The organism is Gordonia terrae, assembly GCF_051789125.1.
GTDB classification, from domain to species: domain Bacteria; phylum Actinomycetota; class Actinomycetes; order Mycobacteriales; family Mycobacteriaceae; genus Gordonia; species Gordonia terrae_A.
On record NZ_CP196526.1, the window covers coordinates 1 to 55,510 of the forward strand.

The window sequence follows — 55,510 nt, forward strand, 5'->3', positions numbered from 1 at the left end:
GTGACTTCAGACCGCGACACATTCGGCGAGGTGTGGCAGCAAGTCGTCGCCGAACTCAACGACGACGAAGCCGCACGCGACCACGAACCCCTGACACGCCAGCAGAAGGCGTGGCTGTCATTGGTTCGACCCCTCACTCTCACCGAGGGCTTCGCCCTGCTGACCGTGCCGACGGCACTGGTGCAGGAGCAGATCGAACGCAACCTTCGAGAAACCATCCGTTCGGTCCTGAGCCGTCACCTCGACGAACCCGTCGACCTGGGGGTCCGGATCGCGACGCCGCGGAACGACGAGCCGGTGCCCGAGGCTCCTGCGGTTCCGGATACCCGGCCGGTCGCGAGTGCCGCCGTCGACTACTCCTCTGCCCCGGTGGGCGCTGGTCTGGCGGCCGCACCGGCCGCCGACTCCCAGCGTCCCTCGGGTGACTGGGCGTCGTACTTCGCCGAGCGCCCGACGTCGACACCTCCGGCCCCGGGCGCAAACCTCAACCCCAAGTACACCTTCGACACTTTCGTCATCGGCGCGTCGAATCGCTTCGCACATGCCTCGGCGGTCGCGGTGTCCGAGGCGCCGGCCCGTGCCTACAACCCGCTCTTCATCTGGGGCGAATCCGGCCTGGGCAAGACGCATCTGCTGCACGCGGCCGGTCACTACGCCCAGCGCCTGTTCCCGGGCATGCGGGTCAAGTACGTCTCCACCGAAGAATTCACCAACGACTTCATCAACTCGCTGCGTGACGACCGACGGGTCGCGTTCAAGCGGCGCTACCGCGATGTCGACGTCCTGCTCGTCGACGACATCCAGTTCCTCGTCGGCAAAGAAGGCATCCAGGAAGAGTTCTTCCATACCTTCAACACGCTGCACAACGCGAGCAAACAGATCGTCATCTCGTCCGATCGTCCTCCGAAACAGCTTGCGACACTTGAAGACCGGCTTCGTACCCGGTTCGAGTGGGGTCTCATCACCGACGTCCAGCCGCCCGATCTGGAGACGCGTATCGCGATCCTGCGCAAGAAGGCGCAGATGGACAACATCGCGGTGCCCGACGACGTACTGGAACTCATCGCGTCGAAGATCGAGCGCAACATCCGCGAGCTCGAAGGCGCGCTGATCCGGGTGACCGCCTTCGCCTCGCTGAACGACGCCGCCCTCGACAAGTCGCTCGCCGACGTCGTTCTGCAGGCCCTGCTGCCCAACTCGGGCACGCTCGAGGTCAGCGCGGCCAGCATCCTCGCCATCACCGCCGAGTACTTCGACATCTCCATCGAGGAGCTGCGGGGCCCGGGCAAGACCCGATCGATCGCGCAGGCCCGCCAGATCTCCATGTATCTGTGTCGTGAGCTCACCGATCTGTCGTTGCCGAAGATCGGGGAGACCTTCGATCGCGACCACACGACGGTGATGTACGCCGAACGCAAGATCCGCAAGGAGATGGCCGAGCGGCGTCGTGTGTACGACCACGTCCAGGAGCTCACCGCGCGCATCAAACAGCGAGCCGTGGGTTAGATCCCACTCCTCGCTCCCGCGCCTCTCCCGCCCCCTCTCGCACCCCCGACGCCCACGTGGCCCGGGGGTGCGATCGTCTGCGGCCACGATCCCCGCAGCCTCGTGGCCGAGACGGTGAATCGGATGACAAGTCTGTGTCTCGGGTCGAGAGTCTGAAGCCCAGAATCGCTGTCCGCCCGTCGAATCGAAGACCCCGGATCCGGTGATTTCTCGGGATCACACCCTGTGGACGACCCTTGGGATAACCGGGGTCGGGGTGTGCAGCAACAGTGGACGGATCGCGAACAACAAGAGAACTCCACACCGGGGGTCGGATCCGCTCGACGTTGCTCCACCGGTCATCCACACGCCCGCACCCGTCCGGACAGGCCCGATACCGCGCTTGTCCACAGATTCCACAGGACCTATTACTGAGATGGATCCTTCTCTAAAGAGAATCTTTTGTAAAAAGGACTGTGCACAGAGGCCTGTCAGTGGTGGCCGGCCGGCCCCGCGTCGACGACGGGTCGACTTGGCCCCAACCATCCCGGCATGGGTGGCGGCGTTCTACAGTGGGATTCCCGGATGTGGGATCCACCGATGACCGGCCGGCCGACGAAGGCGTCGACTCAGTGGTCCAGGCATCGGTGGTCCAGGCGGGAATCAGACGAGAGAAGGGCAACCTCCCAGCATGAAGTTTCGTGTCGCGCGTGACGAGTTCGCTGATTCCGTCGCCTGGGTCGCTCGCAGCCTGCCGTCTCGTCCGCCCGTCCCGGTCCTCGGCTGTGTGGTGCTCAACGTCGGGGAGACCGGGCTGACCGTCTCGGGCTTCGACTACGAGGTCTCCGCGCAGGAGAATCTCGGTGCCGAGGTCGCCGAGCCCGGACAGGTGCTCGTCTCCGGCCGGCTCCTGGCCGACATCACCAAGGCTCTGCCGAACAAGCCCGTCGATGTCACCCTCGACGGTTCGCGGGTGGCGATCACCTGCGGCAGCGCGAAGTTCTCCCTGCCGACCATGCCGGTCGAGGACTACCCGCAGTTGCCCGACGTACCGCAGATCACCGGCACGATCCCCTCGCAGCTGTTCGCCGAGGCGATCTCCCAGGTCGCGGTGGCCGCGGGCAAAGACGACACCCTCCCGATGCTGACCGGCGTCCGCGTCGAGATCGAGGGCAACTCGGTCGTTCTCGCCGCGACCGACCGGTTCCGCCTCGCTGTTCGTGAATTACAGTGGGAGCCTTCCGATCCCGATACCAAGGGTGCCGTTCTGGTGCCGGCGAAGACCCTCTCGGAGAGCGCGAAGACCGCGGGTTCGGAGGGCACCGGCGTGGTGTCGCTGGCTTTCGGTGGCGGTGCGGCGATCGGTTCCGACGGCATCCTGGGCATCCTCGGCGAGACGAAGAAGACCACCACGCGACTGCTCGACGCGGAGTTCCCGAAGTTCCGTCAGCTGCTCCCGGCCAGTCACACCGCGGTCGCGACCATCGACAGCGCACCGTTGATCGAGGCGATCCGCCGTGTCGCCCTGGTCGCCGAGCGCGGCGCACAGGTCCGCATGGAGTTCACCGAGGGATCCGTGCTCCTCACCGCCGGCGGTGACGAGGCAGGCAAGGCCGAGGAGGAGCTGCCCGTGCAGTTCCAGGGGGAGCCGTTGACCATCGCCTTCAACCCCGGCTATCTGCAGGACGGACTGTCGGCGATCAACGCCGATGCGGTGGACTTCGGGTTCACCACGCCCAGCCGTCCCGCGGTGCTGCGTCCCGCGAGTGGCGAAGACGCGGTCGCCGACGAGTCCGGGGCCTTCGTCGCACCCGAGAGCGCGTTCAGCTATCTGCTGATGCCCGTCCGCCTCCCGGGCTGACGGACCGCGCCGGCATCCGTGCCCTCGTCGTCCCGATTCTCAACGACAGCGACTCAATGTTCGTTCGTGAACTCCATCTGAGGGACTTCCGGTCCTGGCGGGCCGCCGACCTCGAGCTCGAGACCGGAGCGACGGTCTTCACCGGCCGCAACGGTTTCGGCAAGACCAACCTGCTCGAGGCCCTGTTCTACCTCGCGACTCTGCGTTCGCACCGCGTGAGTTCCGACGCCCCCCTCGTGCATGCGGGTTCGACCTCGGCGCTGCTCACCGCGACAGTCGAGAACGACGGTCGCGAGTTGACCGCCGAACTCCGCATCAATGCCGACGGCGCCAACAAGGCGGCCATCAACCGCAGCCCGGCACGACGACCCCGCGACCTGCTGGGGATCCTGCGGACGGTCCTGTTCGCACCGGAGGATCTCTCACTCGTCCGTGGCGACCCCAGCGACCGCAGACGTTTCATCGACGAGCTCGTCGCCCAGCGCGGCCCGCGGTGGGTCGCCGCCCGTGCCGACTATGATCGGGTCCTCCGGCAGCGTTCGGCGCTGCTCAAGACCGCCGCGTCGGCCATGAGACGCGGTGGGGAACAGGCTGATTCGATCATCAGCACCCTCGATGTCTGGGACGGTCAGCTCGCCGAACTGGGCGGTCAGGTGACCGCCGCGCGCCTCGCCGTGCTGGGTGAGCTCGAACCGCACTTCACCGGGTCATATGCCTCGATCGCACCGCATTCCCGTCCGGCGACGCTGCGGTACCGCGCGTCCGGCGGCATCGACTTCGAGGAGACCACACCGGAAGCGATCGGCGACGTGCTGGCCACGAGACTGGTGGAGTTGCGCGACAAGGAGATCGAGCGGGGGATGTGCCTGGTGGGGCCGCATCGCGACGACATCGACATCGTCCTCGGCAGCGACGTCGCGAAAGGTTTTGCCTCACATGGAGAATCGTGGTCCCTCGCGCTGGCGCTACGACTGGGCTCGGTGGAGCTGATCCGCGCGGAGGGCGTCGAACCGGTCATCATGCTCGACGACGTGTTCGCCGAGCTCGACGCCAAACGCCGCGCGAAGCTCGTCGAGTTCACCGCAGGTGCCGAGCAACTCCTCATCACCGCCGCCGTCGCCGAGGACATCCCGGGTGAGATCGGCGGCCGTCGCGTCGGTGTCGACGTCATCGACGACGAGGCCGGACGTCGTTCCCGGGTCGTGGTCGACACCGCAGAACCGACGGGGGCATCGGATGAGTGACGACGAGGTTCAGGGTCGCGACGGCGGCGCGCCCGGCGGTGGCCCGGGATCGGAACCGGTCGAGCCCGCGCCGCGCCCCACGCCGCCGGGCGAACTCGGCGGCTACGAGCGCGCCCGCAAGGCACTCGAGGAGGCCAGGGCGCAGGCCCGGGCGGCAGGGAAATCAGTGGGCCGGGGCCGCGCGTCGCCGGTACGCCGCGTCCCGCGCGGCTCCCAGGGGCGTCGGCGCTGGTCCGGATCCGGCCCCGATGCCCGGGATCCGCAACCCTTCGGTCGTCTCGTCGGCGGCCTCGCGAAAGACCGCGGATGGCAGGAGAAGATCGGCGAGGGCACCCTCTTCGGTATGTGGGAGCAGATCGTGGGCCCCGACATCGCCGCTCACGCCCAGCCGGTTGTCCTGCGCGACAACGTTCTTCACGTGCAGGCCGAATCCACGGCGTGGGCGACGCAACTCCGGTACGTGCAGTCGCAGATCCTGGCCAAGATCGCCGCGGCCATCGGACACGGTCAGGTGACGTCCTTGCGGATCATCGGGCCGAAGGGACCGTCGTGGCGGAAGGGTGAACGCCACGTCCGCGGTCGCGGGCCGCGCGACACCTACGGCTGAACGCAGGCGCCGGCGGGCCAGTCGGCACCCTACTGGTTGGTGGGCCCGTGGGCTCAGAATCTTCCCCAGGCCACAACCGACCCGGGACAAACCCGAAAAAGTCGTTCTGAGGGCCTGTTGGCGGGCCCGGATGCACGTTCCTGGGCGAGTCAGGCAGTACACTGGGAAGAGTTGTCCCGAGAGGGGTGTGAACGGCAGATCGACCGTTGCCTCCAGGCTACCCGGATAGATCCCGGGTATTCCTGTGTGCGCACGGCTGCGCGCCCCTGCTCGAGAAGGATCGACGACGGATCCGGAGACCACCTGATCCGTCGATGAGCAGAACAGGAGCGGACGCACCTCGTGGCCGACACCAACGACACCGGACCGAAGAAGAGCAAGAAGAAGCCGTCGGAGTACGGCGCCGACTCGATCAACATCCTCGAAGGTCTGGAAGCCGTCCGTAAGCGGCCCGGCATGTACATCGGGTCCACCGGCGAACGAGGACTGCACCACCTGATCTGGGAGGTCGTCGACAACTCGGTCGACGAGGCGATGGCCGGTTTCGCGTCGCGAGTGGACGTCACCCTGCTCGCCGACGGCGGTGTCCAGGTCGTCGACGACGGTCGCGGTATCCCCACCGGTATGCACCGCACCGGGGTCCCCACCGTCGAGGTCGTGATGACCCAGCTGCACGCGGGCGGAAAGTTCGACTCCGACGCCTACGCGGTGTCCGGCGGTCTGCACGGCGTCGGCATCTCGGTGGTCAACGCGCTGTCCACCACCGTCGAGCTCGAGATCGAGAACGACGGCTTCCACTGGGAGCAGACCTACTCCTACGCCAAGCCCGGCCCGCTGGAGAAGGGATCGGCCACCCGCAAGACCGGTACCACCGTGCGGTTCTGGCCGGACCCGGAGATCTTCACCGAGACCACACGGTTCAACGCCGAGACAGTGGCTCGTCGCCTGCAGGAGATGGCCTTCCTGAACAAGGGCCTGACCATCACGCTGACCGATCAGCGCCCGCAGGCCATCGAACCGCCGGGTGATGCCGATGGCGACGAGGAGAGCAACCTCACCGAGGCCGCCGAGGAGATCAAGTCCGAGGAGGAGAAGGCTGCGGCCGCGGCGAAGCCGAAGACGCGCACCTATCACTACCCCGACGGACTCGTCGACTACATCAAGCACCTCAATCGCACCAAGCAGTCGATCCACACGACGGTGATCGGCTTCCAGGGCAAGGGCGAAGGCCATGAGGTCGAGGTCGCGATGCAGTGGAACGCCGGCTACTCCGAGTCGGTCCACACCTTCGCCAACACGATCAACACCCATGAGGGCGGAACCCACGAGGAGGGCTTCCGTGCCGCGCTGACGCTCACCGTGAACAAGTACGCGGTGGACAAGAAGCTCATCAAGGACAAGAAGGAAGACCGCCTCTCGGGTGACGACATCCGTGAGGGGCTGGCCGCGGTGATCTCGGTGAAGGTGAGCGATCCGCAGTTCGAGGGTCAGACGAAGACCAAACTGGGCAACACCGAGGTCAAGGGTTTCGTCCAGCGGGTCTGCAGCGAGCACCTCGGTCACTGGCTGGAGGCCAATCCGGCCGAGGCGAAGACCATCATCAAGAAGATCGTCGAATCCCAGCGGGCCCGGATGGCCGCGCGCAACGCTCGTGACCTGGTCCGTCGCAAGACCGCCACCGACATCGGTGGTCTCCCGGGCAAGCTGGCCGACTGCCGTAGCAACGACCCGGGCAAGTGCGAGGTCTACATCGTGGAGGGCGACTCCGCAGGCGGCAGCGCGAAGTCGGGCCGCGACTCGATGTATCAGGCGATTCTTCCGCTGCGCGGCAAGATCATCAACGTCGAGAAGGCACGTATCGACCGGGTGCTCAAGAACACCGAGGTCCAGTCGATCATCACCGCCTTCGGTACGGGCATCCACGACGAGTTCGACATCAGCAAACTGCGCTATCACAAGATCGTGCTCATGGCCGACGCCGACGTCGACGGCCAGCACATCTCGACCCTGCTGCTCACGCTGCTCTTCCGCTTCATGCGGCCGCTCATCGAGCACGGTCACGTGTACCTGGCCATGCCGCCGCTGTACAAGCTCAAGTGGCAGAAGTCGGCGCCGGAGTTCGCCTACTCCGACCGCGAACGTGACGGGCTGCTCGAGGCCGGCCGTGCCGCGGGCAAGAAGATCAACACCGAGGACGGCATCCAGCGCTACAAGGGTCTCGGCGAGATGAACGCCAAGGAACTGTGGGAGACCACGATGGATCCGGCCGTGCGTGTGCTCCGCCAGGTGACGCTCGACGACGCCGCGGCCGCCGACGAACTGTTCTCCATCCTCATGGGTGAGGACGTCGCCGCACGCCGGAGCTTCATCGCCCGCAACGCGAAAGACGTTCGCTTCCTCGATGTCTGATCACGGATCGTCTCGATTCGTAGTGATCGCAGAAAGAACACACAATGACTGACACCACACTGCCGCCCGCCGGAGGCGAAGGCGATCGCATCGAACCTGTCGACCTCGGGCAGGAGATGCAGAAGAGCTACATCGATTACGCCATGAGCGTCATCGTGGGGCGAGCGCTCCCCGAGGTGCGCGACGGCCTGAAGCCGGTGCACCGTCGCCTTCTGTACGCATCCTTCGACGCGGGTTTCCGGCCGGACCGCAGCTATGTGAAATCGGCGAAACCCGTTGCGGAGACGATGGGTAACTACCACCCGCACGGTGACACCGCGATCTACGACGCCCTCGTCCGACTCGCTCAGCCGTGGTCGATGCGCTACCCGCTCATCGACGGTCAGGGCAACTTCGGTTCGCGCGGCAACGACGGTGCGGCCGCGATGCGGTACACCGAGGCGCGTCTCACGCCGCTCGCCATGGAGATGTTGCGTGACATCACCGAGGAGACAGTCGATTTCGTCCCCAACTACGACGGCAAGACCAACGAGCCGACGGTGTTGCCGTCGCGCATCCCGAACCTGCTGATCAACGGTTCCGGCGGTATCGCGGTCGGTATGGCCACCAACATGCCCCCGCACAACCTCAACGAGGTCGCCGAGGCGGTGTTCTGGGCACTGGAGAACCACGACGCCGACGACGAGACCACGCTCGCGGCGTGCATGGAGTGCATCAAGGGACCCGATTTCCCCACTGCCGGACTGATCGTCGGCAGCCAGGGCATCAAGGACGCCTACACGACCGGTCGCGGAAGCATCCGGATGCGCAGCGTCGTCGACATCGAGGAGAACAAGGGAGCCACCACGCTGGTGGTCACCGAGTTGCCGTACCAGGTCAACCCGGACAACCTGATCCAATCGATCGCCGAGCAGGTCAACGAAGGAAAACTCAAGGGCATCAGCCGGATCGAGGACCAGTCCTCGGACCGCGTCGGTATGCGCATCGTGGTGACGCTGCGTCGTGACGCGGTCGCCAAGGTGGTGCTGAACAACCTCTACAAGCACAGCCAGCTGCAGACCAGCTTCGGCGCCAACATGTTGTCCATCGTCGACGGCGTGCCGCGCACACTGCGTCTCGACCAGATGATCCGCTACTACGTGGCACACCAGATCGACGTCATCGTGCGTCGTACGCGGTACCGGTTGCGTAAGGCCGAGGAGCGCGCCCACATCCTGCGCGGTCTCGTGAAAGCCCTTGACGCGCTTGACGAAGTGATCGCCTTGATCCGTCGCTCGGCGAACACCGAGACCGCTCGCACCGGCCTCATCGACCTCCTCGACATCGACGAGATCCAGGCCGACGCGATCCTCGCGATGCAGCTTCGCCGACTGTCGGCACTGGAGCGGCAGAAGATCGTCGACGAACTCGCCGAGATCGAACTCGAGATCGCCGACTACAAGGACATCCTCGACAGGCCCGAGCGGCAGCGCGCCATCGTGCGCGACGAACTGAAAGAGGTCGTCGACAAGTACGGCGACGATCGTCGGACCAAGATCATCGCGGCCGACGGCGACGTCAGCGACGAAGACCTGATCGCGCGTGAGGACGTCGTCGTCACGATCACCGAGACCGGCTACGCCAAGCGCACCAAGACCGACCTCTACCGCAGCCAGCGTCGCGGCGGTAAGGGCGTCCAGGGTGCAGGCCTGAAGCAGGACGACATCGTCAAGCACTTCTTCGTGTGCTCGACCCACGACTGGATCCTGTTCTTCACCACCAAGGGTCGCGTCTACCGGGCCAAGGCGTACGAACTGCCCGAGGCCAACCGCACGGCGCGCGGCCAGCACGTCGCGAACCTCCTGGCCTTCCAGCCGGAGGAGCGCATCGCACAGGTCATCCAGCTCAAGACCTACGAAGACGCTCCCTATCTGGTGTTGGCCACCCGCAACGGCCTGGTCAAGAAGTCGCGTCTGGTGGACTTCGACTCCAACCGGTCCGGCGGTATCGCCGCGATCAACCTCCGCGGCGAGGACGAGCTCGTCGGTGCCCAACTGTGCAGTGCCGACGACGATCTGCTCCTCGTGTCCCAGAAGGGACAGTCGATCCGCTTCCACGCCGACGACGAGGCACTGCGTCCGATGGGCCGGCAGACCTCCGGTGTGCAGGGCATGCGTTTCAACACCGACGACACCCTGTTGTCGCTCAACGTCGTCCGCGACGGCACCTACCTCCTGGTGGCGACATCCGGCGGATATGCCAAGCGGACGGGCATGGACGACTACCCGGTCCAGGGCCGCGGCGGCAAGGGTGTGCTGACCATCGCCCACGACCGCCGGCGCGGCGAACTGATCGGTGCGCTCATCGTCGACGACGACTCGGAGCTGTACGCCATCACCTCCGGTGGGGGAGTCATCCGCACCACCGCGAAGTCGGTGCGCAAGGCAGGCAGGCAGACCAAGGGCGTGCGTCTGATGAACATCGACGAGGGCACCACGGTCATCGCCATCGCCCGCAACGCCGACGAACCGGACGAGACCGAGGTCTCGTCGTAGGCGATAGGGTGAGCATCACTGTTTCTCGACCAGTCGGTGACGGTGAACGTCCAGCCGGACCACCCGTCGAGCCGACGCCGATCGAGGCAAGAGTCAGTGACGCCTGAGTGAGGGAATGCCTGTGAGCACACCGAACGAACCGCAACAGGACCAGAACGGGCGCCCGGCCGGAGGACCGGCGGGCCCCGGCACTGGGACCCCGAGCGGGGGACTGGTGCCGCCGTGGCAGCGTGGGCCGGCCGACAACGGGTCGACCGCGCCGACCGAGTCGTTCTCACGCGACGACCAAGGCCGCCCCGGTCCGCAGGACAACCGTGGCGGCCCGCCTCAGGACAACCGTGGCGGCCCGCCGCCGCGCGGGGTCGTGACCAACAGCGGAACCGCTGCCGCCAGCATGAGCGGCCAGCAGGCACCGGTGACCAAACTGGACAACCCGCGCCGGCCCGGGGGTGCGACGGCCACCGAGGAACCCGGCTTCGTCGAATCGCCGACGAGCACGATCGACCGCGGGCACCTACCCGAGAACGATCTGCCGGACCTCGACCAGATCCACCACACCGCCGACTTGAAGCGGCCACCCGAGGGATCACCGGCGCCCACCGCGGCTTCGGCCAAGGCGTCACCGCGCTCGGCCCCGCGGCAGGTGCTCGCGGCGGGAACAGCGCTGCGGGCTTCGGTCCAGGTTCGTCGTATCGATCCGTGGGCGACGTTCAAGATCGCGGCCGTGCTGTCGGTGGTCGGGTTCTTCATCTGGATGATCTCCGTCGCCGTGCTGTACCTGATCCTCGACGGCATGGGCGTGTGGGATCAGGTCAACAACAGCTTCGGAACGCTCGTCGCCGACGAGTCGAGCACGAGTGGTGACGTCATCGGGGCCGGCACCGTCTTCGGCGCAGCAGCGCTTCTGGGGGCCATCAACGCGATCCTGTTGACCGCTCTCGCCACCATCGGCAGCTACATCTACAACATCTGTGCCGACCTCGTCGGCGGTGCCGAGGTGACGCTCGCAGACCTCGACTGATACGGGGCCCTGACCACCCGTTTTGTTGGTTGGGGCATCGGTCGGGTAATCTCACTCCTCGGTTCAAGGGCCTATAGCTCAGGCGGTTAGAGCGCTTCGCTGATAACGAAGAGGTCGGAGGTTCAAGTCCTCCTAGGCCCACTGCGACGGATGTTTCCGGACATCCATTTCGCACCCGTCGACCGTGTCTCGGTCGGCACGGGGCCTTAGCTCAGTTGGTAGAGCGCTGCCTTTGCAAGGCAGATGTCAGGAGTTCGAATCTCCTAGGCTCCACAATTCTTTCCCCAGGCCGCGTCACTTCCACGGCGCGCGTCACTTCTACGACGCGCGTCACTTCTACGACGCGCGTCACTTCTACGACGCGCGTCACTTCTACGACGCGACGTATTCCACGAAGGACACTCCGGAGTCGAACTCCCGGCTGCTGACCCGATCGAACCGTCGGGGAGCGTAGGTCCCGGGGGCGATGAGCGGAATGCCGTCTCCGAACAGGACGGGTTGTCGCTTCAGCACGAAACGGTCGATCTCGCCGATCAGCTGGCCGGCGAGACGTCCCCCGCCGCACAACCAGATGTCCTTGCCCTCCGCACCTTTCAACTCCGTGACGACGTCGATGGGGTCGCGCTCGGTGAACGTCACCCCGTCGACCGGATCGTGGGGGCGGTGGGTGAACACGTACTGGTTCAGATGCTGGTACGGACTCATGATGTCGGGCAGACCGGCCGCGTAGGTGTCGGCACCCATCAGGACCGTGTCGAATCGGTCGCCGCGTGGGGCGACTCCCAGTGCTGCGGCGAAATGCGTCGGGAGCGTGTCGGAGTAGTCCTCGTTGATCGCGTCCATGTGGTCGCCCTCGAAGAGGAAGGCGTCGAACTGGCCGGCAGGTCCCGCGATGTAGCCGTCGAGGCTCACCGCCACGTAGTACACGAGTTCACGCATGTAGATCTCCAATCACTTCATCTGTAGTGAACAGCAAACTACACCACATGTAGTGGTTGGGCTATCGTTAATCCATGGCCCGGAACGAGGAGCGACGACGCGCGATCGCCGATGCAGGACTCGCGGTCCTGGCCGCATCGGGTGCCCGCGGCCTCACCCACCGCGCCGTCGATCGCGCGGCCGGACTGCCGGGCGGGACGACGACGAACTACTTCCGCAACCGGTCCGCACTCTGGAAGGGCCTGGTGGAGCGCATCTACGAGCGCCTGGCCCCCAGCGAGGCGTTCATCGCCGATCGCGCCGGTCGCGAACCCACCCGAGAACTCTTCGCCGAGTACCTCCGCAACATCGTCGAGCGGCTCATGGAGAACCGGGAGGTCACCATCGCGCTGGTGGAGCTGAGGCTCGAGGGCAGTCGTCGGCCCGAGGTCGGCGAGATCATCGTCGAATGGCGCCGAGCCGGGTTCGCCGGGGACGTGGCCTTCAACGAGCAGGCCGGGCTGCCGGGAACCGCTCGGGAGATCGCGCTCTTCCACTACGCGGTCGACGGCCTGCTACTCGATCAGCTGACCGGGCCGCTCCTCCCGGAGGAGTCGCTCGACGACATCGTGCGGACTCTCGTCGATCGGCTGCTGCCGGACTGACCGGCCACACCTCCCGCTACCGTGGATCGGTGGACCGCGACCTACTGGACGGGCGTTACGAGCTCCGAGGGATTCTCGGTAGCGGCGGGATGGCCGTCGTCCACGACGGCTGGGACCGCACGCTGGACCGGCCCGTCGCGATCAAGCTGCTGCGCCTGGGCAGCGAGTCCGCGGTGACCGACCAGGATCGCTTCGCCGGTGAGGCCCGAGCGGCGGCTGCACTCAACCACCCCAACATCGTGGCCGTCTATGACTACGGCGAGCACGAGGGCACGCCGTACATCGTCATGGAACGGCTGAGCGGCACCACCGCGCAGGATCTGATGGCCGCGGGGCCTCTGACGGCTCAGCAGGTGAGGACCATCGTCGACGATGTTCTCGCGGCCCTCGCCGCGGCGCACGCCGCGGGGGTCCTCCACCGTGACATCAAGCCGGCGAACCTGCTGGTCGCCGACGACCGGGTGAAGGTCGCGGATCTGGGCATCGCCAAGACCGCGGGAATGGCACACACCGCGACGGGCGACGTCGTCGGCACGATCGGCTACCTCAGCCCCCACCGCGTCCTCGGCCGGGCTGCCACACCCGCCGATGATCTGTATGCCGTCGCGGTGGTCGCCTACGAGGCGTTGACCGGCAGCCGCGCCTACGACCAGGACAACCCCGCTGCCGTCGCGTACGCGATCCTGCACTCGCCACCCCCGCCCCTGGGACACATCCGACCCGACCTCCCGCCGAGCCTCCGCGAGACGATCGACCAGGCGATGCGGCCGGGACCGGACGATCCGCCGTTCCCGACCGCGGCCGCGATGATGGCGGCGCTGCGGACTGCTGACCCCGCAGCCGACACTCCCGCTGTGGTCCCGCCGACTCCGATAGGTCCGCGCCCGACCGCGACAATGACCGCCCCGTTGTCGACACAAGGGGACCTCCCATCGCCTCCCGGACCCCCATCGCCTCCCGGACCCCCGCAGACGGAGGGTTCATCACGGCCGTCGCGGCGTACCTCGCTGGCGCTGCTCGGGGGTGTGGTCGCGCTCCTGGCCGTCGTGCTCGTCGCCATCGCGTTGGTGACCAACTCCGCGGACGACGCCGGACCGGCCCCGTCGACCGATGCACCTGCGTCGACCCCGGCCGCCGAGTCCACACCGGACACCACCGTGCAACCGCCGGTGACCGGTGTCGAGACCCCGGCTCAGATCCCTCAGCCCACGGTCGAACAATCCGCTCCCGCAGGAGCCGATGACCGCGGCAACCCTGGCCGGGGCGGGGGGAACGGCAACGGGGGGAACGGCAATGGCGGGAACGGGAACGGGGGAAACGGGAACGGCAAACCGAAGCCGGACAAGAACTGACCTGGTCGCCGGAACCGCGTGCGTAGATCGTTCCCCGCTCAGCAAAACTACTGAGCGAGAACGGGATTCATGAGAAGGTCACGGTCAGGACTTGTTGCGCTCCAGATGCGCGTAGCGTCGGCGGAACTTCTCCACGCGACCGGCGACGTCGGGGATCGTGTTGACCCCGGTGTAGAACGGGTGCGAATCGCTCGTCACGTCGACGGTGATGAGCGGGTAGACGTTGCCGTCGGACCATGTCACGGTGGTCGACGACGTGGCGGTCGAGCGTGTCAGGAACTCCTTACCGGTGGAGCCGTCGCGGATGACGACGGGGTGGTAGTCGGGATGAATGCCCTTTTTCATGGGTCGGCCTTCCGGGGTGGTGGTGAGCGGTGTCGGGGGGCGTCAGTTGTCGCGGGGGTCGGGGGAGTCGATGCCGCGCACCGCGTCCACCGTCGGTTCGGTGAGCTCGAGGTCGTCGCACGGGTCGGCATGGGACTCGCCGAACGGGTCGTCGAAGGTCGACCAGAACTGTTGTCCGGCAGCGAACTCGACCTCGTTCAGACAGGCCGCGCGCAGCGCTTCCTCGATGTCCGCGGGATCGCCGGAATGTACGAGCGCGACGATCGAGGTGTGCCGATCGCCGAATGTCTCATCCCACCGCAGCGCTCCCATCGCACGACGCTCGGCCGGCACGTGCGCCAGTTCTTCCTCGGTCATGGCCGCCAGCCAGGGGCCGCCGTGCGCCACACGGAGACCGCCTCCCGCGGACTCCAGCCACAGCGCCTCGTCCGGTTGCGTGGCGAGCCAGAGACGTCCGCGCGAACAGACGACACCGTCGAGCAATGCGTCGATCGCGTCGTGGAAGCGGCCGGGGTGAAACGGACGGTCGCTGGAGAACTCGACCCACGAGACCCCGCAGTCGGAGTCGAGCGGCGGCTCGCCCGGCAGCAGCGGATCGTGTGGATCGTCGACGCGTCCGCGCCGCCCGTTCGGGCGCACCGCGGCCAGGAGCTGTTCGGCGAGAACAGGAGTCATCGGGCGCTGAGGGAGCTCGAACATCATCGGGACATGCGGCGACAGACGCTTGAGGACGGCCACGAGGCGTGCCGACTCCCACGCATCACGGAACGACGGATCACACGCCGCCACGACCAGGGCGTCGGCGAAAGCCACCTGTCCGACGGCGACCTGCGCGAGGGTGCGGTCGTCGTCCAAGGCGATGTGGCCCCCCTCCGCGAGAGACAGGTCCCCGGTCGCAGACGTCAGCCAATCATCCTCTGCCACACAGGCGATGGTGGCGTCGACCCGTACCTCGATCGATGCCGGGCCGTCGTCGAACCCGGGCATGTCCGAGACGATGACGTTGTCGATCGACCACGCGACCTGCTCGGGTTCCAGGATCGGGTCGAGGGTCAGGACGATCCGGTGCACCGAGGGCCGGCGGTGGAGGCGTCGCAGCAGGGGTAAGAGATCCTCGCGCAGCGTGCACGAGATGCACCCGTGAGCGAGTTCGACGATGCAGACGTCGTGGTGGCTGCGCCCATCGGCGCCGCGCCAGCTCAGCGTGCGGACGACGCGGCCGTCCTCCACCTGTGTGAGGTCGTGATGTACCTGTACGGTGCCGCCGCGGATGCCTCCGGCTTCGAGTGCGTCTCCCACCCGATGAACTGCTGACGCGTCGAGTCCGGTGACCAGGATGACGGGCGTCCGACCATCGCTGGTGTTGCCCGGACGGTACGCGGGTCCGTCGTCGATCACGGCCACCCTCCGTTCTATTGGGAATGATTTCCATTTAAGCTCTGCCGACGGTACCGTGGCCGTTCAGTTAATGCCAATCGTTGTCGATAAGGAGGCAGCATGTCCAGGAGGTGCCAGGTCACCGGCCGGCAACCGGGCTTCGGCAAGCAGGTGTCGCATTCGCACAAGCGGACGTCGCGCCGGTGGGACCCGAACATCCAGCGTCGCCGGTATTACGTCCCGAGTGAGGGTCGCTACGTGACGCTGCGGGTCAGCGCCAAGGGGATATCCACCATCGACAAGCACGGGATCGAATCGGTCCTCCGCACGATCCGAGCGCGCGGAGAGAAGGTCTGATGGCGCGCAACGAGATCCGGCCGATCATCAAGCTCCGTTCGACCGCGGGTACGGGGTACACCTACGTCACCCGCAAGAACCGCAGGAACGATCCCGACCGCATGGTGCTCCGCAAGTACGACCCCATCGCCCGAGCGCACGTCGATTTCAAGGAGGACCGCTGATGGCGAAGAAGTCGAAGATCGCCCGCAACGAGCAACGACGAGAGATCGTCGCGCGCTACGCCGACATCCGCGCCGAACTCAAGCGTGCCATCGCGTCGCCGGACTCCAGCCCGGAGCAGCGAGCAGAGGCACAGCTGCGGTTACAACGGTTGCCGCGCAACGCGAGTCCGACCCGGCTGCGCAACCGCGACGCCGTGGACGGACGTCCTCGCGGGTACATCGGGAAAGCCGGGTTGTCGCGTGTACGGTTCCGCGAGATGGCGCACCGCGGTGAGCTCCCGGGTATCCAGAAGTCCAGCTGGTGAGCACGATCGATCAGAGCAGGGAGTAGACATGGCCAACCGCAAGATCCGCCGACGCGACGAGGAACCGTCGAAGCGCAAGCGCAACCTGCTCGCCGCACAGGGGATTCGCGTCGACGGACGTAATCCCGTCGACTACAAGGACGTGGCACTGCTCCGGCAGTTCCTGTCGGACAAGGGCCGCATCCGGAGCCGACGGCTCACCGGTTTGTCGCCGCAGGAGCAGCGACAGGTCGCGACGGCCATCCGTAATGCGCGGGAGATGGCGCTGCTGCCCTACGACTCTCGGCACTGACCTCACAGGTCCCGGACAGTACAACGCCCGCTCCCCGAGGAGCGGGCGTTGCTGTCTGGTGACCGGCTACTTCGAGCCCTGGGGCACGTTCTCCAACCGGTCGAGGAGGGTGCGCGCGAGCGACTCCGACGACGCGGGATTCTGCCCGGTCAGCAGGTTGCCGTCGGTCTCGACGTGCACGGACCACGGTTCGCCCAGCGTCACCTTGAAACCCGCTTGTGTCAGTCGGTCCTGAAGAAGCCACGGCGCCTTGTCGGCCAGCCCGGCCTGCTCCTCCTCGGCATTGCTGAAGCCGGTGACGGTCCGGCCCGCGAACGCGTTGACACCGTCATTGTTGGTCGCGGCCAGCAGGATCGCAGGCCCGTGACACACCACGCCGAGCGGCAGCTTGGCGTCGTCGGCGGCGATCAGCAGTGCACCGGCATCGGCGTCGTCGGCCAGGTCCTCCATCGGACCGTGGCCGCCCGGGACGAACACCGCGTCGTAGTCGGAGATGCGGACGTCTGCCAACGCGATGGGCTTCTGCAGCTCCGGTGCGGTCTCGACGACGTGACGGATCTCGGCGGCCCGTTCGGGCGTGCCGATGCTGTCCACGCTCAGGCTGCCCTCGTCGACGGGCGGACGGACGCCACCCGGCGTCGCGACCGTCACCTGGTATCCGGCCGCACGGAACACCTCGAGGGGTGCGACGGCCTCCTCGGCCCAGAACCCGGTCTTGTGGCCCGATCCGTCGTTGAGCGTCCAGGTGTCGGCGCCGGTCATGATGAAGAGAATGTTGCGAGTCATGCGGTTCTCCTTACTTCGGCAGCGGTGATCCGGTCGGACCGACCGCCTCGAGATGCTCTGTTCAGCTCTGTGGCCCGGTCAGGCGAGTCCGGTGAGTTCCGCCGAGCGCTTCCACAGGCCGTCGATCAGTCCCTGATTCTTCGCCTGGGGGTTCTCGAGGCCATTGGCCTTGTGTCGGCTGAAGTACACGCCGTTGAGCGACGGATCCGCCCCGCGTTCGGCAAGCGCGATGAGGGGGGCGGCGCCCTGGTCGGGAGTGATGGTGACCAATTTGGTCAGCGGCGAGCGATAGGCCAGTCCGACGAATCGCGAGTCGCGACCGAAACTGGTCGCAGCAGGCCCCGGATGCACTGCGGCGGAATAGATCTTGTCGCCGATCCATCGCTTCGCGATACCGCGCGTGAACATGATGTTCATCAGCTTGCCCGATCCGTACGGCCTCATGAACAGCGCTCTGCGCTTCTCGTAGTCGAGGTCGTCGAGGTCGACGTCGCCGGCGAGGTTGCCCACGCTGGACGTGTTCAGCACCAGCGACCCGTCGGCCGCGACGAGACGGTCGCGGACCAGGTGGGTGAGCAGGAACGGGGCCAGATGGTTGATCTGGAAGTTCGGCTCGTGGCCGTCATGGGTTCGCTGCTTGTGGTCGAAGGTGCCGCCGGCGTTGTTCATCAGCACGTCGATGCGGCCGACCGCGGAGTTGATGGCGTCGGCGAGCTCGCGCACCTCGGAGAGGCGGGAGAAGTCGGCCGTGAACTGCTGTGCGCCGGTGTCGGCCGCCACGGGTGCGAGCTTCTTCGCGGACCGTCCGACGACCACCAGTTCGGTGTCGGGGCCGGCGAGTTCGCGTGCGGCGATGGCGCCGATACCGTCACTGGCACCGGTGATGACGATCGTCCGTTTCTGTCCTGCCGGTTGGTCACTGGCCATCGGTCGTGCCCTCCGATCCGCCGACCGCGTGACCCTCATCGGTGTGGTCCGCCGGTGGTTGCGCGCCGTCGTAGGACGCCCTGTCTTCCCGGATTCGTTCGGTCTCGCCGATCTCGGTGTCCCCCGCGGTGGGCAGAGCCGAGGACGGTCCGTGTTCCTCGTCGGGGTCGCTGCGCATGTCGGGGTCGGTTTTCACCTCGTCGTCCGTCGTGGTCCACGTGGCTTCGGTACTGGGATCTTCGTTGTCCGGCATGTCTCCACCATGCCCGAAACGGGCGCGTCTGACACGCGGCCTCAGACCGGGTCGGTTGATTCCGGCGATTCTCCGAGCCGTGCGCGTGCGATCTCGGCAGCAGACGTGCCCAGCGTCAGCCACAGCGCCGCGAGGTCCTCGGTGAGCTGTTCCCGGGTCACCCGCAGAGCTCCCTCCGCCCAGGACAGGATCGCCTGCGCCGTACCGCCGATGACGAAGGCAGGAGCGGTCTGTGCGAGAGAGTCGACCTCGAGGCGCACGTCGTGGATGGTGCGCGCGTGTTCGATCAGCACCTCCGTCAGGCCTTCGATGGCGTCGGTGCGTCGTGCGTCGACCGCCGGGGTGCCGGCCGCGCCACCGAGCAGGACGCGCGCCTTGCGGCGGTCGGTACCCAGCACGCCGATGATGGCGTCGACGGCCAGGCGTGCCTGTTCGGGCTGAGGCCGTTGCAGTGCAGCCACATACGCGACGACGGCCGCCTCCGTGACCTCGGCGGAGATGTCGTCGATCACCGCCATCGCCAACGCGTCCAGGTCGGCGAAACTCTCGTAGAAGTAGCGCTTGTTGAGCTGGGCCTCGCCGCACAGGCTCGCCACGGTCGCCGATCGCCACCGGCTCTCGGACATCGCCGTGATGGCGACATCGACGAGTGCGGCCCGCCGCCGCGCGGCCCGTTCGGGCGCGGACCGGCCGCCGTAGCTGCGGTCCGGGCTCGTGGTTTTCACCCGTCCATCTTGGCATCGACCCACTTCGACGCATCGTTGACAGGGCGTCGGACGATCTGGCACAGTGCCGTACCAGTACGAAGTGGTACCAAGACGTACCTGATTCGGTACGGCGAGCCGGCGGATGTCGGGACAACCGTCGCACCGGCGCGGGACCGAACCCACCCCCTCGGAGGACTACGAATGAGTGCGGAACTGAGAGACACCGGTGCTGTCGGCTACGACCCGAGGCAGACGGCCCTCGGCGTCCTGGCCGAGTTGCGGACGCTCGCCGAACACAGCCCTGGCCGCGCACGCATCGACACCTGGGATTTCGTCCGCGAGCTCGGCGGCAGGCAGGATCGCGACTCGTTGTCGATGTTGTTCGGCGCCGGAACCGAACCGGAGAACCTCGACGGCAAGCTCGAAGGCCAGATCGTGGGCAAGCTCTTCGGTATCCCGGAGGCTCGCTTGGCCAACCCGCTGATGAAGATCGACCCCACCTGGCGTGGCAAGAGCTTCGATCTCGCGGCCGGAACCGGCCTCAACCGCCTGTCGCCCATCGCAGCCGTGGTCATGCCGATCATCACCTTCGGCTACACGGGGCTTCGGCTGGTCGGCCGGGAGATGGAGGGTTTCCACTTCGACCACGGGCCGAGCCAGGGGCTGATCGAACCCCGCGTGCAGGTGCGGGCCCTCGACTACGGCGTGCCGGAATACAAGAACCCCGGGGTCCGGACCTTCCCCATCCGCAAGACCCGCGACGAGATCGTCGAACTGGTCCCCGGTGTGTACCTCGGCCGGGCGCTGCTGTTCACCGCCGACGGCGGCGCGCGGCTGATCGCCTACTTCGCGCTGCGCCATCCCGTGGGCAGCCCGCTGTGATCGCGCTTGCCGGCGCCCAGGTGTGCATCACCGGGGGAGCTCGGGGAATCGGAGCCGCCACCGCCGCCGCGGCGGCCGAGCGCGGCGCGACGGTGTGGATCGGCGACCGTGACCTGGCCGCGGCGACCGAAACCGCGAAGTCGCTGGGACGCAGGGTGAACGCGCTGCACCTCGACGTCACCGACGAGACCTCGTTCAAGGACTTCGTGGGTACGGTGTCCGATCGCGGGCCGATAGACATGTTCGTCAACAACGCCGGTATCCAGCACATGGGACGTTTCGTCGACCAGGACCTCGAAGCCCTGCAACGGGAGCTGGCCATCAACCTCGGTGCGGTCCTGACCGGAACCCACCTGGTGCTGCCGGACATGGTCCGGCGCGGACGTGGGCACGTGGTCAACGTGTCGTCGATGGCGGGCAAGATCACGACACCCGGGATCGCCACGTACAGCGCGTCGAAATTCGGCGTCGTCGCGCTGGACCGGGCGATCCGCGCGGAGTTGGCCGGCACCGGGGTGACCCTCACGACGGTGATGCCCGCGGCGACGAACACCGAGCTGACCGCCGGGGTCCGTCTACGCCTGCAGCCGACGCTGCAACCCGAACAGGTCGCGGCCGCCATCGTCGCCAGTGCGGCCCACACCCGCGGAGAGGTGACGGTGCCGCGCTACCTCGCCCCGATGGGAATCTTCGAGGAAGTGATTCCCTCCTCGATCATGTGGCGCCTCAAGCGATTTGTCGGCGGCGCCGACTACGGCGCGTTCGATTCGGCACAGCGGCGCGCGTACCTCGAACGCAGCAGGACCTCGTGAACACGAAAGGAGTGGGGTCGTGACGAATCTGAATCTGGCCGACACGCTGGCCACGATCAAAGCGCGTCAGTGGATGCTCAGCGACATCGACTGGGATGCTCCCGGAGCGGATCTCATCCGCGAAGAGCAGCGGGACGATCTCAAGGCGTTCATGTCCGATCTCATGTGGATCGAGCACGTGGGCGCCCGCGCCTTCGCGGGTCTGGCGCTGCACGCGCCGACCGAGGAACTGAAGGAGATCTACCGGTACTTCCACGCCGAGGAACAGAAGCACGCCAACGCCGAACTCGCACTGATGAAGCGGTGGAACCTCCTCGAGGAGGGTGAGATCCCGCTGCCGGGTGTGATGATCTCGCATTCGCTGGACACGATGGACAAGATGGCCGACACCGCGCCGTTCGAGTACCAGGCCACCATCATCCCGATGCTGGAGGTCGCCCTCGACGGTGCCCTGCTGAAGTTCTTGACCGACGAGGTCGAGGACCCGTTGCTGAAGGTCGTCCTCAACAAAATCAACAACGACGAATCCCGCCATCTCGCAGTGGGTTTCCACGTGATGGGGATGCTGTCCGGAGCGCGGGCCCGACGTACGGCGCTCGTGTTGTTCAAGCTCGCCTACAGCATGCGGGTCGTGTCACTGCGGAGCGTCATCGCCACACTCCCCATCATCGGGAGCATGCGCGAAGAGCTGTATGCCATGGGACTCGACGGCGACCGGCTCTCGGTCGCGATGGACCGTTATCGCAAAGCGGGCGAACGGGATCCTCGGCTGGAGTCGAACCGGTACTACAAGATCGTCCGCGGATACTCGCGGCTGGTGATGGAACGGCACCCGGTGTGGTCTCGCATCGAGTCCGCGATGATCGGTTACGCGAACCGGATTCCCCGCCACAAGTGGCCGACCCGCCCGACGTGGTCTCACGAGCTGACGTATCGGACCACCGACTGATGTCGGCGGCGAACGGGGTGGGCGACGACGAGGCGGGCGACCGCGTGTTCACGGTTGCGGTGATCGGCGCCGGCTTCTCGGGCATCGGGGCCGCGATCAGGCTCCGCGAGCGAGGGATCGACGACTTCGTCGTGCTCGAGCGCGGTGACGAGGTCGGCGGGACCTGGCGGGACAACGTGTATCCGGGTGTGGCGTGCGATGTTCCGTCCCTGCTCTACTCGTACTCGTTCGAACCGCGGACCTGGAGCAAGCTGTATGCGGACGGCGCCGAGATCCAGGACTACATCCTCGACGTGGTCGACAAGCGCGACGTGCGTCGCTTCGTGAGGTTCGGTCACGATGTGTCGTCGCTGAGATTCGGCGAAGACGACGGCATCTGGCAGATCACGACGAATCAGGGTGTGTTCCGTGCGCGGAACGTCATCGCCTCCTACGGGCCCCTGGCCAATCCGGCGTTACCTCCGATCGACGGCTTGACCGAGTTCGGGGGCGAGGTCGTCCATGCGGCGCGATGGAATCCCGATCAGGACCTGACGGGGAAGACCGTCGCCGTCATCGGAACGGGATCGACAGCTGTACAGCTCATTCCGCAGGTGGCCCGGCGGGCGGGGAAGGTCGTCGTCTATCAGCGCACGCCGGGGTGGGTGCTACCGCGCTACAACGTGGACACTCCGACGGCCGTCGCGCGCTTGTTCGCCGCCCTGCCCGTCCTCCGACGACTCACCCGATCGGTTCTGTTCGGGGTCACCGAGCTCAGTGCCCTCGGACTCGTGTGGAACACGGTGCTGACATCGATCCTGTCGCTGGCGGGCAAGATCTTCTTGCGGTCACAGGTGAAGGACCCGTGGCTCCGACGACTCCTCACCCCTGACTTCCGGCCCGGATGCAAACGCATGCTCGTCTCCGACGACTATCTGCGCGCGCTCCAGGCCGACAACTGTCAGCTGGTGACCTGGCCGATCGCGCGGATCGGGGAGTCGGGGGTCATGACGTGTGAAGGCGTCGAGCACCGGGCGGATGTCATCATCTGCGCCACCGGGTACGAGGTCACGAAGACCTCCCCGCCGATCGAGATCGTGGGCAGAGGAGAGCGGTCCTTGAACGAGGAGTGGGCCCGTGGCGCCTTCGCCTACAAGAGCGTCAACGTGTCCGGGTATCCCAACCTGTTCTTCACTTTCGGCCCCAACGCCGGACCGGGCCACACCTCGGCGCTGGTGTACATGGAAGCCCAGATCGACTACGCGGTCGAGCTGATCTCGGTGATGACGAACCGGCGTCTCACCTGGCTGGATGTCGATCCACAGGCGCAGGCGGACTACAACGCCCGGTTGCAGGAACGACTCGCCGGGACCACGTGGAACAGTGGTGGATGCCGCAGCTGGTATCTCACCGAAGACGGGTTCAACGCGACGATGTACCCCGGCTTCGCCACGACGTTCCGGAAGATGCTGGCCGACATCGACCTCCACGATTACGTGGCCACGGGGGACCTCGACCTCGCGATCGCCGGCCGGGCCGGCGCACACACCACGGACGGGGCCGACCTGCGGTGACCCTGCCCATCGCCTCCGCCCCAGCGCGGCGAGAACAGATGTTGACGCGCCTGACCATACGACCGCTCATGCGACGACTTCCGCTGTCGCCCATCGGTGTTGCCGCTCTACGCGCGATCGTCGCCGCACCCAGCACACTCGACCGGGTGGTCCCGGGCACCCTGATCGAGCCGGTACGCAGCGGTGCGGTTCGGGGCGAATGGGTTGCGGCGCCGGGCGTTCGACGCGACGGTCCGGTCATCCTGTACGTGCACGGAAGTGCCTTCGTGCTGCTCTCCGCCCGCAGCCACCGGGCGCTGGTGTCGCGGTTGTCGGATCGCACCGGACTGCCGGTGTTCTCGGTCGACTACCGTCTCGCGCCGGAATACCCGTTCCCGGCGGCCGCCGAGGATGTCCGGGCCGCATACGACTTCGTGCTCGGACGGGCCGGCGTCGACCCCGACGAGGTGATCGTCGCCGGTGACTCGGCCGGAGCGCATCTCGGCATCGACCTGACGTCAGAACTCGCCCGTTCCGGGTCGCGCACACCCGCGGCCCTCGTCCTCTTCTCCCCGCTGATCGATCTGACGCTGGCGCTGGCCAGCGAGCAGGAGAAGCTGACCCCGGATCCGCTCATCACCGCGGCGGACTGCAGACGGTTGATCGACCTGTACGTCGGTGACACCGATCCCACCGACCCGCGGCTTGCGTTCACGTTCGACGACGTCGACGGGTTCCCGCCGACGTTCATCCAGACCGGGGCCAACGAGATGCTGCAGGCCGACGCGAGGCACCTGCATCGATCGCTCTCGGCGACCGGGGCGGCCAGCACCCTGCAGGTGTGGCCCGGTCAGGCGCACGTGTTCCAGGCCTCGACGCGGATCCCCGAGGCGGCAGCCGCGTTGCGCGCGGCAGCCACCTTCATCACCGAGGTGCTCGCGAGCACCTCGACCACGCAGCGAGGATGACACGCACATGTTTGTGAATCGGGCCATCTCCAGATCGTCCCGGGCGGTCGTCACCGGTGCGGGAAGCGGCATCGGACGGGCCTTCGCGCTCGAACTGGCGCAACGCGGCGGGGCGGTGATCTGCGCCGACCTCTCGTTGGACCGCGCGCGTGAGACGGTCGCGCTGGTGGAGCGAGCCGGAGGCTTCGCGCGGGCCGTCGAGTGCGATGTCGCGCGCTACGGCGACGTCGAGGCATTGGCGAGCGCGGCGCAGCAGTACTTCGGCCAGAACCCCGACCTCGTCGTCAACAACGCCGGGGTCGGGGCGGGCGGTCGTAGGGTCGGTGACATCGGCCTCGACGACTGGAACTGGGTGGTGGGTATCAACCTGTTCGGGGTGATCCACGGGTGCGAGGTGTTCGCACCCCTCCTGCGGACACAGTCCCGGGCGGGGATCATCAATGTCGCGTCGGCGGCGGCGTTCAACTCGGCCCCGGTGATGGGGCCCTACTGCGTCAGCAAGGCCGGGGTCATGTCCCTCTCGGAGACGCTGGCGGCCGAGATGGCGGGCACCGGAATCGCGGTGACCGTGGTCTGTCCGACGTTCGTCACGACCAACGTCGCCCGCGACGGACGCATCGCCCCCGGCCCGGCGGAGTTCGCCGCCAAGCGGGTCGAGAAGGGAATGGCACCGGAGGTCGTCGCCCGAAAGGCCCTCGACGCCAACGATCGGGGTCGTCTCTACGTGATGCCCCAGCTCGACGCGAAGATCGCCTGGCGCGCCAAGCGGCTGGCCCCGGGTGCGGTCACCCGCGTGATGGCGCTCGGCACCCGGGTGATGGGCGCAACCGGCCCCTGAGTGACGAAGGTGCGGGTGCCGGAGCCGGCACCGTGCGCGACTCAGCCGACCTCGATCCGTGGTACCGCGGCGAGCAGCTCCCGGGTGTACGGGTGCTGTGGATCGTCGAAAACGGCGTCGGCGGAGCCGTATTCGACGATCTCCCCGGCTCGCATGACCGCGATGTCGTCGCTGACGTGGTGGATCACGCCGAGATCGTGGGAGATGAACACCAGCGCCACCCCGGTCTCGGCCTGCAGACGGGCGAGCAGGTCCAGGATGCGCGCCTGGATGGACACGTCGAGCGCGGAGACCGGTTCGTCGCACACGATGACGGTGGGCCTGGGTGCCAGCGCCCGGGCGATCGCGACGCGCTGACGCTGTCCACCCGACAGTCGGGACGGATGCCGGTGTCGGTACTCCTGCGGCAGACCCACCTGGTCGAGGAGTTCGGTGATGCGCTGCTCGACGTCGGTTCGTTCGTCACGACTGCCGACCCGGATGCTGTCGGAGAGAATACGTTCGACGTTCCACCGCGGGTCGAATGAACTGAGCGGGTCCTGGTAGACGACCGAGATCAGGTGCCGTGACTCGCGGCGCCGGGCGTCGCTGAGCACCGACCACGGGCGGCCGTTGAGTTCCACTGTGCCCGAATCGGGCTCGGTGAGGCCGAGGATGATCCGCGCCGTCGTCGTCTTGCCGGAACCGGATTCGCCGACGATGCCGAGGGTGCGGCCGGGCGCGAGATCGAAACCGACGCCGGAGACCGCCGCCCTGGGCGTGGCGTTCCTGCCGCGGAAGGACTTGTGCAGATCGCGAACCCGCAGCGCGGGTGCGCCATCGCCGGCAGGCGGCGCCGGTGCGTCGAGATGTTCGCCGCTCACGAGCAGTGTGCCCTTCGAACTCCGCGACGGTATCGCCGCGATGAGGCTGCGCGTGTACTCGTGCTGGGGCGAGGTGAGGATCTCCGTGGTGTTGCCGTACTCGACGATCTCACCGGCCCGCATGACGGCGACGCGATCGGCGAGGCGCGACACGACGGCCAGATCGTGGGAGATCAGGATGATGCCGTTGCCCCGTCGCTTCGCGTCGGCCAGGACGTCGAGCACCTGCGCCTGGACCGTGGCGTCGAGAGCGGTTGTCGGCTCGTCGGTGATGACCAGCTTCGGGTCCTGGGCGAGGGCAGAGGCGATCAGGGCCCGCTGCCGGAGACCACCCGAGAGTTCGTGGGGCCGCTGTCGGGCGCGCACTCGCGGTTCGGGGACGCCGACGAGATCGAGGAGCTCGATGACGCGCTCTTCCCGCAGCGCCCGCCTCAGGCGTCGGTTCGACGATCTCCCACGTGCGTGCGCGGCGAGCGACTCGCCGATCTCACTGCCCACTGTGCGGAGCTGGTCGAGCGACACCAGCGCGTCCTGGAGGACGAAACCGATCTCCCGGCCCCGGATCGCGCGCCACTGGCGGTCGGTCAGCCGGCGGAGGTCACGGCCGTCGAATCGCAGTGCCGCGGCGTCGACGTGGGCGCCCTCGCCGGTCAATCCGATGAGGGTGCGTGCGGTGACCGACTTCCCCGATCCGGATTCGCCGACGATCGCCAGGCATTGCCCGGCGTCGACCCGGAACGACACCCCGCGCACGACCTCCTTGCCGGCGAACGAGACCCGCAGGTCACGCACCTCGGCGAGAACGCTGTCGGTACCGGGACGCGCGAGTTCGGTGGTCACGCCGTCCCGTGTGTCGACGGTCATCGGCGGTCTCCTTCCAGGCGTTGGCCGAGGTGGCGGCCGACGGTCGTGAATGCCAGTGCGACGACGACGATCACGAGGCCGGGGAAGATCTCCAGCCACCAGGCGACGGTGATGTACGTACGGCCGGCGTCGAGCAGTGCGCCCCACTCGGGTGCCGGTGGCGGTACACCGAGGCCGAGGTAGGCGAGCCCCGACGCCCAGATGATCGCCTGGCCGACGCCCAGCGTGACGGTCACGATCATCGGCCGCAGGGCATTGGGGGCTATGTGCTGCAGGAGGATTCGTCCACGCGAGTGCCCGAGGGCGGTCGCGGCCTCGATGTACGGGGCGTTGCGGACGGCCAGTACCTGCCCGCGGACGATGCGCGCGTATCCGGGTGCGATGCCGATCCCGATCGCCAGGATGAGGGTGTACTGGCCGGGTCCGAACACCGAGGTCAGAAGCAGTCCGAGAAGCACGGTGGGGAAGGCGAACATCACTTCGATCCACCGGTTCGCCAGGACATGCGCGACGCGACCCGACAATCCGGCGGCAAGTCCGAGGACGACCGCGAGGACCGACGCGAGCGCGACCGCGCCCAGTCCGATCAGCAGGGACTGTCGAGTGCCGGCGATGATGCGGCTCAACAGGTCTCGCCCGGAGAGGTCGGTGCCGAACGGGTGTGACCAGCTCGGTGGTTGCAGCGTGGCGTCGAGGTCGACGGCCAGCGGGTTGTACGGCGCCAGCAGGTTCGGGGCGATCGCGGCCACCGCGAGCAGGACCAGCACCACCCCCGCGGCGAGGACACCCGGTGAGGGCCGGGGGCGGGGACCGCGGACCGCGGCGACGACCTCCGGGGTCGCGCCCGGACGTACCGGATTGGTGAGGGTCATGGGACCTCGATCCTGGGGTCGATGACGGTGTAGAGGAAGTCCACCGCGAGGTTGGCGATCGTGTAGACGAAGGCCACGAACAACACGATGCCGCTCACGAGGGGGACGTCACGGGCACTGGCAGCCGCGACGAGCGTCTGACCGATCCCGGCCCGGGCGAAGACGGTTTCGGCGATCACCGCACCGGACAGCAGCGCGCCCATGGCCCATCCGGACACCGTGACCGCCGGGAGGACGGAGTGCCGCAACACATGTCGGTACCGCACCGCGAGATCGCCCAGGCCTCGGCTGCGAGCGGTGAGTACGAACGGCTGGTCGAGGGCACGGGCGAACTCGTCGCGGGCGATCTGTCCGAGGAACCCCGACAGGGGAATCGCGAGTGTCAGGACCGGCAGGACGAGTCCCCACAGCCCGCTGCCGCTCTCGACCGGGAACCACCCCAGGTTGATGGCGAACACCACCAGGAGGATCGATCCCACCCAGTACTGGGGGAGGCCGGCGCTGATGGTCTCGATCAGTGATCCGGCGGCACCCCCCGCGCCGCGCCGGCCCGCGGTGAGCGTCGTCAGGACGATCACGAACAGCCAGGCCACGACCAGTGCGGTGAGGGTGAGGACGAGTGTCGGCCCGACCTGGTCGGCGATGACCTCGGTGACCGGTTGCTGGAGCTGGTAGGAGATCCCGAGGTCACCGCGCAGGAGACCGCCGAGGTAGTGCACGTACTGGGTCCACACCGAGTCGAGGAAGCCGTACTGGTCGTTGATCGGCGCCAGTTCGTCGGGTGTGCGCTCCCGGCTCTCACCCGACGACAGGTTGAGCAACAGGGTCGCCCGGTCGCCCGGGGCGAGGACCTGCAGCAGGAACGTGATGGACGCCGCGGCCCACAGCACGAACACCGCGGACCCGATCTTGCCCGCCCAGCGCGTCAGGCCGCGTGGGGCACGCGCCTGTCGCCGGACCGGTGCGACGGTCGCATCGTCGATCAGGGTCATCGCACGAACCTCGCATCCGCGAACACCGGTTCGCCCTGTGATTTCTCGATCCAGACGTCGTGCAGGCGGGGTGAGACCGCCAACGACGTCGTCTGCGTGTAGAGGCCGATCGACAGCGCCTGGTCACCGATGAGGCGCTGCGCATCGCGGTAGAACACCCGCGCCTGCGCGGGATCCGACGACGCGTTGCCCTGTTCGATCAGGCTCTGCAGATGCGGATCGTTGTAGTACGCGGTGTTGTGGGGGTTGGGGCTGTCCGGAAGCCGTTGCCGCCAGTTGATGTACAGCAGGCCCGGCGTGGGACTGGTCCAGTACCCGACGTACGCGTCGTACGTCGGGGCCTTGACGTACTGGCCGCCGAAGTAGGCGCTCTGGGTCGCCGGGACGAGCCGGATGTCGAAACCCACCTCCCGCGCCTGGTGGGCGACGGCCTGCAGGATCGCCGCGCCCTCGGGCCCGACGATCGCGTCGGCGGCGTACACCAGCCGGGCGGTCAGTCGTCGACCGTCCTTGGTGCGGATACCGTCCTCGTCGCGACCCGTCCACCCGGCCTCGTCGAGAAGCGCGCCGGCCGCGGCCGGATCATGCGGATAGTCACCGGCTTTCGGATCGTAGTCGGGCGTGCTCTGGCTCAGTGCGCCGTTGGCGTTGTAGGGCACGACGCCGAGGAACGCCGTCTCCACGGCCTTGCGCCGGTCGGCCGAGTAGGCGAACGCCTGACGGACCCGCACGTCGTCGAACGGCGCGTGGTCGACGTTGAGGGTGATCGCATTCGGCCGGCCGGGGGTGACGTAGCGGCTGACCTGGTACTTGCTGGTCGCGTCGGCCCAGTTGATGGTCGGGACGTTGTAGATCACGTCAGACGACTCGCTGCGGAGCGATCCGTAGCGGAGTACCGGATCCTTCAGGAACTTCCAGATCAGCTTGTCGACGTGGGCCGGCCCCTGGTTCCGCGCGTTCGCCGGGGGTGAGTTGTAGTTCGGATTCCGCACGAAGGTGATGCTGCGGTTGCGATCCCAGCGTTCGATGATGAACGGGCCCGATCCGACCGGAGAGGTGCAGTTCTCCTTCGGTCCGCGCGCCAGGGCGGTAGGGGATTGGATTCCGAAGTAGCCCTGGGTGAGAACGGTGAGAAGGGGCGAGTACGGCGACTTCAGGTTCATCCGGTAGGTGAGCGGCCCGAGCGCCTCGTCGGAGTCGAAGTACTTGCCGATATAGGACACCACGGTGCCGTTGGGCCGGTCGGGATTCAGATACGACGCGAACGTCGACCGCACGGCTTCGGCGTCGAGCGGGGTGCCGTCGCTGAACCTCACCCCCGGCTTCAGATGGAAGGTGTAGGAGCGGCCGTCAGGGGAGACTTCCCACCTGGTCGCCAGCCAGGGGACCACTCGGCCGGAGTCGTCGAGTGAGACCAGATTGTCGAGGTACTGGCGTGCGAGGTAGGCGTTCTGGACCCACCCGCCGTGGACGCACGGTGGCTCCTGCTCGTGCCCGTAGGAGATGGTCCCGCCGGAGACGAACTGTCCCTGGGTCGCCGGAACCCCGGTGGACGTGCCGTCGCCGGTCCGAGGCTGGGCGCACCCGGCGATGAGTGCCGCGCAGGCGAGCGCGATCCCGGTGGCTTGCAGCACCCGGGAACGCCGACTCCCCTGCAACACAGATGTTCTCCGCAGCACAGACTTCTCCTCAGACAGCGCAGATTACGGACGCCACCGGTGACGGGGCCTCCGTCGTGACCACACACGACGGTGCCCGGGTCGGCGTCAGGACGCGAATCACCACAACGTAGGGCGTGCCGGGCGCGTCGGGCATCACTTGAGGCCAGCGTGATCCGAAGTCGTCGGATGTGCGTGGTCATCCGTAACGTCGCGCTGTGTCCCACGTCTCGCGATCAGGAGCAATCATGTCCGCGCCACCTCTGAACTTTGCCGCGTTCGTCATGAACACGACGTCTCACATCCTGCACGGGGCGTGGCGCGCACCGGAAGCCCGGCAGCATCGGTTCAATGATCTCGATCACTGGATCGATCTCGCGAAGACGTTGGAAGAGGCCAGGTTCGACTTCATCTTCTTCGCCGATGTGGTCGGGTTGTACGACGACTACCAGGGGGACTGGAAGAAGTTCGTCGACTCCGGGCTGCAGATACCCAGCAACGACCCACTCGTGCTCGCGTCCGCAATCGCCTCGCACACAGAACATCTCGGCATAGCGATCACCAGTTCCATCCTCCAGGAACATCCGTTCGACTTCGCGCGCAAGATCTCCACACTCGATCACCTCAGCAAGGGGCGGATCGCGTGGAACATCGTGACCAGCCTGTCGGACAACGCCTGGCGCAACTTCGGATACGACGGCATCACCAAGCACGACGACCGGTATGCGTGGGCCGACGAGTACGTCGACGTGGTCTACAAACTGTGGGAGGGCTCGTGGGACGACGGGGCACTCATCCAGGACAAGGACGCGGGACTGCACGGTGACTACGACCGCGTCCACAAGATCAACCATGTCGGCGAGCGATACCGCGTCGAGGGTCCGCATCTCGTGTCACCGTCACCGCAACGCACCCCGGTGCTCTTCCAGGCGGGATCCTCACCTGCCGGACGCCGGTTCGCCGCCCGCAACGCCGAGGCACAGTTCATCCTCTCCCCGTCGCCGGACGCGGCGCGTGAACTCATCACCGACACCAGGCGTCTGGCCGCTGAGGGCGGCCGGGATCCGCACGAGCTGAACTTCTTCCAGGGTCTGTCGTTCGTCGTCGGGAGCACCGAGGAGGAGGCCGCGCGCAAGTCGGGTGAACTCGACGAACTCATCGACCCGAGCACGATCATCGCCCACTCGGCGGGCGGGATCGGTGTCGATCTCGGTCATTACGACCTCGACACCCCCATCGGCGACATCCACACCGAGGGTTCCCAGAGCTTCCTGCTGTGGTTGCGCGAGGCCGTGCCGGACCGTGAGCCCACGGTCCGCGATCTCGCCCAACTGCGCAGCCGGACAGGGCGGGTCGTCGGGACCCCCGAGCAGATCGCCGACCGTCTCGCGCAGTGGCGCGATGCCGGCGTCGGCGGGATCAACGTCATCAATGCGACGATCCCGGGCAGCTACATCGAGTTCGCCGAGCATGTGCTTCCCGTGTTGCGGGAGCGCGGGCTCGCCAAGCGCGACTACGCCGAGGGCACGTCGCGCGCCAAGCTCACCGGACAGGATCGCCTGCCGGACACCCACCCCGCTTCGCGCTACCGTGGCGCATTCGCCGAGGTGCCGGCATGACCGCGGCCGCACGTGTGGTGACCGACCGTCGTGACGTGCTCGCCGAGATCGCCGCGGGCGCCGCCGAACGCGAACGGCTGGGCCAGGATCCGCGTGAAGCTGTGGCGCTGCTCCGCCGGTCACGCCTGACCGCACTGACCCTCGACAGCAAGGCAGGTGGCGGCGGGGCGGGCAGCGTCGAACTCTTCGAGTTCATCATCGACCTGGCACGCGCGGACCCGATCGCCGCGCACATCCTGCGCTCTCATTACTGGTTCGTCGAACAGGTGGAACGCCTGCCCGTGGGACCGATCCGGACCCGGTGGAGCGAACGGGTCGCCGCCGGCGCGATCATCGGCAACGCCTCCAGTGAGAGGGGTGTGACGGCCGGCTCCCGGCAGTACGCGACACAACTGACCCCCGACGGGAACGGCTGGCGGCTTCGCGGCGAGAAGTTCTACAGCACCGGAACGGCTTTCGCCGACTACGTGGCCGTGCTGGCGGTGGCCCCCGACGCGTTGCGCCCACGATTGGTGAAAGTCGTCGTCCCCGTCGACCGCGAGGGTGTCGACGTCGTCGACGACTGGGACGGGATCGGTCAGCACCGAACAGGAACAGGCACGACGCTGCTGAACGACGTGCGCGTCACCGCCGACGACATCCTCGAATTCGTCGACCTGGCCGGCGAGGACACCCCGCCCGTGGCCAACGACGGCCCGCTCCTGCAGTTGTTCCTGCAGGCGCTGATCGCAGGCATCCTCCTGTCGGTCGCCGACGACGCGGTCGGGCTGCTCACGTCACGCTCCCGGACCTTCGAGCACGCGCCGTCCCCCACACCGCGTCTCGACCCGATCCTGCTGGAGAGCATCGGCGAGATCGACGCCACCGCGCACGTGGCCCGCGACGCGGTGCTCTCGGCCGCGCGGCAGGTGGAGACCGCGAACGCACTGGCACGCCGCGGGGTGATCGATGTCGAGCAGTTCGCGCAGGCGTCGCTCGCCGCGGCCCGGGTCAAGGTCCACGTCGATCGGATCGCTCTGCCGGCGGCGGCCGCGCTCTTCGACGTCGGAGGCGCGTCGTCGGCGAGTCGTACCCGCAACCTCGACCGGCACTGGCGCAACATCCGCACGATCACGCTGCACAACCCGACGTCGTACAAAGCGGTGGCCATCGGTGACCTCCGGGTCAACGGCACACCGCTGCCCGGCAACGGCTACTTCTGATCACCGGGGTCGGCGCTGTGGCGTCCGCCCTGGAAATACTCTCGGCCATGCCGTGGACGCACTCGACCGGGACCCGTCGGCGTCAGGCGACGAACAGTATCCAGCCGTAGACGATCAACCCGAAGACGAAGACTCCGAGATACGCCCAGCCGACCCAGATGGCTGCGGTGGCGAAGGGGAGACCCGCCTCGCGACGCTGCCGGATCTGGGTGCGGGCGCGGTAACCGAGTACGAGTCCGACGACGAAGGTGATCCCGAGGATCGACAACGCCAACGCCCACAACGCCGTCCGGTTGATACGCGGACCGGCACCGGACTGTGGAGCCACGTTGTCCTCCGGATTCGTGCTGGTGGATGGGTGTGCTGAATACGCCTGTGTCGCCGGGGTGAAGCTCGTCGGGGTGTCGTTGCCCGTCGGCCGGTCGTCGACACGAGTGGGATCGACGCCGGGCCGATCAGTGGGATCGGCCAGCACCCCGGCGCCGGCCACGGTCTGCTGGGCGCGGGCATCCGACCCGGGGCCATCCTGACCCGGCCGGACGACATCTGCGGGCGCGCCCGGTCGGTTTCCTTGCGCGCCAATGCCTTTCCCGAGCGGAGGACCTGCAGGGCCCGGCCGCTGCCCGGGCGGCGGCCGACGTCCGGGAGGTCCGGCGGGAGCCGGGGGCCGCGGGCTGGAACCACCCACCGGCCCGTCCGGGATGGGACGAGCACCCCCCGGCCTGGGGCCGGGAGGTCCCGCGGACGGTCCGGGACCGCCGGTGCGTGCGGGAACAGGAGCGCGAGGACCGGACTGTGGGGGACCGGGCCGTGATCGCGGCCCGCCCGGCCCCGGTGGCGGGGCGAAACCCGGCCGCGGTCCGGGACCCCCGGCGTTCTGGCGATCCGACGGTCGAGGCGGAACCGGGCTGCTGACCGGCGCGTTCGGGACCCGCTCCCAGGGCGCCGGGCTCCCCGACACCGTGGGGGGTTCTGGCGTCGACCGCGAGTCGCGGCCACGCTCGTCCGCACCACCGGACCGGGTCGGCTGGTTCGGAGAGCGCTCGTCGTCAGAGGTCACGGGTCCAAATTACCCGTCGGTGGTGAGACGGTCGGGTGCGGATCGACGGCCGGGGGTCACGACGCCTGCGACTCCGTGCTCTCCGCGAGCGCTTCGCGGACCTCTTCGATGCGCGGGACGGTCGGGGACACCGGTGCCACCACGCGTCGTGCGCGACGCACGACGACGGCACCGATACCGGCCGATACGGACGCCACGACCACACCCAGTGCGGCGAGCAGATAGTTCTTGGGCATGGCCCAAGAGTGCCAGCCGGTGTGCGACGGTGCCACCCCGCCCCGGGCACGTTTGCGCACCTCGGCAACATCACGGATCACCCGAACACGGGCAAGTGGTTGGATGGAGACATGACTACACAGAAAACCTCCGCAGTCATCCACACCAATCGCGGCGACATCAAGGTCGACCTGTTCCCGAACCACGCACCGAAGACGGTCGAGAACTTCGTCGGACTCGCCGACGGCAGCAAGGAGTACAGCAAGCCGAACGCGTCCGGCGGCAACTCCGGCCCGTTCTTCGACGGTTCGGTGTTCCACCGGGTCATCTCCGGGTTCATGATCCAGGGCGGCGACCCGACCGGAACCGGCACGGGCGGCCCGGGCTACCAGTTCGGCGACGAGTTCCACCCGGAGCTCCAGTTCGATCGCCCGTACCTGCTCGCCATGGCCAACGCGGGCCCGGGCACCAACGGCTCGCAGTTCTTCATCACCGTCGGACCGACCCCGCACCTCAACCGCCGCCACACGATCTTCGGTGAGGTCACCGATCCCGCGTCGCAGCAGGTCGTCGATGCGATCGCGACCACCTCCACCGATCGCGGCGATCGCCCGCTCGACGAGGTCGTCATCGAGAAGATCGAGGTCAACTGACCTTTCCGGAGCACACCGCCCCGCACGGGGCGGTGTGCTATCGGCATCCCGACCGTCCCACCGGCCTGTCCTGCAGCCGCTGCGGACGGCCGGCGTGTCCTGAGTGCTTGCGTCCGGCGTCAGTCGGGCAGCACTGTCTCGAATGCCTACGCAACGACGGGGTCCAGCGGACACCGTCGTCGGCGGGTCCACGAATCGGCGTCCGCACGATGGCGCCCACCCGCGGTGCTGCTACCCAGCCGTATGCGACCTATGCGCTCATCGCGGCGAATCTGCTGATCTTCGCGCTGTGCGTCCTGCAGGCCGGGGTCGGTGATCCCGGTGCCGCGTCGATCTTCAGCGCAGGCGACCTGCTGAAGAGCGACGTCGCCGCCGGCGAGTACTGGCGGCTGCTCACAGCAGGATTTCTCCACTTCAGCGTCATGCACGTCGCCGTCAACATGCTCTCGCTCTACATTCTCGGGCGCGACCTCGAACTCGCCCTGGGAGTCGCCCGGTACCTGGCGGTCTATGTGATCGCGCTGCTCGGGGGCAGCGCCGCGGTCATGCTGTTCGAGGACGACCGCGCACTCACCGCCGGGGCGTCCGGAGCCATCTACGGGCTCATGGGCGCGATGCTCGTGATCATCCTCAAGGCCCGCGTCTCGCCGGTCCCGGTGCTGCTCATCATCGGCTTCAACGTGGTGCTGTCGTTTTCCCTACCGGGCATCTCCGTACTCGGTCACCTCGGTGGGCTGGCCTTCGGTGCTGCCGCCACGGCCGCCATCGTCTACCTGCCCGACGCCGTCCTGCCGCCGGGGCGTCGGGATCCGCGGTCGGCCGGCCGCGTCGGCTGGATCGCCCTCGCGGCACTCCTGGTTCTGGCGTTGGGCCTCGGTATCGGCGCAGGTGTCACCTACGACGGCCTGACCTACATCCGCTGACCCGGCCCTGCTCTGCTCCCTGAGGTGTGAGCGAAGTGAAAGACCTGCCCCTGCTCCCTGAGGTGTGAGCGAAGCGAGCCTCGAAGGGCCTCGTGAGATAGCTCGCAAGAGCCGTTGGTGGCTCGTCGCCAGCGCTCCTGGCACCTCGGGGATCAGAAGAGTCCCGTCGCTCTCGCGCCGCAGGGACCCGAGGGGACTACCCCTCGTCGACGACGAAACCCGCGTCGCGCAGGTCGTCGGCGACCGTCAGGAGATCGGTACCGAGATCCCACCGGCTGAAGACGACGAGCCGCGTGTCCTCGCGGGGCATCCCGTCTCTCTGATTCGCCGGCGTCGCCGACGCACCTTCGGGGAGTACGTCGAACTCCAACTGCCCGACGCGGCGGCCCACGCGTCTGATGGACAGCAATCGGATCCGCTCGATGTTGCCTCGCGAATACGTCCGGGGACCGCGGAGGGTGCGGATCATCAACGCGGGTACCGGCCCGTCGGTGATCGCCAGGCGCGGACGCACCCGGAGGGTGTAGGCGCCGAGGACCGCCAGGAGCAGGCCGGCCACACCCATCAGGACGGCCCCGGCCGGATCGCCGGTGACGACGACCGCCGCGACGATCAGGATCACCCCGCCGACGCAGCCGGCGATACCCGCCCCGACAGGGGTGGCCCAGGCGTGTGTGTACGAATCCGGCGAGTTATCCACAGGGGTTACTCACAGTGGGGACTACTTACACACATGTCATTTCCACAGTGTGCATAACTTACATGCTTGTGTTTCCGCAGTTCAGACTCCTGAGAGCGATGTTTCACGGGAAACGTGTCAGCGCCAGCGCATGGTCATCAACAGACCCGCCACCATGAGCGAGAAGCCGATGAGGAAGTTCCACGAGTTCAGTTCGGCCATCCAGTGGAGGATCTGTCCCTCGCCGCCGTACGCGGTCGGGGTCGCGGCCAAGTAGTAGACGACGAGCCAGGCGAGCCCGAGCAGCATCAGGCCGAGCATCACACCCACGTAGATGGTGCTGGAAGGGCCGGCTTTGACCTTGACCGGCGTCCTGCTCGCCGGGTTGATCGTGTAATCGGTCTTCTTCCGGACTTTTGACTTCGGCATGACTTCCTCTGTTGTGCGGCACCGCCGGGGCGGTCGTACGCGAGTGGGAGGCGATGACACACGTCCCCACTGGAAAACACTCGAGATCTACGGTATCTCACCAGGTCGCCGACGGGAGCACCCGCTTTCGGCGGTAGCCTTTTGTGCGTGAGTCGCATTCTGGTGGTCGACAACTACGACAGCTTCGTCTACAACCTGGTCCAGTACCTGGGCCAGCTCGGCGTCGAGGCCGTCGTCTGGCGCAACGACGACCCTCAGCTCTCACCCGCCGACCCCGAGCGTCTACGGGAGGCGGTCGCCGGTTTCGACGGCGTGCTCCTCAGTCCGGGACCCGGTACGCCTCAGCGAGCAGGCGCGACCATGCCGATGGTGCAGGTCGCCGCAGCGGAGGAGCTGCCGCTCCTCGGGGTCTGCCTCGGCCATCAGGCCATCGGCGCGGCGTTCGGCGGCACCGTCGACCGCGCGCCCGAGCTGCTGCACGGCAAGACCTCCCTGGTCTTCCACGACGATGCGGGTGTGCTCGCGGGGCTTCCGGACCCGTTCACGGCCACCCGGTATCACTCGCTGACGGTGCTGCCCGAGTCCATCCCCGACGAGCTGGTCGTGACCGGCCGCACCGAATCGGGGATCGTCATGGCGATGGCGCACCGTGAGCTGCCGATCCACGGTGTGCAGTTCCACCCGGAGAGCGTGCTCACCCAGGGCGGTCACCGCATGCTCGCCAACTGGCTCAAGACCTGTGGGATCGACATCGACGAGACGCGCGTCGCCGCCCTCGAGGCAGAGATGGCCACCGCCATCGGCTGAGCGCCGAGCGACCGGTCAGTTCGGGAGCAGGCTGGCCTGGCCGACGATGATGGTGACGGATCCGCTCTTGCGCGCCTTCGACCCGGGGTTCGGTTCCTGCCCGACGACCCGTCCGTTGTCGGGGCTGCCCAGGGGCACGTTCCGCGTCTGACGCGTCAGCGTCGACCGCTCCCAGCCGGCGCGTTGGAGATCGCCCTGTGCCTCGGCGGGCGTCTTGCCGCGAAGGTCGGGGACGGTGAACAGGTTGCCCCGAGAGACGCTGATCTGGACGGTGCTGCCCTGTTCGGCGGTCGACCCGGGACCGGGCGACGTGCTGATGACCTCGCCGGCGGGACGATCGGAGTCGGAGGCGACCACGACCACCATCATCCCGAGCTCCTGGAGGACCGAACGCGCGCGATCCTCGCTCATGCCGACGACATCCCGGACGGTCACCTCACGCGGTCCGTTGCCGACGTTCACGACGATGGCGCCGTTGACCGGAACCTCGGTCCCGATTGCGGGTGCGGTGGAGACCACCTTGTCCTTCATCTCGGCCGACGAGTCCACCCGGTCGGTCTTGACGTTGGTGAATCCGAGGACTTCCAACTGGTCGATGGCTTCCGTCGGGGTCTTGCCGACCAGGTCCGACGGCAACCGCACCCGCTGAGGGCCCGACGAGACATACAGGGCGACCTCGGATCCCTCGGTCGCGAGCACACCTTCACCGGGCGTCGATCGGGTGGCGAGCCCGGCCGCGACGTCAAGGCTCGGTTCCTCGAGCACCCGGACCTCGAAACCGGCTCGTTTCAGAGACGACTCGGCATCGCCGGAGCTGAGTCCCGACACCGCGGGCACCGACACCTCCGGGGCCGAACTCGAGCCCCAGGGTGACCACAGGAACAGGATGCTGACGAGCAGGACGACAGCGGCGAGCGCACCCGCCATGAGTTTTCGGGACCGGCGCCGCGGTGGGTCCTCGGTGTCCTCGTCACGCCGGTGGTTCCCGCCGTTGCCGACCCGGGGCGTGATCGCACGCCGCGGTCCGGTTGTCTCCGACCGTGTCGGGCGCCGCGGCCCGGTGTCGATGAACTCGGTGCGCTCCTCGTCGGACAGGAGCATCGGCGCGGAGGGCTTGCCTCCGGCGAGGACACGGATCAGGTCGGCACGAAGGTCCGCGGCCGATTGATAGCGGTTGTCCTTGTTCTTGCTCATCGCCTTGAGGACGACGGAGTCGAGTTCGCGCGGGATCTCGGGACGCACGTGCGAGGGCCACGGCGGGTCCTCGTGCACGTGCTGGTGGGCCACCGCGACGGGCGAGTCCCCGGTGAACGGGGGCTCCCCGGTGAGCAGCTCGAACAGGACGCAACCCATCGAGTAGATGTCGCTGCGCGGATCGACCTTGATCCCGCGCGCCTGTTCGGGTGAGAGGTACTGGGCGGTGCCCATCACCGCCGACGTCTGGGTCATCGTCGACGTGGCGTCGCTCATCGCGCGGGCGATGCCGAAGTCCATCACCTTCACCGCGCCGGACTTGTCGATCATGACGTTCGCCGGCTTCATGTCGCGGTGGACGATGCCGTTGCGATGCGAGAAGTCCATGGCCGCGGCGACGTCGGCCATCCAGGTCATGGCCTGCCGGGGCGAGATGGGACCGTTGGCGCGCAACACATCCCGCAGGGTGTCACCGTCGACGTACTCCATGACGATGAACGGCAGCGGGCCGTCTTCCGTCTCGGCCTCGCCCGTGTCGAAGACCTGCACGATGGTCGGGTGGTTCAGTTTGGCCGCGTTCTGCGCCTCGCGCCGGAACCGGAGATAGAACGAGGGGTCACGGGCGAGATCGGCACGCAGCACCTTGACCGCGACGTCGCGATGCAGCAACAGGTCGCGCGCGTAGTGCACCTCGGACATGCCACCGAAACCCAGCGTTTCGCCGAGTTCGTAGCGGTCGGAGAGGTGGTGTGGTGTCGACATCGGCCTCGGTGCTTCGCCCCTCAGGATCTGTTATCTGAACACTCTGTCATCGCATGTGGTCCGTCCATACCGCGGTCGGCGGACCGCCGCCCATCAGCACAACGGCGAGAACGGCACTCCTGGGAAGCACGGCGTTCCGGTGGCGGCACCGGTGTCCGGCGGCCCGTCCGGTGGCCCGGTCGGCGCGAGGGTGGTCGTCTCCTCCGTGGTCTCGGTGGTGGTGGTCTCTTCGCTCGTGGTGGTGCGGGTGGTTCGACGCGTCGTGGTCGGCTCGTCGGGTTCCTCGGTCGGTTCGACGGTCGTCGTGGTCTCGACGACCGTCGACGGCGAGCTCGGCGGCGGGGTGGCGGCACCGCCGTTGCCGCTGCTCAGCAAATAGAAACCGATCAGGCCCAGTGCGCCGACGAGCAGAGCCGCCGCGACACCGGCCAGGACCTTCTGGCCCGTCGTCCAGCTGTTGTCCGGTGGCGGTGCGACCGGGGTGCGGGAGGTGGGCCGCGGGGTGATCGGCCGGGACGCCGCACCGGTCGGCGGAGTGGACGCGCGGGCGACCGCACCGCCGAGAGCCGCGGCTCCGGCCGCGCCGGCCACGGCGCCGGCGATCGCACCGGGTCGTGGTGGTCGGCGGCCTGCCCGCACCGCGGCCACGGCATCGGCGAACTCGCCGCCGTTGGCGTAGCGCTGTCGCGGGTCCTTGGCCATGGTGATCTCGATGAGCTCACGAACACCCGACGGCAGGTTCGACGGGAGCGGCGGCGGTGACTCGCGGATGTGTTTCATCGCCACCGTGATCGCGCCGTCGCCGAGGAACGGCCGGCGACCGGTGAGGGCCTCGTAGCCGACGACACCCAGCGAGTAGACGTCCGACGCGGCGGTCGCCTCGTCGCCGGTGGCCTGCTCGGGAGAGATGTACTGCGCGGTGCCCATGACCATGCCGGTCTTGGTCACCGGCGCCGAGTCGACGGCCTTGGCGATGCCGAAGTCGGTGATCTTCACCTGACCTATCGGTGTGATCAGGATGTTGCCGGGTTTGACGTCGCGGTGGACGAGTCCCTGGCTGTGGGCGGCCTGCAGCGCGCGACCGGTCTGCTCGAGCATGTCGAGGGTGTTGGTCAGCGACAACCGCCCGAGCCGGGAGATCACCGAGTTCAGCGGCTCGCCGTCGACGAGTTCCATGACCAGGTACGCGAGCGGGTCGCCGCCGTTGTAGTCGGGGGTCTCGCCGTAGTCGAAGACGTTCGCGATGCCGGGGTTGTTCAGTTTCGCGGTGGTCTGGGCCTCGGCGCGGAAGCGCGCGATGAACTCCGGGTCGTTCGTGTACTCGGCCTTGAGGACCTTTACCGCGACACGCCGGTTGAGACGCGTGTCGAGGGCTTCCCAGACCTGCCCCATGCCGCCGGTCGCGATCAGGCGGATGAGCCGGTAACGATCACCGATGGTGGTGCCGTTCTGCAGGGTCATCGACTGCCACCTCCCACCAGTGAATTGATCACTTCTCGTCCGATCGGTGCCGCGACGGTCCCGCCGACCGAATCCGCACCGAATTGTCCATTCTCCACCACGACCGCAACCGCGATCTGTGCGTTCGACGACGGGCCGAAGGCGATGTACCACGAGAACGGGGTGTCCGTGCTCGAGCCGCTCTCCGCGGTACCGGTCTTCGACGCGATCGACACCGGCCCGCCGCCACCGGCGGTGGACCGCTCGGACTCGATCATCATCGACGTCAGCTCGGCGGCCTGCTCGGGGGTGATCGGCTTGTTGGCGGTGGTCGGCGGCGTGGTCTGCAACGTGCGCAGGTCCGCGGCCTGAAGCTTATCCACCAGGTACGGCTGCATGCGCACACCTCCGTTGGCGACGGTCGCCGCGATCATCGCGTTCTGCAGCGGGGTGAGCCGCACGTCGCGCTGGCCGATCGAGGCCTGTGCGAGAACGTCGAGTGAGGGAATCGGTCCCACGGTCGAATCGACGACGGGCATCGGGATGTCCGGCCCGGGCTGGTCGAGGCCGAAGAGACTCGCGGTCTCGGTGAACTTCGGGATCGCGTCGGACATCTTCTCGGTGACGAGTTCGGCGAACGCGGTGTTGCACGAGTACTTGAACGCCGTCTCGAGCGTGACGGTGCCGCCCGACGAGCCCGGGCAGGTCTCCCCGCCGTAGTTGGGCAGCGACACGTTGGTACCCGGCAGCGGGATGCTGGGTGCCGCGGTGAGACGGATGCTCGGGGTGACGTTGTCGCGCAGCGCGGCGGCCGAGGTCACGACCTTGAACGTCGATCCCGGCGGGTACAGCTGGCTGATCGCACGGTTCAGCATCGGCTGCGCGGTGTCACCCGGACGGTTCCACGCCTCCCAGCTGCTCTCGCGAACCTCCTGGTCGTGGCTCGCCAGTCGGTTCGGGTCGTAGCTGGGGGTCGAGACCATCGCCAGGATCTTGCCGGTGTTGGGCTGCAAGGCGACCACCGCGCCGCGGCACGGTCCGTCGCACGGACCGTTGAGCATGGCGCGGTAGGCCGCCTGCTGCACCTTCGGGTTGATCGTCGTCACGACGTTGCCGCCGCGGGGGTCGCGACCGGAGAACATGTCCATGAACCGCTGACCGAACAAGCGGTCGTCGGAACCGTTGAGGATGCCGTTCTCGTAGAGCTCGATCTGGCTGGCCAGGTACTGGAACGAGTAGTAGCCCGTGACCGGCGCGAACGCCTCGGCGCCCTCGCGCGGATACTGACGCAGGAACTTCAGTCGACTGTCCGTCGGCACCGACAGGGCGATCACAGTGCCGTCGGCGGTGGTGATCAGTCCGCGCTGACGTGAGTACTCATCGAGCAGCACCCGGTTGTTGCGGGTGTCGGTCTTGAGGGCCTCGGCCTTGAACACCTGGACGTAGGTGGCGTTGGCCAGCAGCGCGATGATCATCACGATCACCGCGATCGACACGTTCCGGATCGGCTTGTTCATCGGCGCTTCACCACCTGGGTGGGCAGCGACTCGACCGGGGTGGCCGCGGGCCGCTTCTTGCCGGGATCGGGCTCGCGCGCGGCGTTCGAGATCCGGATGAGCAACGCGACCAGGATGTAGTTGGCCAGCAGCGACGACCCACCGTAGGAGAGGAACGGTGTGGTCAGACCGGTCAGCGGGATCAGCTTGGTGACACCGCCGACGACGACGAAGACCTGCATCGCGATGGTGAACGCCAGGCCGGTGGCGAGGAGTTTGCCGAAACTGTCACGGACCGCGATCCCGGTCCGGAGGCCGCGGTGGATGAAGATCATGTACAGCAGCAGGATCGCGGTCAACCCTGCGAGGCCCAGTTCCTCGCCGATGGTCGAGATGATGAAGTCGGTGTTGGCGAACGGCACGATGTTGGGTCGGCCCGACCCGAGGCCGGTGCCGAACAGACCGCCGGTGGCGAGCCCGAACAGGCTCTGGCCGATCTGGTATCCCGAACCGTCGAAGTCCTCGAACGGGTTGAGCCACACCGACACACGGGTCTGCAGATGCGAGAAGATCGACCACGCGAAGACCGCGCCGATCGCGAACAGTCCGATGCCCAGGACCAGCCACTCCACGCGCGAGGTGGCCACGTACAGCATCGTCAGGATCGTCGCGAAGATCAGCAGCGACGTACCGAGATCCTTCTGGACCACCATCACGGCGATCGCGATGGCCCATGCCGCGAGCAGCGGGCCGAGGTCGCGGGCGCGGGGGAGGTCGACGCCGAGGATGTGCGGGCCCGCGGTGATGAACAGGTCGCGCTTGGACACCAGCACCGCGGCGGCGAAGATGATGATCAGGATCTTCGAGAACTCGCTGGGCTGGATCGAGAAGAACGGCGTGATGATCCAGTTCTTGGATCCGTTGATCTCCGAGAAGGCACTCGGCAGGATCGCCGGGATGATCAGGAAGACCAGACCGCCCAGACCCAGGGTGTAGGCGTACCGCGACAGTGTGCGGTGATCGCGGATCAGGATGAGCACCGCGGAGAACGCGATGATGCCCAGCACGGCCCACAACAACTGCTGGTCGGCGTTGTTGGTCACCTCGGTCGCGTTCACCGACTCCCCGGTGTTGCCGGTGCCGAGGTCGAGGCGGTGGATGAGAACCAGGCCCAGCCCGTTGAGCACGGCGACGACGGGCAGCATGATCGGATCGGCGTGCGGTGCGTAGCGACGGACGACCAGGTGGGCGACCCCGAACAGCGCCGTGTAAGCGGCGACGTACTTCAGGATGTCCCAGGTCAGGTTCTGGCCCTGGGCGGCCTGGACGATGAGGAGCGCCACCGTCACCAGGCCGATACCGAACACCAGGAGCAGCAGCTCGGCGTTGCGGCCGGTGCTCGTGGCGGGCTGGCGTGGCGGTGCGTGCGGGGCGGGCGCGGCTTGAGTCATCGCACCTGCTGCCGACAGCTCGTGGCGGCGTCCTGGTCGGGTGCGGGCGCGGGGGCCGGGGCGGCCGATCCGGTCGTGCCCTGCTGCGGTCCGCCGGGGGCGGGTGCCGCGGTGGCACGAGGGGCCGGCGCCGAGGGGTCGGTGCCGGGCGTCGACTCGGGTGCCGGGGTGCTCGCTGACGGGGGCGCCCCGGTGGGGGGCGTCGCCGAGGGTGCATTGTCGCAGCGGAACGTAAGCTCGTCGGTCACCACGCCTTGGATCTGCTGCTCGTTCTTGTCCCTGATCAGCACGTTCTTCACCGACTGCGCAGGCCCGGACACCAGGTCGTCGACGTTCAGCGGGAACTCGCAGCTGTCTTCGTAGGAGATGAAGGTGTACGTCGGCTTTTCCTGGTCGAGGTCTTCGACGCAGACGCGCTGAACCGGATTGCTCATCGACAGGAAGAACACCTTCTCGGGTGAACCCTGGTAGATGAGGACGTCACCGGAGTCGTCGGCGGCCACGTAGTAGTTGCTGCGGACGATCGCGCGGACCACGAAGATGCCTGCGACCAGCGCGGCCACGACGGTCAGCGCGACCCCGGCGACGATCCAGCGGCGCCACTTGCTCTTCTGCTTCGACGCCGGCTGCTCCTCGGAGAGCACCGTCGGACGCTGCGGCTCGGCCGGTGGTGGCCGCAGTGCCGCGGCGCGTCCCGCAGCGGTGGCCGGATCCGGGGTGTAGATCTCTTCGTTCCCGCCGCCGGCGGCGCCGCCGACGATGGGGCGCGAATCGCCGTATTCGGTGTCGACGACGTCGGCGAGCACGACGGTGACGTTGTCGGGGCCACCGCCACGCAGCGCGAGTTCGATGAGGCGGTCGGCACATTCCTTGGGATCGGCGATGGATCCCATGGTTTCGGCGAGCGTCTCCTCGCTGACGACGTCGGACAGGCCGTCGCTGCACAGCATGTAGCGGTCGCCGGCACGGGCCTCACGCATCGTGAGTGTCGGCTCCACCTCGGTGCCGGTCAGCGCCCGCATGATCAGCGACCGCTGCGGGTGGGTGTGGGCCTGTTCGGCGGTGATGCGTCCTTCGTCGACGAGGGTCTGGACGAAGGTGTCGTCACGGGTGATCTGGGTGAGCACGCCGTCGCGGTACATGTAGCCGCGCGAATCACCGATGTGGCACAGGCCGATCCGGCTGCCGGCGAACAGGATGGCGGTGAGGGTGGTGCCCATGCCGTCGAGTTCGGGTGACTCGTGCACCTGGGCTGCGATGGCCTCGTTGCCGGCTCGCGTCGCGCGGTCGAGCTGGCTGAGCAGGTCGCCGCCGGGCTCGTCGTCGTCGAGCGAACTGAGCGCGCGGATGACCAGCTGGCTGGCGACCTCACCTGCGGCGTGCCCGCCCATGCCGTCGGCGAGCGCGAGCAGGCGGGGGCCGGCGTAGAACGAATCCTCGTTGTTGGACCGCACGAGACCGCGATCGCTGCGCGCGATGTAGCGCAACACAAGTGTCACGGGCGCAACTCGATCACGGTCTTGCCGATGCGGATCGGCGTGTTCAGCGGAACCTTGACCGCGGTCGTCACCTTGGAACGGTCGAGGTACGTGCCGTTGGTGGAGCCGAGGTCCTCGACGTACCACTCGTCGCCGCGTCGAGAGAGCCGTGCGTGTCGTTCGGAGGCGTAGTCGTCGGTCAGCACGAGTGTCGAATCATCGGCTCGTCCGAGGAGTACCGGCTGCTGTCCGAGGCTGATCCGGGTGTTCGCCAGGGCGCCGTGCGTGACGACCAGATAGCGGGCCGCGCCTCGGACACCGCCACCGCGCCGACGCTTCTCCGAGCCGCCCGAGTACCGGGGGATGCGCAGGCCGCCTGCGGAGGCGATGTCGGCGCGCAGCGTGCGGATCACGGCGAAGACGAAAAGCCAGAGCAGCAACAAGAACCCGATGCGGGTCAGCTGCAGCACCAAGCCCTGCATGTCGTGTCCACCTCCAGCGCGTGACATCTCGGTCGGTCGTACCGGTTGCGAAGACGATCGTCGGCGAAGCCGATCGCAACGGGCGGACCCGACTGCATCTTATGGGGAGATCCGCCGAACCCGGTCATTCGCATATGACAGTTCCGTATCAACCGCTCCGGCCGGTAACGATTGCCGCCCGCGTCGTGTGGGCGTTGTGTCCGGCGGTCGCGCCTGCTACTGGAACCGTACGGTGATGTCGGAGTGCCCCACGCGGATGCGGTCGCCGTCGGCGAGTTCCCAGGTGTTGACCTGCAGGTCGTTGACCGTGGTGCCGTTGGTGGAGTTGAGATCGGTGAGCATGGCGGTGGCCCCGTCCCAGCGGATCTCGACGTGACGGCGGGAGACGCCGGTGTCGGGGAGACGGAACTGGGCGTCCTGACCGCGACCGATCACATTGGAACCCTCGTGCAGCTGGAAGGTGCGGTTGCTGCCGTCTTCGAGGAGAAGTGTGATGGACGACGGTGCGTAGCCGGCGGCCGGACGTCCGGCGCCGTAGCCACCCTGGTCGTAACCGCCCTGATAGTCGTAGCCTGCCGGCTGCTGACCGTAGGCCTGCTGGTCGTAACCCTGGTTGTATGCGGGCTGCTGCGAGTAACCCTGGTCATATCCGGGCTGCTGCCCGTAACCCTGGTCGTAGCCGCCCTGCTGGTAGTCGTAACCCTGCTGCCCGTAGCCGCCGGGCTGCTGGCCGTAGCCCTGCTGCTCGTAGCCGGGCTGTCCGTACCCCGGCTGCTGGCCGTAGCCCTGCTGCTCGTAGCCGCCGGGTTGCTGGCCGTAGCCCTGCTGCTCGTAGCCGGGCTGTCCGTACCCGGCGGGCTGGCCGTAGGCCTGCTGGTCATATCCGCCGGGCTGCTGCTGACCGTAGGCCTGCTGGTCATAACCCTGCTGGTCATAACCCTGCTGGTCGTACCCGGGCTGCTGACCGTACTGGTCGTAGCCCTGCTGGTCGTACCCCTGTCCCGAGCCCTGCTGGCCCGCACCCTGACCGTAGGGGTCGTAGGCGGGATCGGCGCCCCTGCGCTGGTCGTATCCGGGGTTCTGAGTCATCTTGGGGGCTCCTTGGTCGGGGGCGTTCGGCGGGAAAGCAACAGGTGCCGGAGGTCCGGCCGGCGGGTTGGGGGCCTTCGGCGCTCGTGCATCCTGCGGCTGCTCCGTACGCGCAGCCACCGGTCGGGGCCGCGCATCCGGGTTGACCGTGCCGCGAGCGCGGAAGATCCCCGTGTGCAAGGACGGCAATTGCTCGAACTCTACGACGACCTTGCCGTAGGTCTGCCATCCGTTGTCCTTGATGAAGTTTTCCAAATGCTTCGAGAAAGTCTTGCGGTTCAGCTCGTATTCCGCAGCGATGTGCTGATGATCGGTCGGGCTGAACAGCAACGTATAGGCGTTGGCCGCAAGGACGGTACCGTCACCGAGGTTCTCGAGCGACTCCTCGGCTTCTCGCTGCAGCCCGTTCTCGATCTCTTGCGGGGCCACCTGACCACCGAAGACGCGTGCAAAACCGTCGTCGACCGCACCCTCGAGCTTGCGTTCTAGTCGTTGCAGGATCCCCACCGAGACCTCCTTCCGCGGCAATAGAGCGTGTCGCCGTGCATCTGGCCTTGTTTGATGATAGCGACAACAACGGCCAACTGTGCCACCAAGGCAACTGGAGCACCGTGTGCACCATCTGTCCCAATCGCCTGTTTCCGACGTCCGACGTAACCCGACGTACTGCACAAATGCAACGTCGGAGATCGAGTTTTGTTTCGGTGGCGGCGTGCTGCTATCGTCGTCCAGTCGCCGGACGCACCCAGTTCGACGACACGCCCACCGGAACATCGGTGGCCACGGGCGAGTGGCGGAATGGCAGACGCGCTGGCTTCAGGTGCCAGTGTCCTTCGGGACGTGGGGGTTCAAGTCCCCCTTCGCCCACCGAGAGCGATTTCGCTCGAGCGAGCATCACCAGGTCAGGTTGCGGACAGCGACCTGACCTTTCTCGTTTTGGCCGGTCGGGGACGATGCGCTCCGACGTAGCAGCATCTGCCACAGTGAACCCGAGCCGAGAGCCGGAGGTGTGGAGCATGAACAAGGACCGCGACCGCGATCCCGACGGCCGCGCTCGCCAGGCGCGGCCGCGTGATGAGCTCGGCCGTCCGCTGCCGTACGGCGCACAGGGCGTCGAACCCGTCTCGGAGGATCCGTTGCCTCCGGAGGAGACGATCGCGCTCGCCCGGCAGCTCCTCGACGAGGGGAGACCGTTCTCCGCGCACGAGGTCTACGAGACGCGGTGGAAGTCGTGCCCACCGGAGGAGCGGCCGCTCTGGCAGGGACTCGCGCAACTGTGCGTCGGCCTGACTCATCACCGACGTGGCAACACCGTCGGCGCTCGTCGCCTCTTCGAGCGCGCCGCCGCGCGGCTCGTCGACTACGAGCGGTCCGGCGGGCAGACGTATGGACTGGACCTGCCGACCATCCGCGACGATGCGCGGGCCGAGATCGAATCCTGAGGGCTCACACCGTCCGGTAGCGCAGCAGCGAGACCCCGAGCTCGAAGCTCTTCGTCTCCACGAGTCGCAGCTCGGGGATCTCGAGACCCTCGGGGAACAGCCTGCGGCCCGATCCCTGGACGGTGGGGTAGACGAACAATCGGTACTCGTCGACCAGACCGGCGTCGATCAGCGTGTGACACAGGCTGATACTGCCGGTGACGACGATGTCCTTGCCGTCGGTGCTCTTCAGCGCGGTCACCTTGTCGACGACGTCGCCGGACAGCACCGTCGAGTTCTGCCACTCCGGGTCCGTGATCGTGCTCGACACCACGTATTTGTCGACGCTGTTGAGGTACTCGGTGATCCCGGTGGCGTCATCGGTCTGATGAGGCCAGAAACCGCGGAAGTCCTCGAAGGTCTGCCTGCCCACGAGCAGGGCGTCGGCGTCGGCGTCCTGCCGATGGGACTCGGCCATCAGATCGGGCGCGTCGACCGTGGGGTCGAACCAGTTGGTCAGCATCTCGATCGAGCCGTCGAGCGTCATGTTCTGGGTGATCGCCAGCGTGCGCATTGTTGTCCTCGGGTCGTCGGGGTCTCCTACAGATACCGACCGACGATCCGGGTGGATGTCATCGCCCAGCCCGGGGCATCCCGCTAACGCGGCGTCAGCTCGACGATCGCCAGCGGGCGTGACGTCTTCTTCTGATATGCCGCGTAGCGACCGTTGTTCACCTCGTCGGCGAGAACGAACCTACGGGCGTAGTCCGGGTCGTCGGGATACGTCGGTCGGGCCGTGACCTGCACGCGGCGGCGTCCGACCTGGATCTCGCAGTGCGGGTGCGCCTTGAGGTTGGCGAGCCAACCGGGTGGCCGCGGTGAACCGCCGTTCGACGCGACCACCAGGTAGGCCTCACCGTCCCGGGCGTAGGTGAGCGCGTTGCACCGCGCCTCGCCCGTACGACGCCCGATCGTGCGCAGCAGCAGCGTGGGATTGCCCATGAGCAGTCGATGCCCGACGAGGCCGCCCGAGTGCTCGTACAGCCACTGGTGGGTCTGGAGTGTTCGGATGAACAACGACGTCATGGGTCCACTATTGCCGATCCAGGTCCCTGGGGTCCTCAGCTGTCGCCACTCGCCACGCGCTCGGCGAAACCGGCGAGGTGTCCACGCAGCGCGGCGATGCGTTGCTGCCGGACGGTCTCGGGGTCATCGGTGGAGAAGATCGCCGACGGCTTGGCGCGGACGTTGGCCGAGCACTCGAAGTGTGAGCAGATCAACGTGCCCACGGTGTTGCCCTTGCGTCCGGATGCGCCGGCGAACTTCGCGCTGAAGAAGGCGACCTCGTTGGGAAGGTGCACGTCTTCGCAGAACGAGCACAGCGGACGGGTGCGGGGCTGGCGGCCGCCGAGTCGCAGCATGATCCCGACGACGTCATCGTCGGTCGGGATGACCACGTACCCGACCATCGGGAGTTTCGGATCCCGCCAACCGGCGAAATCGAGCCTCTCCCAGTCGAAGTCGTCGAAGTCGGGCGGGAGGGTCAGGCTCTTGCGCTCGCGCAGCGAGGCGTTGACGAACGACGAGCGGATCTGGGCTTCGGTCAAAGAATGCATGGGTGGGTACACCTCAGGTGTCGGAGGAGGGAGAAGAGAGCACGATTCGACGGGCGCGGTCCACAACTGGGGGACGCGCGCCGGTCGGGGCGGGGTGCTCAACCGTCGGCGCGCACGACGCCGACGACCTCCTCACGCCCAGAGGGCGACACACTGACAGACACGAGGACCGATGGTGGACCCCTGGGCCACCGCTGTCAACCCGTTTCCGGTCCTCGTCGCGCTCACAAGTTCCGTTCTCGCTCACACAAATCGGGTGAGCGGGAACGGATTCTGTGAGCGGTAACTCAGCCGGCGAGGAGTCCCGCGATACGCACCACACGTTGCGCCATGTGGCCGAGCGCCGCCTTGGTGGCGTCGTCGAGTTCGTTCTGGTTCTCCGGACCGGTGACGTGCGAGACGCCGTACGGATTGCCGTCGGCGAACTTCAGGCCGTCGGTGTACCCCGGCGGGACGAGGACGCCGCCGAAGTGCATCAGCGACGTGTAGAGCCCGGTGAGGGTGGTCTCCTGACCGCCGTGGGCGGTCTGGCTGGAGGTGAACGCGGCATAGGCCTTGTCGGCCAGCTTGCCCTGCGCCCACAGGCCGCCCAGCGAGTCCATGAAGGTCTGGAACGGAGAAGCCGTGCTGCCGAACCTGGTTGGGCTGCCGAAGATCACGCCGTCGGCCCAGACGATGTCGTCGCCCGTCGCGGCGGGGAGATCCTTGGTGGCCTCGTAGTTGGCCGACCAGGCCGGGTTGTCGGCGAAGGTCTCGGGGTCTCGGGTCTCGGCGATGTGGCGGACGCGCACTTCGGCCCCGGCGGCTTCCCCGGCCGACGCGAGCTCCTGCGCCATCGTCGTGCCGTGTCCGGTGGACGAGTAGTAGATGATCGCGAGCTTGGTCATGTGTCACTCCCAGTCGATGATTGCAACGTTCCGCCGACGGGTACCCGCCGTCCGTGATTCGACACCCACACGCCTGGCGAGCGGCCGGCGGGATTCGTAGACCCGTCGCGAGCGGATAGGTGGAGCGATGCTGTTCATCGGTACGTCGGGGTGGCAGTACAAGGACTGGCGCGGCGCGTTCTATCCCGAGAAGCTGCCCCAACGGTTGTGGCTGAACCACTACGCGGAGCACTTCCCGACCGCGGAGGTGAACAACACCTTCTACCGCTTGCCCGAGAAGACAGCCTTCGAGCACTGGGCCGAGGCGGTGCCGCGCGACTTCCGCATGGGCGCGAAGATGAGCCGCTACCTCACCCACATCAAGCGGTTGAACGAACCGGCCGAGCCCGTGCAGCGGTTCCTCGACCGGTCCGAGGGACTCGACGGCCGGCTCGGACCGGTGCTCCTGCAACTGCCGCCCAACCTGAAGGCACAGCCGGCTGCTCTCGCCGAGACCCTCGCCCTGTTCCCGACGACCGTCCAGGTCGCCGTCGAACCCCGCCACGACTCCTGGTGGACCGACGAGATCCGGGAGATCCTCGAACAGCACAACGCCGCGTTGTGCTGGGCCGACCGGAAGAACCGGATGCTCACCCCGTCGTGGCGCACGGCCGACTTCGGTTACCTGCGACTGCACGACGGAACAGCGAAGCGCCCCATGAGTTATGGGGTCCGCGCCATCGACAGCTGGCTCCGACGCCTCGCCGACGCATACGACGATGCCTGCGACGTCTACGTGTACTTCAACAACGACCCGGGATGCGCGGCCATCGACAACGCGCGCACCATGATCCGGCGCGCGCAGCGGCTGGGGGTGCCGGTGAGGACCGTCGAGGCCTGACGACCACAATCTCAGGTCAGTGCATCGGCAGAGCGCACGTACGGCCCCGCAGTGCACAGACGGGCACAGGGCCGGCGCCCCTGAATCTCAACGACTCGACGCATAGATCTCGGCCGCCGATCGGTAGCCGGCCCGACTCGCGGCCGTTGAGGCGGAGTCCGCAACGACCGTGCACTTGCGCGTGTACTCGTCGCTGTGAGACTCCGCGTCCATCGCGAGAAGATTGCCGACCTTACTGGAGTACACAGGACCATCAGGTGTCGCGACGACCAGTAGCGAGATGATGGCCAGAGTGCCCCTGAGCACGAAGCCCACCATGGCACCTCACACGAGGTCGTCGTCGGCGCGTAGGACCACGCCCGGGACCGGGAGGAGTGGCTGCCCTGAAGGTATGCAGGCGCTTTACTTGGCATCGTATGCAATATCGTCGAATTACGAGGTAGCACACAGTATTACGGCCTCAGTCCGTCAGGGTTACGGTCAGGACTTCGTCCGGATCGCGCCACTCCACACTTCCAAAGGAAATCGCTGATGGTCAGCTCCCCGCCGTTCTGATGGCGGTGTCGGTGCACTGCTGAGCGAATGGTCCCCGATCGGGTGAACGATGAGCGTCCCCGACTCAGGAGTTGGCCTGCAACATTCGCTCGACGGCGGTGACCACCGATTGCCGGCGAGCAGCAACGCCCCCATCGTCGGCCGAGGTTTCCTCAAGATCGGTAAGCCCTTTGGGCGACAACTGCCAGGCCTGCGCGATGGCGTAGATGAAGACCAGGACGTCCACCGCCGACAGCGGCTGAGCCGCATTCGTCGCGACGGCGAGCGCCTTGTTTCGATAGATCTCGCTGGGCTCAGCCGAGGAATCCGGCCGCTCGAGCTGAGCCCACATGTTCAACCGGAGCACCTCGGGGAAACGCTGATGGTGGTCGAAGACGTCTCCGGCCCAACCGGCGAGGTCCTCAGGGCGCGGCGGGACGTTCTCGGCCATGCGACGCAGCGCGTCGGCCAGGGTCGCATCGAACAAACCATTCTTGCCGCCGTAGTACGCGTAGATCATCCGAACGTTGCTCTCGGCTTTCGCAGCGATCCGTTCTACCCGCCCACCCGCAAATCCGTGCGCGGAGAACTCGTCGGTTGCCGCAGCGAGGATACGCAGTTTGGTGGCTTCGGCATCGCGGGCCATGGGTCATCCCCCTGCTTCGGATTGACGGGCATTTCGGCTCGATCTACCTTACAAGTAAGTATCTATTTACTTATTTATCTGGGAGATGAGATGACCCGTATTGCCCTCGTGACCGGTGCCAACCGTGGACTAGGACGAGCAACCGCACTCGCCCTGGCCAGAAACAAGATCAGAGTTGTCGCGGCCTCGCGGGGCGGTGGGGGTGAAGTCGTGGACGACATCAACGAGTCGGGCGGAGAAGCCATCGCGGTCCAGGTGGATGTCGCAGACCTCTCCTCCATCGAGGCGGCACGTGTCGCTGCGCTCGCCGGCATCAGGCGGGAGTGGAACGCCGGCACCATCGACGTGCTGGTCAACAACGCCGGGGTGGGCCTGTTCGCGCCGCTCGGCGCCATTACGGCCGACGACTTCGATGCCATGTTCGCGGTCAACGTCCGCGGACCGCTTTTCGTCACCCAGGCTTTCCTGCCCCACATGTCAGAAGGAGCAAGCATCGTGAACGTATCGAGTTCGCTGAGCCGACACGTCAGCCCGGCAACCTCCGTATACGCGGCATCAAAGAAAGCCCTCGAAGCACTCACCCGTAGCCTCGCTGCTGAACTGGGCCCTCGGGGCATCCGGATCAATTCGATTGCGCCCGGTCCCACCGCAACCGACTTCAACGGCGGAGCGATGCGCGATGACGAAGCCATGCGCGCGGCATTGTCCGGGCAAACCGCGCTCGGGCGAGTGGGCAACCCAGATGAGATCGCCGACGCGATCACAGCCTTGGTGTCCCGCGAGTTCCGTTGGGTGACAGGTGAACGCATCGAGGTATCCGGCGGTGTGTTGCTCTGATCCAACCGCGGCACCCGTGATGACGGGCACCGAGTACGACTACTTTTGCACCGAATTGTCATGGCTCGGCGCGGTGCGGGGGTCTGTCATTCGACGTATTCGCCCGTCTTGCACGACGCACGCTCGATACGGTCGACGCATGTCGATCCTCTTGCTGCTCGTTGTGCTCGTGGTGCTGTTGGCGATCCTCGGTGCCGGGACCGCGGGGATCGTCGTCCTCGTGTCCCGCAGGTCGGCGGCCACGCGCACCGCGGCGGCCGGCGGGGCAGGTCTCTGCGGCGGGTGGTACCCGGACCCGCAGGATGCGACCGCGGATCGCTACCACGACGGCCAAGCCTGGACCGCTCACACCCGGCCCCGCACCTCTGGCGGGTAGCGCTGAGACTCCGGCTTACTGAGGTGAGAGAGCGGGCGACGCACCTCGTGGGGCAAGGCGCCGACGCAGGTGCAGGGGATTGTCGTACCCACGGCATAGCGTGTGACCGAGCCACGCCGACGAGGGGGACTTCGATGCCGAGCAGGATCGCCGCACTGAGAAACCACGACGCCGCCACACTCACCGGTTATCTCCAGGTGTGCGACGACCAGTGGGAACACTGGCAGAGCAGGGCCAACGGTGCCCGGCTGGCGGCCGCCGATCCTCGGACCATCCGGTTCTACGACGACGAGGCCGCGTACTGGAGCCGCTTCGGGGAGATGCTCCGCATCGCGATCGCGGAGGTCGAGGCGTCGAATCGACGAGCCGGGCGCCGACGATCCGCCTGACGCCCGCCACAGCGCACACCACTGGCAGTCGGCAAGCGCCGACGCCGCCGGTGCACGCTCGGCCGGCCGCAGTCGAAAGCTGTTGTTGCAGCGTCGTCTCCAGGT

56 protein-coding genes and 3 tRNA genes are annotated in these 55,510 nt (G+C 67.2%); 32 read left to right on the forward strand and 27 right to left on the reverse strand.

What is annotated here, in order from left to right; all coding sequences use genetic code 11:
* From dnaA to ACSUZC_RS00045, 9 genes are all read left to right on the forward strand, one after another.
* The gene (gene dnaA / locus ACSUZC_RS00005; protein ID WP_439030914.1) at positions 1-1,506 is read left to right on the forward strand and encodes a chromosomal replication initiator protein DnaA; all 1,506 of its coding nucleotides are present in this window, start codon (positions 1-3) and stop codon (positions 1,504-1,506) included.
* A 670-nt stretch (positions 1,507-2,176) separates the two neighbouring features.
* Positions 2,177-3,346, forward strand: coding sequence for a DNA polymerase III subunit beta (gene dnaN / locus ACSUZC_RS00010; protein ID WP_439030915.1), 1,170 nt, complete (start codon positions 2,177-2,179; stop codon positions 3,344-3,346).
* A gap of 56 nt (positions 3,347-3,402) precedes the next feature.
* Entirely contained in the window at positions 3,403-4,590 is a 1,188-nt protein-coding gene (gene recF / locus ACSUZC_RS00015; protein WP_439030916.1) for a DNA replication/repair protein RecF, read from the forward strand.
* Positions 4,583-5,197, forward strand: coding sequence for a DUF721 family protein (locus ACSUZC_RS00020; protein ID WP_439030917.1), 615 nt, complete (start codon positions 4,583-4,585; stop codon positions 5,195-5,197). Before recF ends, ACSUZC_RS00020 begins: the two co-directional genes overlap by 8 nt.
* Before the next feature lie 342 nt (positions 5,198-5,539).
* A complete protein-coding gene (gene gyrB, locus ACSUZC_RS00025) occupies positions 5,540-7,606 on the forward strand; it encodes a DNA topoisomerase (ATP-hydrolyzing) subunit B (protein ID WP_439030918.1) in 2,067 nt (688 codons plus the stop codon).
* A gap of 44 nt (positions 7,607-7,650) precedes the next feature.
* Positions 7,651-10,140, forward strand: coding sequence for a DNA gyrase subunit A (gene gyrA, locus ACSUZC_RS00030; protein ID WP_439030919.1), 2,490 nt, complete (start codon positions 7,651-7,653; stop codon positions 10,138-10,140).
* Between the two features lie 121 nt (positions 10,141-10,261).
* Complete coding sequence (locus ACSUZC_RS00035) at positions 10,262-11,161, forward strand: DUF3566 domain-containing protein (RefSeq protein ID WP_439030920.1); 900 nt, start codon at positions 10,262-10,264, stop codon at positions 11,159-11,161.
* Between the two features lie 67 nt (positions 11,162-11,228).
* Positions 11,229-11,302: transfer RNA gene (locus ACSUZC_RS00040), tRNA-Ile, on the forward strand.
* Between the two features lie 59 nt (positions 11,303-11,361).
* Positions 11,362-11,434 (forward strand) — tRNA-Ala (locus ACSUZC_RS00045).
* 99 nt (positions 11,435-11,533) lie between these two features.
* Here the strand turns inward: ACSUZC_RS00045 and ACSUZC_RS00050 are convergent.
* Entirely contained in the window at positions 11,534-12,100 is a 567-nt protein-coding gene (locus tag ACSUZC_RS00050; protein WP_439030921.1) for a dihydrofolate reductase family protein, read from the reverse strand.
* 74 nt (positions 12,101-12,174) lie between these two features.
* Here ACSUZC_RS00050 and ACSUZC_RS00055 point away from each other — a divergent pair, with 74 nt between their 5' ends.
* A complete protein-coding gene (locus ACSUZC_RS00055; RefSeq protein WP_439030922.1) occupies positions 12,175-12,744 on the forward strand; it encodes a TetR/AcrR family transcriptional regulator in 570 nt (189 codons plus the stop codon).
* Between the two features lie 29 nt (positions 12,745-12,773).
* Complete coding sequence (locus ACSUZC_RS00060; protein WP_439030923.1) at positions 12,774-14,096, forward strand: protein kinase domain-containing protein; 1,323 nt, start codon at positions 12,774-12,776, stop codon at positions 14,094-14,096.
* 84 nt (positions 14,097-14,180) lie between these two features.
* On the opposite strand, the gene ACSUZC_RS00065 is transcribed toward ACSUZC_RS00060, so the two are convergent.
* Together ACSUZC_RS00065 and mrf are read right to left on the reverse strand one after the other, a co-directional pair.
* Positions 14,181-14,441: a type B 50S ribosomal protein L31 gene (locus tag ACSUZC_RS00065; protein WP_439030924.1), complete on the reverse strand. Its 261-nt coding sequence runs from the start codon at positions 14,439-14,441 to the stop codon at positions 14,181-14,183.
* Between the two features lie 42 nt (positions 14,442-14,483).
* Positions 14,484-15,839 carry a ribosome hibernation factor-recruiting GTPase MRF gene (mrf, locus tag ACSUZC_RS00070; protein ID WP_439030925.1) on the reverse strand — a complete coding sequence of 452 codons (1,356 nt, stop codon included), beginning with the start codon at positions 15,837-15,839 and terminating at the stop codon, positions 14,484-14,486.
* Between the two features lie 99 nt (positions 15,840-15,938).
* On the opposite strand from mrf, the gene rpmB reads away from it, so the two are divergent.
* The 4 genes from rpmB to rpsR are packed head-to-tail and all read left to right on the forward strand — an operon-like array spanning position 15,939 to position 16,936.
* Complete coding sequence (gene rpmB / locus ACSUZC_RS00075; protein WP_238421912.1) at positions 15,939-16,175, forward strand: 50S ribosomal protein L28; 237 nt, start codon at positions 15,939-15,941, stop codon at positions 16,173-16,175.
* On the forward strand, positions 16,175-16,339 hold the full coding sequence (gene rpmG / locus ACSUZC_RS00080; protein WP_074852298.1) for a 50S ribosomal protein L33: 165 nt from the start codon (positions 16,175-16,177) through the stop codon (positions 16,337-16,339). The genes rpmB and rpmG overlap by 1 nt, the downstream gene beginning before the upstream one ends.
* Positions 16,339-16,644, forward strand: a complete 306-nt coding sequence (rpsN, locus tag ACSUZC_RS00085; RefSeq protein WP_439030926.1) for a 30S ribosomal protein S14 — start codon at positions 16,339-16,341, stop codon at positions 16,642-16,644. Before rpmG ends, rpsN begins: the two co-directional genes overlap by 1 nt.
* Before the next feature lie 28 nt (positions 16,645-16,672).
* On the forward strand, positions 16,673-16,936 hold the full coding sequence (gene rpsR / locus ACSUZC_RS00090; protein WP_238421910.1) for a 30S ribosomal protein S18: 264 nt from the start codon (positions 16,673-16,675) through the stop codon (positions 16,934-16,936).
* A 66-nt stretch (positions 16,937-17,002) separates the two neighbouring features.
* Here rpsR and ACSUZC_RS00095 read toward each other — a convergent pair whose 3' ends face one another.
* From ACSUZC_RS00095 to ACSUZC_RS00110, 4 genes are all read right to left on the reverse strand, one after another.
* Positions 17,003-17,722, reverse strand: coding sequence for a type 1 glutamine amidotransferase domain-containing protein (locus tag ACSUZC_RS00095; protein ID WP_439030927.1), 720 nt, complete (start codon positions 17,720-17,722; stop codon positions 17,003-17,005).
* A 78-nt stretch (positions 17,723-17,800) separates the two neighbouring features.
* Entirely contained in the window at positions 17,801-18,649 is an 849-nt protein-coding gene (locus ACSUZC_RS00100) for an SDR family NAD(P)-dependent oxidoreductase (RefSeq protein WP_439030928.1), read from the reverse strand.
* On the reverse strand, positions 18,639-18,902 hold the full coding sequence (locus ACSUZC_RS00105; protein WP_439030929.1) for a hypothetical protein: 264 nt from the start codon (positions 18,900-18,902) through the stop codon (positions 18,639-18,641). The genes ACSUZC_RS00100 and ACSUZC_RS00105 overlap by 11 nt, the downstream gene beginning before the upstream one ends.
* Positions 18,903-18,943: 41 nt before the next feature.
* The gene (locus tag ACSUZC_RS00110) at positions 18,944-19,627 is read right to left on the reverse strand and encodes a TetR/AcrR family transcriptional regulator (RefSeq protein ID WP_439030930.1); all 684 of its coding nucleotides are present in this window, start codon (positions 19,625-19,627) and stop codon (positions 18,944-18,946) included.
* 183 nt (positions 19,628-19,810) lie between these two features.
* On the opposite strand from ACSUZC_RS00110, the gene ACSUZC_RS00115 reads away from it, so the two are divergent.
* The 6 genes from ACSUZC_RS00115 (at position 19,811) to ACSUZC_RS00140 (ending at position 25,590) form a co-directional block, all read left to right on the forward strand.
* Positions 19,811-20,491, forward strand: a complete 681-nt coding sequence (locus tag ACSUZC_RS00115; RefSeq protein WP_439030931.1) for a hypothetical protein — start codon at positions 19,811-19,813, stop codon at positions 20,489-20,491.
* The gene (locus ACSUZC_RS00120) at positions 20,488-21,303 is read left to right on the forward strand and encodes an SDR family NAD(P)-dependent oxidoreductase (RefSeq protein ID WP_439030932.1); all 816 of its coding nucleotides are present in this window, start codon (positions 20,488-20,490) and stop codon (positions 21,301-21,303) included. Before ACSUZC_RS00115 ends, ACSUZC_RS00120 begins: the two co-directional genes overlap by 4 nt.
* A 19-nt stretch (positions 21,304-21,322) precedes the next feature.
* Positions 21,323-22,252 carry a ferritin-like domain-containing protein gene (locus ACSUZC_RS00125; RefSeq protein ID WP_439030933.1) on the forward strand — a complete coding sequence of 310 codons (930 nt, stop codon included), beginning with the start codon at positions 21,323-21,325 and terminating at the stop codon, positions 22,250-22,252.
* Positions 22,252-23,805: a flavin-containing monooxygenase gene (locus tag ACSUZC_RS00130; RefSeq protein WP_439030934.1), complete on the forward strand. Its 1,554-nt coding sequence runs from the start codon at positions 22,252-22,254 to the stop codon at positions 23,803-23,805. Before ACSUZC_RS00125 ends, ACSUZC_RS00130 begins: the two co-directional genes overlap by 1 nt.
* 68 nt (positions 23,806-23,873) lie before the next feature.
* Positions 23,874-24,752 carry an alpha/beta hydrolase gene (locus ACSUZC_RS00135; RefSeq protein WP_439030935.1) on the forward strand — a complete coding sequence of 293 codons (879 nt, stop codon included), beginning with the start codon at positions 23,874-23,876 and terminating at the stop codon, positions 24,750-24,752.
* A 7-nt stretch (positions 24,753-24,759) separates the two neighbouring features.
* Positions 24,760-25,590 (forward strand): SDR family NAD(P)-dependent oxidoreductase, encoded by an 831-nt coding sequence (locus ACSUZC_RS00140; RefSeq protein WP_439030936.1) that lies wholly within the window; start codon positions 24,760-24,762, stop codon positions 25,588-25,590.
* A gap of 41 nt (positions 25,591-25,631) precedes the next feature.
* Here ACSUZC_RS00140 and ACSUZC_RS00145 read toward each other — a convergent pair whose 3' ends face one another.
* The 4 genes from ACSUZC_RS00145 to ACSUZC_RS00160 are packed head-to-tail and all read right to left on the reverse strand — an operon-like array spanning position 25,632 to position 30,815.
* Complete coding sequence (locus tag ACSUZC_RS00145; RefSeq protein WP_439030937.1) at positions 25,632-27,317, reverse strand: dipeptide ABC transporter ATP-binding protein; 1,686 nt, start codon at positions 27,315-27,317, stop codon at positions 25,632-25,634.
* Positions 27,314-28,189, reverse strand: a complete 876-nt coding sequence (locus ACSUZC_RS00150; RefSeq protein ID WP_439030938.1) for an ABC transporter permease — start codon at positions 28,187-28,189, stop codon at positions 27,314-27,316. Before ACSUZC_RS00150 ends, ACSUZC_RS00145 begins: the two co-directional genes overlap by 4 nt.
* The gene (locus ACSUZC_RS00155) at positions 28,186-29,181 is read right to left on the reverse strand and encodes an ABC transporter permease (protein WP_439030939.1); all 996 of its coding nucleotides are present in this window, start codon (positions 29,179-29,181) and stop codon (positions 28,186-28,188) included. The genes ACSUZC_RS00150 and ACSUZC_RS00155 overlap by 4 nt, the downstream gene beginning before the upstream one ends.
* On the reverse strand, positions 29,178-30,815 hold the full coding sequence (locus ACSUZC_RS00160; protein WP_439030940.1) for an ABC transporter substrate-binding protein: 1,638 nt from the start codon (positions 30,813-30,815) through the stop codon (positions 29,178-29,180). Before ACSUZC_RS00160 ends, ACSUZC_RS00155 begins: the two co-directional genes overlap by 4 nt.
* 272 nt (positions 30,816-31,087) lie before the next feature.
* On the opposite strand from ACSUZC_RS00160, the gene ACSUZC_RS00165 reads away from it, so the two are divergent.
* Positions 31,088-32,458: an LLM class flavin-dependent oxidoreductase gene (locus ACSUZC_RS00165; RefSeq protein ID WP_439030941.1), complete on the forward strand. Its 1,371-nt coding sequence runs from the start codon at positions 31,088-31,090 to the stop codon at positions 32,456-32,458.
* On the forward strand, positions 32,455-33,660 hold the full coding sequence (locus ACSUZC_RS00170; RefSeq protein WP_439030942.1) for an acyl-CoA dehydrogenase family protein: 1,206 nt from the start codon (positions 32,455-32,457) through the stop codon (positions 33,658-33,660). Before ACSUZC_RS00165 ends, ACSUZC_RS00170 begins: the two co-directional genes overlap by 4 nt.
* Positions 33,661-33,742: 82 nt before the next feature.
* Here the strand turns inward: ACSUZC_RS00170 and ACSUZC_RS00175 are convergent, their stop codons facing one another.
* Both ACSUZC_RS00175 and ACSUZC_RS00180 read right to left on the reverse strand, forming a co-directional pair.
* Entirely contained in the window at positions 33,743-34,150 is a 408-nt protein-coding gene (locus ACSUZC_RS00175; protein WP_439030943.1) for a DUF4190 domain-containing protein, read from the reverse strand.
* Between the two features lie 626 nt (positions 34,151-34,776).
* Positions 34,777-34,956, reverse strand: coding sequence for a hypothetical protein (locus ACSUZC_RS00180; protein ID WP_439030944.1), 180 nt, complete (start codon positions 34,954-34,956; stop codon positions 34,777-34,779).
* A gap of 111 nt (positions 34,957-35,067) precedes the next feature.
* Between ACSUZC_RS00180 and ACSUZC_RS00185 the strand changes: the two genes are divergently transcribed.
* Positions 35,068-35,589: a peptidylprolyl isomerase gene (locus ACSUZC_RS00185; protein ID WP_238423645.1), complete on the forward strand. Its 522-nt coding sequence runs from the start codon at positions 35,068-35,070 to the stop codon at positions 35,587-35,589.
* 209 nt (positions 35,590-35,798) lie between these two features.
* Positions 35,799-36,512 (forward strand): rhomboid family intramembrane serine protease, encoded by a 714-nt coding sequence (locus ACSUZC_RS00190; protein ID WP_439033221.1) that lies wholly within the window; start codon positions 35,799-35,801, stop codon positions 36,510-36,512.
* A 196-nt stretch (positions 36,513-36,708) separates the two neighbouring features.
* Here ACSUZC_RS00190 and ACSUZC_RS00195 read toward each other — a convergent pair whose 3' ends face one another.
* Entirely contained in the window at positions 36,709-37,212 is a 504-nt protein-coding gene (locus ACSUZC_RS00195) for a PH domain-containing protein (protein WP_439030945.1), read from the reverse strand.
* Positions 37,213-37,329: 117 nt separating this feature from the next.
* Positions 37,330-37,620: a cell division protein CrgA gene (gene crgA, locus ACSUZC_RS00200; RefSeq protein ID WP_439030946.1), complete on the reverse strand. Its 291-nt coding sequence runs from the start codon at positions 37,618-37,620 to the stop codon at positions 37,330-37,332.
* A 147-nt stretch (positions 37,621-37,767) separates the two neighbouring features.
* Here crgA and ACSUZC_RS00205 point away from each other — a divergent pair, with 147 nt between their 5' ends.
* Positions 37,768-38,427 (forward strand): aminodeoxychorismate/anthranilate synthase component II, encoded by a 660-nt coding sequence (locus ACSUZC_RS00205; RefSeq protein WP_439030947.1) that lies wholly within the window; start codon positions 37,768-37,770, stop codon positions 38,425-38,427.
* Between the two features lie 15 nt (positions 38,428-38,442).
* Here ACSUZC_RS00205 and pknB read toward each other — a convergent pair whose 3' ends face one another.
* The 7 genes from pknB to ACSUZC_RS00240 all read right to left on the reverse strand — a co-directional run bounded on the left by pknB (position 38,443) and on the right by ACSUZC_RS00240 (position 48,326).
* Positions 38,443-40,383 carry a Stk1 family PASTA domain-containing Ser/Thr kinase gene (gene pknB, locus ACSUZC_RS00210; RefSeq protein ID WP_439030948.1) on the reverse strand — a complete coding sequence of 647 codons (1,941 nt, stop codon included), beginning with the start codon at positions 40,381-40,383 and terminating at the stop codon, positions 38,443-38,445.
* A gap of 93 nt (positions 40,384-40,476) precedes the next feature.
* Positions 40,477-41,844, reverse strand: a complete 1,368-nt coding sequence (locus ACSUZC_RS00215; protein WP_439030949.1) for a protein kinase domain-containing protein — start codon at positions 41,842-41,844, stop codon at positions 40,477-40,479.
* Entirely contained in the window at positions 41,841-43,340 is a 1,500-nt protein-coding gene (locus tag ACSUZC_RS00220) for a peptidoglycan D,D-transpeptidase FtsI family protein (protein WP_439030950.1), read from the reverse strand. The genes ACSUZC_RS00215 and ACSUZC_RS00220 overlap by 4 nt, the downstream gene beginning before the upstream one ends.
* Positions 43,337-44,770 (reverse strand): FtsW/RodA/SpoVE family cell cycle protein, encoded by a 1,434-nt coding sequence (locus tag ACSUZC_RS00225; protein ID WP_439030951.1) that lies wholly within the window; start codon positions 44,768-44,770, stop codon positions 43,337-43,339. The genes ACSUZC_RS00220 and ACSUZC_RS00225 overlap by 4 nt, the downstream gene beginning before the upstream one ends.
* Entirely contained in the window at positions 44,767-46,269 is a 1,503-nt protein-coding gene (locus tag ACSUZC_RS00230) for a PP2C family protein-serine/threonine phosphatase (RefSeq protein WP_439030952.1), read from the reverse strand. Before ACSUZC_RS00230 ends, ACSUZC_RS00225 begins: the two co-directional genes overlap by 4 nt.
* Positions 46,266-46,730: an FHA domain-containing protein FhaB/FipA gene (locus ACSUZC_RS00235; protein ID WP_238423556.1), complete on the reverse strand. Its 465-nt coding sequence runs from the start codon at positions 46,728-46,730 to the stop codon at positions 46,266-46,268. Before ACSUZC_RS00235 ends, ACSUZC_RS00230 begins: the two co-directional genes overlap by 4 nt.
* Positions 46,731-46,946: 216 nt before the next feature.
* Positions 46,947-48,326, reverse strand: a complete 1,380-nt coding sequence (locus tag ACSUZC_RS00240; RefSeq protein WP_439030953.1) for a DUF3662 and FHA domain-containing protein — start codon at positions 48,324-48,326, stop codon at positions 46,947-46,949.
* Between the two features lie 277 nt (positions 48,327-48,603).
* Between ACSUZC_RS00240 and ACSUZC_RS00245 the strand changes: the two genes are divergently transcribed.
* Both ACSUZC_RS00245 and ACSUZC_RS00250 read left to right on the forward strand, forming a co-directional pair.
* Positions 48,604-48,686 (forward strand) — tRNA-Leu (locus tag ACSUZC_RS00245).
* 149 nt (positions 48,687-48,835) lie between these two features.
* Positions 48,836-49,261, forward strand: a complete 426-nt coding sequence (locus ACSUZC_RS00250; RefSeq protein ID WP_439030954.1) for a DUF309 domain-containing protein — start codon at positions 48,836-48,838, stop codon at positions 49,259-49,261.
* A gap of 4 nt (positions 49,262-49,265) precedes the next feature.
* Here ACSUZC_RS00250 and ACSUZC_RS00255 read toward each other — a convergent pair whose 3' ends face one another.
* The 4 genes from ACSUZC_RS00255 to wrbA all read right to left on the reverse strand — a co-directional run bounded on the left by ACSUZC_RS00255 (position 49,266) and on the right by wrbA (position 51,743).
* Positions 49,266-49,814, reverse strand: coding sequence for a dihydrofolate reductase family protein (locus ACSUZC_RS00255; RefSeq protein WP_439030955.1), 549 nt, complete (start codon positions 49,812-49,814; stop codon positions 49,266-49,268).
* A gap of 83 nt (positions 49,815-49,897) precedes the next feature.
* Positions 49,898-50,326 (reverse strand): nitroreductase family deazaflavin-dependent oxidoreductase, encoded by a 429-nt coding sequence (locus ACSUZC_RS00260; protein WP_439030956.1) that lies wholly within the window; start codon positions 50,324-50,326, stop codon positions 49,898-49,900.
* Between the two features lie 35 nt (positions 50,327-50,361).
* A complete protein-coding gene (locus ACSUZC_RS00265; RefSeq protein ID WP_439030957.1) occupies positions 50,362-50,856 on the reverse strand; it encodes an FBP domain-containing protein in 495 nt (164 codons plus the stop codon).
* A 287-nt stretch (positions 50,857-51,143) separates the two neighbouring features.
* Complete coding sequence (gene wrbA / locus ACSUZC_RS00270) at positions 51,144-51,743, reverse strand: NAD(P)H:quinone oxidoreductase (protein ID WP_439030958.1); 600 nt, start codon at positions 51,741-51,743, stop codon at positions 51,144-51,146.
* 127 nt (positions 51,744-51,870) lie between these two features.
* On the opposite strand from wrbA, the gene ACSUZC_RS00275 reads away from it, so the two are divergent.
* Positions 51,871-52,623, forward strand: a complete 753-nt coding sequence (locus ACSUZC_RS00275; protein WP_439030959.1) for a DUF72 domain-containing protein — start codon at positions 51,871-51,873, stop codon at positions 52,621-52,623.
* 619 nt (positions 52,624-53,242) lie between these two features.
* On the opposite strand, the gene ACSUZC_RS00280 is transcribed toward ACSUZC_RS00275, so the two are convergent.
* A complete protein-coding gene (locus ACSUZC_RS00280) occupies positions 53,243-53,803 on the reverse strand; it encodes a TetR family transcriptional regulator (protein ID WP_439030960.1) in 561 nt (186 codons plus the stop codon).
* Between the two features lie 90 nt (positions 53,804-53,893).
* On the opposite strand from ACSUZC_RS00280, the gene ACSUZC_RS00285 reads away from it, so the two are divergent.
* From ACSUZC_RS00285 to ACSUZC_RS00295, 3 genes are all read left to right on the forward strand, one after another.
* Entirely contained in the window at positions 53,894-54,640 is a 747-nt protein-coding gene (locus ACSUZC_RS00285) for an SDR family NAD(P)-dependent oxidoreductase (RefSeq protein WP_439030961.1), read from the forward strand.
* A 139-nt stretch (positions 54,641-54,779) separates the two neighbouring features.
* Positions 54,780-55,016, forward strand: a complete 237-nt coding sequence (locus ACSUZC_RS00290; RefSeq protein ID WP_439030962.1) for a DUF2510 domain-containing protein — start codon at positions 54,780-54,782, stop codon at positions 55,014-55,016.
* A gap of 134 nt (positions 55,017-55,150) precedes the next feature.
* On the forward strand, positions 55,151-55,405 hold the full coding sequence (locus tag ACSUZC_RS00295) for a hypothetical protein (RefSeq protein WP_439030963.1): 255 nt from the start codon (positions 55,151-55,153) through the stop codon (positions 55,403-55,405).
* The last annotated feature ends 105 nt before the right edge of the window (positions 55,406-55,510 follow it).

Bases quoted from the DNA above. Each gene is read 5' to 3' on its own strand.
- ACSUZC_RS00050 (WP_439030921.1), bottom strand. From the start codon at position 12,100: ATGCGTGAACTCGTGTACTACGTGGCGGTGAGCCTCGACGGCTACATC.
- ACSUZC_RS00100 (WP_439030928.1), bottom strand. From the start codon at position 18,649: ATGGCCAGTGACCAACCGGCAGGACAGAAACGGACGATCGTCATCACC.
- ACSUZC_RS00165 (WP_439030941.1), top strand. From the start codon at position 31,088: ATGTCCGCGCCACCTCTGAACTTTGCCGCGTTCGTCATGAACACGACG.
- recF (WP_439030916.1), top strand. From the start codon at position 3,403: ATGTTCGTTCGTGAACTCCATCTGAGGGACTTCCGGTCCTGGCGGGCC.
- ACSUZC_RS00265 (WP_439030957.1), bottom strand. From the start codon at position 50,856: ATGCATTCTTTGACCGAAGCCCAGATCCGCTCGTCGTTCGTCAACGCC.
- ACSUZC_RS00250 (WP_439030954.1), top strand. From the start codon at position 48,836: ATGAACAAGGACCGCGACCGCGATCCCGACGGCCGCGCTCGCCAGGCG.
- ACSUZC_RS00220 (WP_439030950.1), bottom strand. From the start codon at position 43,340: ATGAACAAGCCGATCCGGAACGTGTCGATCGCGGTGATCGTGATGATC.
- ACSUZC_RS00260 (WP_439030956.1), bottom strand. From the start codon at position 50,326: ATGACGTCGTTGTTCATCCGAACACTCCAGACCCACCAGTGGCTGTAC.
- ACSUZC_RS00135 (WP_439030935.1), top strand. From the start codon at position 23,874: ATGCGACGACTTCCGCTGTCGCCCATCGGTGTTGCCGCTCTACGCGCG.
- ACSUZC_RS00105 (WP_439030929.1), bottom strand. From the start codon at position 18,902: ATGCCGGACAACGAAGATCCCAGTACCGAAGCCACGTGGACCACGACG.
- rpmB (WP_238421912.1), top strand. From the start codon at position 15,939: ATGTCCAGGAGGTGCCAGGTCACCGGCCGGCAACCGGGCTTCGGCAAG.
- ACSUZC_RS00190 (WP_439033221.1), top strand. From the start codon at position 35,799: ATGGCGCCCACCCGCGGTGCTGCTACCCAGCCGTATGCGACCTATGCG.
- ACSUZC_RS00020 (WP_439030917.1), top strand. From the start codon at position 4,583: ATGAGTGACGACGAGGTTCAGGGTCGCGACGGCGGCGCGCCCGGCGGT.
- ACSUZC_RS00095 (WP_439030927.1), bottom strand. From the start codon at position 17,722: ATGACTCGCAACATTCTCTTCATCATGACCGGCGCCGACACCTGGACG.
- ACSUZC_RS00280 (WP_439030960.1), bottom strand. From the start codon at position 53,803: ATGGCCCGCGATGCCGAAGCCACCAAACTGCGTATCCTCGCTGCGGCA.
- ACSUZC_RS00155 (WP_439030939.1), bottom strand. From the start codon at position 29,181: ATGACCCTGATCGACGATGCGACCGTCGCACCGGTCCGGCGACAGGCG.
- ACSUZC_RS00290 (WP_439030962.1), top strand. From the start codon at position 54,780: ATGTCGATCCTCTTGCTGCTCGTTGTGCTCGTGGTGCTGTTGGCGATC.
- ACSUZC_RS00285 (WP_439030961.1), top strand. From the start codon at position 53,894: ATGACCCGTATTGCCCTCGTGACCGGTGCCAACCGTGGACTAGGACGA.
- ACSUZC_RS00145 (WP_439030937.1), bottom strand. From the start codon at position 27,317: ATGACCGTCGACACACGGGACGGCGTGACCACCGAACTCGCGCGTCCC.
- pknB (WP_439030948.1), bottom strand. From the start codon at position 40,383: ATGTCGACACCACACCACCTCTCCGACCGCTACGAACTCGGCGAAACG.
- rpsN (WP_439030926.1), top strand. From the start codon at position 16,339: ATGGCGAAGAAGTCGAAGATCGCCCGCAACGAGCAACGACGAGAGATC.
- ACSUZC_RS00225 (WP_439030951.1), bottom strand. From the start codon at position 44,770: ATGACTCAAGCCGCGCCCGCCCCGCACGCACCGCCACGCCAGCCCGCC.
- ACSUZC_RS00055 (WP_439030922.1), top strand. From the start codon at position 12,175: ATGGCCCGGAACGAGGAGCGACGACGCGCGATCGCCGATGCAGGACTC.
- ACSUZC_RS00275 (WP_439030959.1), top strand. From the start codon at position 51,871: ATGCTGTTCATCGGTACGTCGGGGTGGCAGTACAAGGACTGGCGCGGC.
- ACSUZC_RS00140 (WP_439030936.1), top strand. From the start codon at position 24,760: ATGTTTGTGAATCGGGCCATCTCCAGATCGTCCCGGGCGGTCGTCACC.
- rpmG (WP_074852298.1), top strand. From the start codon at position 16,175: ATGGCGCGCAACGAGATCCGGCCGATCATCAAGCTCCGTTCGACCGCG.
- ACSUZC_RS00150 (WP_439030938.1), bottom strand. From the start codon at position 28,189: ATGACCCTCACCAATCCGGTACGTCCGGGCGCGACCCCGGAGGTCGTC.
- ACSUZC_RS00130 (WP_439030934.1), top strand. From the start codon at position 22,252: ATGTCGGCGGCGAACGGGGTGGGCGACGACGAGGCGGGCGACCGCGTG.
- ACSUZC_RS00170 (WP_439030942.1), top strand. From the start codon at position 32,455: ATGACCGCGGCCGCACGTGTGGTGACCGACCGTCGTGACGTGCTCGCC.
- wrbA (WP_439030958.1), bottom strand. From the start codon at position 51,743: ATGACCAAGCTCGCGATCATCTACTACTCGTCCACCGGACACGGCACG.
- rpsR (WP_238421910.1), top strand. From the start codon at position 16,673: ATGGCCAACCGCAAGATCCGCCGACGCGACGAGGAACCGTCGAAGCGC.
- ACSUZC_RS00065 (WP_439030924.1), bottom strand. From the start codon at position 14,441: ATGAAAAAGGGCATTCATCCCGACTACCACCCCGTCGTCATCCGCGAC.
- gyrA (WP_439030919.1), top strand. From the start codon at position 7,651: ATGACTGACACCACACTGCCGCCCGCCGGAGGCGAAGGCGATCGCATC.
- ACSUZC_RS00185 (WP_238423645.1), top strand. From the start codon at position 35,068: ATGACTACACAGAAAACCTCCGCAGTCATCCACACCAATCGCGGCGAC.
- crgA (WP_439030946.1), bottom strand. From the start codon at position 37,620: ATGCCGAAGTCAAAAGTCCGGAAGAAGACCGATTACACGATCAACCCG.
- ACSUZC_RS00215 (WP_439030949.1), bottom strand. From the start codon at position 41,844: ATGACCCTGCAGAACGGCACCACCATCGGTGATCGTTACCGGCTCATC.
- ACSUZC_RS00255 (WP_439030955.1), bottom strand. From the start codon at position 49,814: ATGCGCACGCTGGCGATCACCCAGAACATGACGCTCGACGGCTCGATC.
- ACSUZC_RS00235 (WP_238423556.1), bottom strand. From the start codon at position 46,730: ATGCAGGGCTTGGTGCTGCAGCTGACCCGCATCGGGTTCTTGTTGCTG.
- ACSUZC_RS00295 (WP_439030963.1), top strand. From the start codon at position 55,151: ATGCCGAGCAGGATCGCCGCACTGAGAAACCACGACGCCGCCACACTC.
- ACSUZC_RS00115 (WP_439030931.1), top strand. From the start codon at position 19,811: ATGAGTGCGGAACTGAGAGACACCGGTGCTGTCGGCTACGACCCGAGG.
- dnaN (WP_439030915.1), top strand. From the start codon at position 2,177: ATGAAGTTTCGTGTCGCGCGTGACGAGTTCGCTGATTCCGTCGCCTGG.
- ACSUZC_RS00180 (WP_439030944.1), bottom strand. From the start codon at position 34,956: ATGCCCAAGAACTATCTGCTCGCCGCACTGGGTGTGGTCGTGGCGTCC.